Source organism: Alphaproteobacteria bacterium (assembly GCA_033762625.1).
Lineage (GTDB): Bacteria > Pseudomonadota > Alphaproteobacteria > UBA9219 > RGZA01 > RGZA01.
Genome location: JANRLI010000006.1, coordinates 1 through 49,551, shown reverse-complemented (window position 1 = coordinate 49,551; position 49,551 = coordinate 1). Strand labels below are relative to the sequence as shown.

Sequence of the window (49,551 nt, the reverse complement as noted above, 5' to 3'; positions counted from 1 at the left end):
TCCGAACTCGGCCGTGAAACCTTTCAGCGTCAATGGTACTTTGGCTTAAGCCACGGGAGAGTAGAACGCTGCCAGGCCTACTCGAATATGAGGCATGAAGGTGTCAAAAATCACAAACCTCCAGTTAAACAAAAACCCCAGCTTTCACCGGCTGGGGTTTTTGTTTATGGGCTTATCAAAGCCATAATTACAATTCATCCTTCTGACCATCACTTTTCATATGGGAGTTATCATGCTGCGTCTTGCCTTGGCTTTTTTGGTTCTGTTGGGTCTCGCAAATTCAGCTGCCGCGCTGGAAATCGGGCAAACCGCTCCAGCTTTTGCGGTGCAGGATATTAATGGGCGCCGTGTTTCTCCGTCCGAATACAATCGCAAGATTATAGTTTTGGAATGGAACAATCCCGAATGCCCGTTCGTTAAAAAATTCTATGGTGCAGGCAAGATGCAGGAATTGCAAAAAGCCGCGGTTGCTGAAGGTGTAATTTGGCTCACCATCAATTCATCTGCGGATGGAAAACAAGGTTCGCTAACGCCAGAGCAAGCTAATAAAATCAACAAAGAACGCGGCTGGTCAGGCACAGCCTACATCCTCGACCCACACGGCAAGATCGGCAAAATGTATGAAGCAAAAACTACGCCGCATATGTATATAATTAACCGAGATGGCAATTTGGCATACCAAGGTGCAATAGACAACAAGGAGTCAGCCAATCCTGAAGATATCAAGACTGCCACCAATTACGTGAGCGAAGCTTTGGCTGAACTAAAGGCTGAAAAGAAGCTAACGACGCCATCTACCCGTGCGTATGGCTGCAGCATCAAATACGCTGATTGAAATATAGCGCAGCGAATTTTTAGGCCGCTTGGGCGACTTTTAAAAACTGCTGTAGCTGATCGAAAGTTCCTGTCCAGCCCATATTCATGCCTGGTATGCCAGCAATGAAGGTTGCCTTTTCGATTTCCGATGCTTCGAGCAAATTCCATGTCAGGTCAATTTTGGTTTTATTGCCTTCGGCAATAAATAAAACAGTAGTGAGCATCTGTAGCGGCCATGTTGGGCTCATTGGGTGGCGCGTTACGCCGCCAGCTTCATCTGAAAAGGAATGTTCCCAAACCAGTTTTTCGGGCGCTTTTACATCGCGGTAAACAAATTTTGCCCACATTTCGATGCCTTCAGCATTCTTCAGGCATGAATGGTTGATACCGCCCGGACGCAGGTCAAAGGTTTTGCAAGTTGCGGTAAAACCGCGTGGCCCAAACCATTGACCGAATTGATTGGGGTCTGCCCATGCTTTCCATACGGTTTCGCGTGGCGCATCAAAGGTGCGAGTGATGTTGAATTGAGGCTCTGCCATGACGTTCCTTCCGTTTGCTAATACGTTATAGGATTAATTAGGCTGTCGTACAAATAAAAAGAGCTATAAAAACCGCTAAGCAGCGCGCGGTTTACTTAGGAAATGTTCCCACTGATCCAGAATGCTTTCCAATTCAAAGCGCTTATCTGCTTTGACCAATGGTTTTGAATCCAGCAATTCGAATAATGCTGTGATGATTTGATTATCTGTTGCATTAGCAGGTAACAGCGTATTGCCGCAGTTTGATGCAACTTCAAGCACGGAAGCAAATTCGCACGCTAAGACTGATGTACCCATCGCGTTGGCTTCAGGCGCAACCAATCCAAAACTATCGGGGATGATGGCAACCGGCATGAATAAAACCTCGCACTTGCTGATTTCATCGCATGTTTCGCGATGATTTAGCTGGCCCATGTTAAAGGCATCTTCAGGCAGACTGCCATTCGCAAAATAGCCGGGATTTGAGCATGCAAATGTCAGGTGGGGGCGTATTCTTTTTGCCTTGGCATACAATTCATAGCAGCGTTCCAATCCTTTATATGGCGCTGAAAAGAAGCCTAGGCGCCCTGGGATTTTCTTCTGTCGGATAGGATACGTGACGACTGGATTATGAATAACGTGAATGGGGCGTTTGATGAAGCCTTCAACGGTCGGGATGTATTGCTCGATATTTATTTTGTGCGAATGGCTGACACAAATTCCTTCCATGTCGGAGTCATTTTTATTCATCCATGCGCCAGCGCGGTCATGATACCAAATCACATGCCGCGCTTTTGGAAAAAGCTGTTTCCAGTGACTGGGGTTTGTGTGGCAGCGAATATGAATCACAACATCTGGTTTAGGGCAGGGTGTTTGCGCACCCAGATGTCCTATACCGTAGATGTATTCGATTTCTGCTCGCGCAAGGTCTGTGTGATTATAAATGAATACCTCGTGGTGGCGCTGCGCCAGTCCATACGCAATACGTATGGTAATCATCTCAGCGCCGCCCAGGCCTTCTTTCTTTGGTGTTTCGTAAGAGTAGGGTTTGTATGTCGCACAATCGATAAACAGTATTCTCATATGGATTGCCTATGGCATGGAGCGGGCGGATATACAGAAGGCTATACGTTTCAATGCTACACAGATAATACTAAGATTAATTAATTATTAGTAAAATAAAAACCCCGCTCAGCGGGGCTGGGCGGGGTCGGGTTGTGGGGGAGTAAAAAGGCGGAGAGCGTGCCGAGTTAGCTGCTAGTGCCTCACTGCTTTTTTCTGAAATTGTTCTTCGGTGCTAATCGCACGAAGATAGCGGCCTTCCATTTTTTCAAGTTGTTGAATTTCGTCCTTCACACGCAGCTTCGATTTTTTTATCTGGGCCATTCTGATTTCGTCTGGGTGTGGGTGGTGCATTTCCTCTGTTAAAACTTCATCTAACCATTCGTGACGTTTGTGTAAGGCTACTATACGCTGACCTAATGCCATGATTTCCTCCTTGGTTGGATTGTTTCCTTGGACTTTTCAGCAACAGACAAGAAAAGAATCTTTGCCTGTAACTTGAATCTACTATAGCCGATTCTGGCTCGCTTTATAAGTTAATGTTTACTAAAAATTTACCTCTAAAATGCGTTTGATTTTTGAAGCATTAGCGCGATTGTTCTTATATTTTTCAAGTGATTGTATCACATTTTTCAATCGCGGAATGAACATCATGACGCAGTGCGGTAAATACAATCTTAATTTATTTGCACGATATTTTTTTCAAAATTAGTAGGCGATTAAGCATGACAACTGAGTCGTGAAAACAAACCCTTATCAATCGCCAAGACAGATACCGAGCGCGCGAGCGGTCGCAACCAGCGGGCCATCCAGTTCTACATCACGATACGTCGCAATGGCTTCGGCAAGCGGTACATCTTCCACTCGGCGATAGCGCCAGCACACCATACGGTCATGCTTGCCTTGTGCCAGACAATCGACCGCATGTACACCCATGGCAGATGCAATAACGCGGTCTTGCGCGCTGGGTTGGCCACCACGCTGCACATGGCCAAGCACCGTTACGCGCACTTCGGCCTGGCATTTTTCTGCAATCTGTTGACCAATGTAATCGCCGATACCGCCCAGGCGCTTTTGTTGGTCGGAAAATACTTTGCTGATTTTTTTTCCGGTTTTTGTGGTCACAGCTTCAGATACGATTACCAGTGAAAAATTGCGCCCATTTTTGCGGATGGTATTGATGTGTTCTGCAACTTTATCGATGTCATAGGGAATTTCTGGCATCAGAATAACGTCTGCGCCGCCGGCAATACCGCAGTGTAGGGCAATGTGCCCAGCATCACGGCCCATGACCTCCAGCACCATCACGCGGTTATGGCTTGCGGCAGTGGGTTGCAGGCGGTCTAACGCTTCGGTTGCAATATCAACCGCGGTTGAAAACCCAACCGACATTTCGGTTGCGCCCACGTCGTTATCGATAGTTTTGGGAATGCCAATCAGCTTGATACCGCCCTTGTCAGCAAGCCGTTTTAAAATGCTTAGACTTCCATCGCCGCCAACCCCGATCAGCATATCTAGCCCAAGCCCTTTGAAGCCGCGCAGGATATCATCCGATAAATCTTTTTTGCCGATGGGGGTAGGAAAGGCGAAGGGGTCCCCCTTGTTGGTTGTTCCCAGAATCGTGCCACCACGGCGGAGTAATTCACTGTCCATCTTATCGATGGTGAGCGGCACAATATGCGGCGGGCTGTAGATAAGGCCATGTGTGCCTTCGCATATACCAATAACTTCCCAACCATAATGGCGTATCGCATGGGTGACCACAGCGCGAATGACGGCATTAAGCCCCGCGCAGTCGCCGCCACTGGTCAAAAGCCCCAGTTTCTTAGGTGGTTGTTTGGATAGTTCAGCCATGCGGATTACTCTGCGATAACGCTTGGAATTAAGCCAATAATTTACGCATAGGGCGGGTTACCAAATCTTTAAGAATTTTATGTATTTTGGCTGCCGCACGCGTTATATTGCGCTCCCTTTACACCCTCTAGGCTCCCTAGGATTAAGGCTCGTTTTTTGCTCATGGACCACCTAAACCAATTGCGTGACAGGCTTTCGGCGTTAAAGCAGGAGCATCGCGACCTTGATGATATCCTTACTCGTCTTGAGGAAGCCTACCCGCGTGACGAGCTGCAAATGCGCCGTCTAAAAAAGCGCAAGCTACAACTGAAAGATGATATTGTGAAGATCGAGGGAATGCTCATCCCTGATATTATTGCTTAAGCTTTCTTCACATCATCCCGGCTGTTCAAAATACTTACCGTATAACTTAGCCCGATGGCAGCCTTGTTCTGAAGCAAAGGATCAAGCTTTGTCTTGATGGCCGTGACGAGCGCTTGTGCTTTTTTTTCGGCATCCATAATTTTGCAGCGGGTGAGCATGATGCTGAAATCATTACTGCCGGTTCGTCCGACCAGATCGCATGAACGCACGTTTGAAAGAATACAGTCCGATATAGCGATGGTAACAGCGCCATAAGTTAAATTGCCAAGCGTGGGCTTTGATTCAAGCAGGCCGTTAAAACTAAGCACCAATAGGCTGGAGATACCACCATAGCGTTCATCATGGGCAACAAGGCGCGCAATTTCACGAATGAATTCAGGCCGCGGAAGGATTGTGGTTGCTTCACCGGCGCCGGCGACCTCCATCTGGCGAAGCTTTTCCTTCAGCAGTTCGTTTTCACGCTGCATGGCGTGCCATTCTTTTTGCTGTTCTGGCGTAAGGTTATCCAGCTTCATTTACAAGATTTTCCTGAAGAGGTAGGGTAACAACTCCTAGCAAATAAAGGTTAAGTATGGATTTAGAAGATTTCGAACCCCGTAAACAAAAGCCAAAACCCAAAGATTTATCAGCCATATCGGTTGGGGATTTGGAAGAATATATCGCCATGCTGGAAGGGGAGATCGCGCGGGTGCGCGAGGAAATTGCGCGCAAGCAATCCCATAAATCTGCGGCCGCCGCGTTTTTTAAATCTTGAGCAGTGTCTCAACAATATAAACGCGGATCGCGCTGGAAAGATTTCCGCTGCGCTTTTTATCGATGCTTTCAATCAATTCCTGAACCGATTGATTTTGTTTTTTGGCAATCAGTTGCAACTGCGCCCAGAAAATTTCTTCCAAGCTAATGCTGGTTCGGTGCCCGCGCAGCGTAAGGGAATGCTTTTTAAGGCGCACTATTTCTCGCCAACCATTTGCTCCGGACGAACGACTTGGTCAAACTTTTCTGCCGTCAGCAGGCCAAGTTCCAGCGCAACTTCCTTCAAGGTCTTGCCTTCGGCGTGTGCTTTCTTGGCAATTTTTGCGGCATTGTCATAACCGATATGGGGGTTGAGTGCGGTAACGAGCATCAAGCTTTCGTTCACGATTTTTTTGATGCGGTCTTCGTTCGCGGTGATGCCTACCACGCAATTATCGGTGAAGCTATTTGCGCTGTCAGCCAATAAACGAATGGATTGCAGCAAATTGTGGATGATAACCGGTTTAAAGACGTTCAATTCGAAATGCCCGTTGGAGCCTCCAATGCTAACCGCAACATGGTTGCCCATGACTTGTGCGCAGACCATGGTCATGGCTTCGGATTGGGTGGGGTTTACCTTGCCGGGCATAATTGACGAACCGGGTTCGTTTTCGGGCAGGCTGATTTCACCAATACCGCAACGTGGGCCTGAACCCAGCAACCGAATATCATTGGCAATCTTCATGAATGATACGGCGATGGTGTTCATCACGCCGGATGCTTCAACCATTGCGTCATGCGCAGCCATTGCTTCGAATTTATTAGGCGCTGTAATGAAGGGCAGGCCGGTCATCGCCGCAACCTTCTTGGCGAATAATTCGGCAAAACCTTTTTTGCAGTTCAAACCTGTGCCTACGGCTGTTCCACCTTGGGCGAGTGGATAAATGCGATAGAGGCATTCCTTTGCGCGTGCCATCGATAAATGGACCTGCATCGCATAGCCGGAAAATTCCTGACCCAATGTTACGGGCGTTGCATCCTGCAAATGGGTGCGGCCGATTTTGACGATATGCTCAAATTCCTTGGCTTTTTTATTCAGTGCGCCATGCAAATGGGCAAGCGCAGGGAGTAGGCTGTTCACAATCTCCATCGCCGCGGCAATGTGCATGGCGGTTGGGAAACTATCATTCGATGATTGGCCCATATTCACATGGTCGTTCGGGTGGACGGGTTTTTTGCTGCCCACAACCCCGCCCATGATTTCAATAGCGCGATTGGAAATTACTTCGTTTACATTCATATTGGTTTGCGTGCCCGAACCCGTTTGCCACACAACCAATGGGAAGTGACCTTCCAATTTGCCGTTGATGACTTCATCAGCTGCTTTGCAGATACCATCGCACAATGATTTGTCCAACGCGCCAAGTTCCATATTGGTTTCAGCAGCAGCTTTTTTCAAAATGCCGAATGCGCGGATAAGCGCTTCGGGCATACGTTGACCGCCGATTTTGAAATTCTGCAAGCTGCGCTGTGTTTGCGCACCCCAATATTTATCGGAAGGTACATCAATCGGGCCGAAGCTATCGGTTTCAGAGCGGACGGATGTGTTTTTGGTGGTAGCAGCAACTGCGGACATGGAATAACCTTTATTAAGGGCAGGGGTGAAAAGAGGTGCTACTTTACCAAGCAAAAATACTTTAGCAACCTGACGTTTTTAGGTGCTTTTTCCAATAGTTAGGGTAAACATTTCACATGCCTGAATTAGCCCCATTTGCAACGCATCCCGACAAAAGCCGTGGTCGCCTTTTTGCCCAAAGCGCCAGCCCGACCCGCGGCCCGTTCCAGCGCGACCGTGACCGGATTATTCATTCCAGCGCGTTTCGTCGCCTGCGCAATAAAACGCAAGTATTCATTGCCAATGAAGGCGATTATTTCCGTACGCGTTTGACGCATTCATTAGAAGTCGCACAAATCGCGCGTGCTATCGCGCGGGTTTTGAATGTGGATGAAGATCTGGCGGAAGCGATGGCGTTGGCGCATGATTTGGGGCATACCTGTTTTGGGCATGCGGGCGAAAAAGCATTGAACGAATGCATGAAACCCTATGGCGGATTTTATCATAACGACCAGACTTTTCGCCTGGTCACGATTTTGGAAAAGAAATATGCTGCGTTCGATGGGTTGAACCTGACATGGGAAATGTTGGAAGGTGTTGCGAAACACAATGGCCCGTTGGTGGGCGATAAAATTCCGCCGACCATCAAGGCATTTCAAAACCAATTCGATCTGGAACTTGGCAGCTATGCAGGAATCGAGGCGCAGATCGCCGCGCTTTCGGACGATATCGCTTATAACACCCATGATTTTGATGACGGGTTTAACGCGGATATGTTCACCATGGATGAACTGGCGGCATTACCGATTTTCGATGCGATTGTAAAAGAAACGCGCGCACGCTATCCGAATATTGAGGAGCGCCGTTTGATGAATGAAATTGTACGCGAGGCAATAGGCGTCTTGGTTGCCGATTTGTTGGCGGAAACCAAATCACGTTTAGCAAAGCTTGCCCCCAAAAGCGCGGAAGATATTCGCGGCTCGAACCAGCCCGTGGTGGCATTCAGCGAGAAAGTGGAAAGTAACCTGAATGTGCTACGTGATTTTTTATTCACGCACATGTACCGCGCTGAAAAAGTAAAGATCATGAATCGGCAGGCGGACCAGCTGGTGAAAGGGCTGTTTGATTCCTTTTTTAACAACCCGTCATTATTGCCTGTGTCATGGGTTGAGCGTTTTGCCGATAAAACAACACTTGAAGACTTGCCCAGCCGCGCCAGAATAGTCGCAGATTATATTGCGGGGATGACGGATAGCTTTGCTGTGTTGGAATTCAAACGGCTACATCCGGATAAACAATTATAAATAAGACTAAAAACAAATGACGATTTACGAACACATCAAAACCCTTTTGAAGAGAACGCTGGTGGAAACTGCCGCAGGCATTGGCTGGGTATTACCTGCTGAACTTCCCGATTTTACAGTTGAAGCGCCGCGCGACCCAAAGCATGGCGATATCGCAACCAATTTGGCGATGACGCTAACCAAACTTATTGGCAAGCCACCGCGCGTGATAGCCGATGCGATGGTGGAAGCTTTAAAAAAAGATAGCTCATATACATCAGTCGAAGTTGCTGGCCCGGGTTTTATCAATCTGCGTCTGGCATCATCCATTTGGCAGGAACAACTGAAAACCATTTTGAATGCCGGAACGCATTACGGCGATTTGAAATTGGGCAATCATGAAAAAGTTTGCATCGAATATGTTTCGGCAAATCCAACCGGCCCGATGCATGCGGGCCATGTTCGCGGCGCGGTGTTTGGTGATGCATTATCAAACCTAATGCAAAAAGCGGGTTATGATGTAACGCGCGAATATTACTTTAATGATGCGGGAACGCAGGTCGATGTGCTCGCTAGAACCGTACATCTGCGCTACCGCGAAGCACTCGGCGAAAGCATCGGCGAGATCCCCGCAGGCCTTTACCCAGGTGATTATTTAAAGCCCGTTGCTGAAAAGTTGGTGGCTAGAGATGGTAAAAAGTGGTTGGGCGAATTGGAGCAAGTATGGTTGCAACCCATTCGTGAATTTGCGGTTGCTGAAATGATGCAGGCTATTCGTGAAGATTTAAAAATGATTGGCATCAAGCATGATGTGTTCAGTAATGAACGCGATGTCATTGAAAACGGCACGCTAGATAAAGTGTTCAAGGCGTTGGAAGATAAAGGGTTGATTTACGTTGGCACTTTGCCGCCACCACGCGGCAAGGAAATGGAAGATTGGAAGCCCGAACCACTGACGTTGTTTCGTTCATCACAATTTGGGGACAGCAGCGATCGTTCATTAAAAAAACGCGACGGTACGTGGTCGTATATTATGCCTGACATTGCGTATCATTATACGAAGATCCAGCGTGGATTTAAATTGATGATCAATGTGCTGGGCGCGGATCACGGCGGATATTTAGAACGCATGCGCCCCGCGATTGCCGCGATTTCGGATGGCAGCGCAAAACTGGATGTACTGTTTTGCCAGATGGTGAAGGTATTTAATAACGGCGAAGCCGTTAAGCTTTCCAAGCGTTCGGGAAATATCATCACGCTGCGTGAAATGGTGGAGGAGGTGGGGGCGGATAGCGTGCGCTTTACCATTTTAACGCGCAGTTTTGACAGCCAGTTCGAATTCGATTTTGCCAAAACCAAGGAACAATCACGCGACAATCCCGTATTCTATATTCAATACGCGCATGCGCGCTGCTATTCGGTATTCAGAAAAGCGGCAGAATTATTTCCTAAAGCCGACATAAGCGTTAATGCGCTGTCCAAGCTTGATTTGAATATGCTGACTAGTGAAGATGATATCGCGCTCATTCGCTTTCTGTGCAATTGGCCAAAAATGGTGGAGGCTGCTGCGCAAACACGCGAGCCGCATCGCATCAGTTTTTACCTTTATGAACTTGCTGGCCATTTCCATTCATTTTGGAATAAAGGCAAGGATGATGCGCAGCTTCGCTTTATAATTGAAGATAATTTACCGCTCACGATGGCAAGGCTTGCTTTGCTGAAGGGAATAACTACTGTAATTGCCAGCGGCCTTGCCGTGATTGGCGTTAAGCCGTTAGAGGAGATGCGTTGATGCGTGATTTTGATGAACATAATCCGCGGTTACGGATTATATTCGGCCTTGTGACTTTGCTGGTGCTTATCGGCGCGGTCTGGCTTGCGGCAGGATTTATCTGGCCGGAAGATAATGGGCAAATCGCCATTTTAAAGGCCGATAACACGCCATACAAGGTAAAGCCTGACCAGCCAGGCGGTATGCAAATCCCGCATCAGGATAAATTGATTTTCAATACCGTTTCATCCGATGGAAAAATGGTCACGGTTGAACGCATCTTACCCGGCCCCGAAACGCCGTTGAATACTCAGGCTCCCGCGCAGGAAATTCCTGTACCTGTTTCATCGCCTGACACAAAGTCTGAGAAGCCTGCCGAGAAAGCGGATACAAAAGCGGATATAAAACCAGAAACCAAGCAGGAAGAAAAAACTGCGCCCCTGCCAACGCCCACAGCTGCCGGCAAAACTGTTGATGCGCCTGTGCCTGTTGCTGCCATGGGCCGCGTTGTGGAAGCAGCGCCCGATGCAGTAAAAGCACCTTCGCAGCCTGCCAAACCCCCCGCAGCCTTTGATATGTCAAAAGGCGAGCCTCAACCGCTGGTAAAGCCAACGCCCGTGCCAGAAGCGGATATTGAAGAAGAAGCACAAGGCGCGGAACCAGCTGTTAAAGAGCCAACGGTGAAGGAACCGTTTGTGAAAGAAACTGCGCAGGCTGATGATGAACCCGTTGTCGATACATCAGGACCAAAATCCAAAGCGCGTGTAAAAGATACCGCCGCAATTGATGCGCAGGATGATAGCGACGCAACACCCGAACCTAAAAAAGAAGCAGCAGGCGGCAAGGCGCATTTCCAGCTGGCCAGCTTTTTCGACAAACCATCAGCAGATAAGGGCTTGGCGCAATTCAAATCCAAATTTGCGGGCGAACTGCAAGGCGCATCACTGGGTATTGCATCGGCAACCATCAATGGCGGCAAGCAGGTATTCCGTATTCAAGGAAGCGCAGCAAGTACTGCAACCGCATCCGATATATGCAGCAATATAAAGGCTAAAGGCGGCACGTGTGTTATCATCAAGCAGTAAAGATGGCGAACATAAAAGCGATGGCCGCGAGTTAAATCGTGACAAGCCACCCAAGGCGATGATTTTGGGTGTTTCCGGTATTGCACTGACCGATGCTGAAAAAAAGTTTTTTGCGTATTCCAACCCGCTTGGATTTATTTTATTCCAACGCAATTGTGTAAACCCACAACAAACAAAAAATCTGATTAAAGAATTGCGTGATGCAGTCGGACGGCCGCATGCGCCGATCCTAATCGATCAGGAAGGCGGGCGTGTAGCGCGCCTGAAGCCGCCGCATTGGCCGGAATTTCCGCCCGCGCGCATGATTGGTAAAATGGCGGAGCAAAGTCTGGATTTCGGATTGGAAGCAGCCAAAATAAATTCACAACTTATCGGCATTGAGCTTGCCGAACTGGGTATCAGTGTAAACTGCGCACCGCTGGCGGATGTGCTTTTCAATATAACTGATAATGCGATTGGCGACCGCGCTTATTCATCAGATGTAGCAATTGTAAGTGAATGTGCCCGGGCAGCAGCAGAAGGCCTGTTATGGGCAGGTGTTTTGCCTGTGATTAAACATATTCCGGGGCATGGCCGCACAGTTGTTGATCCGCATCATACGCAATCAGTTGTGAAGGCCAGCACGCAAGAATTGCGCGATATTGATTTTGCGCCATTCCGTGCACTGCGTGATATGCCACTGGGTATGACATGCCATATTATTTTTGAACAGTTTGATAAATTGCCGTGTAGTCTTTCGCCGGTGATGCATGAAATTATCCGCAAAGAAATTGGCTTTGATGGTTTGCTCATGTCGGATGATTTGAATATGAAGGGCGTTTTTGGACGGATTGAAGATTTGGTGATTAATTGTTTAAAGGCAGGCAGCGATATTGCACTTCATTGCAATGGTAATATGTCGGAGATGGTGCTGGTTTCAGGGGCGTGCCCAGCCATGACCGAGCAGGCAATGGATAGGTGGGATAGGGCACAATTACGCCTTGGTACACCGCCTATGTTTGTGGATAAGGGTGGTCTTTTAGACCGTTTAGACATGCTTTTAGGTGTTGCGGCCATCACGAGTTAACGTCTAAAATCTGCCCCTTATTGCTGAATCGGAACATTTAAAAGTACATCAGAAAACCAATGGAAGAACCCCTAAATATTGATGAAATGACGGCCGAAGCGCGCGGCAATGCCGCTGGCGGGGCGGGTGACCTGTTTCTGAAATTGAACGCATTTGAAGGTCCGATTGACCTGTTGCTGATGTTGGCGCGCGAGCAAAAGGTTGATTTGGCGCAAATCTCCGTTCTGGCCTTGGCCGAGCAATATCTTTCATTCGTGAATGAAGCGCGTAAATTACGCCTCGAAATTGCTGCTGATTATCTCGTGATGGCAGCGTGGCTTGCTTACCTTAAATCACGGTTGCTAATTCCTGCGCCGCCAAAAGCTGAAGAACCCACCGCGATTGAATTGGCGGAAGCGCTGGCCTTCCAATTAAAACGTCTGGAAGCCATGCAAAAAGCATCCGGCTGGTTACAAGATTTGCCGCAGGAAGGCCGCGGCTTTGTATTCCGCGGTATGCGCGAGCCAGATATAAAACATATTGTGCCTGTGTACACACTTGGCCTTTATGATTTGCTGAAAGCTGTAAAGGCACCGTTGCAACGTAACAATCAGGGCGAATACCGCATCGCGCCAACCAAGCTATTCAGTATGGAAGAAGCGCGCGAACGCATGAAAAAAATGTTGGGCTTTATGCCGCAATGGTCGGAATTGAGCCTGTTTATGCCCGAAGAATGGGAAGACATAAATTTGGCCCAAGGCGATGGCAGTAGCGAAGTGGTGCTACGCTCCGCACTTGCTTCAACCTTTGCGGCCAGCCTTGAACTTGCAAAGCAAGGCGTGATTGAACTGCGTCAGGATGGAAGTTTTGGCTCTATTTACGTGCGTCCGGTATTAAATAATGGTGGTGCGCCAACAACAGAACAACAGGAACAGTCAGGTGAGTAAGATGACTAAAACGGCTCAAAAAGAAACCGCACAAAAAGAAAATGGACAGGAATATACCTTCGAACAGGCCAAGCGCCTGTGCGAAGCGGTAATTTTTGCATCGACCATGCCCGTTACCAATGAATTGTTGCAGCAAAAGGTTGGTAAAAGCCAAGCGGTTGCGCCAATTATGGAACAATTACGTGAAGAATTTAAAGGCCGCGGCGTTGAACTGGTTGAAATTGCAGGGGGCTGGATGTTCCGCACCGCGCCGGATTTATCTGCGCAACTCAACATCACCATTCAGGTGCGCCGTAAACTGCCGCGTGTTGCTGCAGAAACTCTTGCGATTATCGCCTATCATCAGCCGATTTCCCGGGCGGAAATCGAAAGCATTCGCGGTGTGGCTACCGCGCGCGAAACGCTTGATATGCTTATGGAACTGGGCTGGGTGCGCCCAGGCAAACGCCGCGAAACCGTGGGGCGTCCATTAACATGGATTACATCAGATGAATTCCTGCGCCATTTTGGTTTGGGAAGCCTTAAAGATTTGCCGGGCATTCAGGATTTGCGTGAATCTGGCCTGCTCGACAGCCGTCCTGTGCTTGCACCCTTTGGTTCGGATGATGCTGAAAACGCCAGCGACGTTGAAATCGAAGACGAAGATTTGGAATATATTCCGGAAGCCGAAAGCGACGCCGTTGCACAAAACGGATAAGACGGAACATAATGCCTTATGGAAAACGTCGCGACAATTATCGGCAACAGCACATCCCCCATCAATGAATTGGCGCTGAGCCTTGTGATTGACCTTATAACCGAACAGGGTGGTAAGGTTATTCGGCATGCATGGTTATCGGATGCCGAAGCGGTTGATATTTATTTTGATGACGGCAGTGATGAATTAAGGGAAATGCTGCACACATGGGTGATTGACCACGGGATTGATATCATCGTCCAGCCGATTGCAGGACGTCGTAAAAAAGTGCTGCTGGCGGACATGGAATCCACCCTTATTAAAGAAGAAATGCTTGAAGAACTGGCCGATTTTGTTGGCCTTCGTGCCAAGGTAGAGGAAATCACCACACGCGCAATGAATGGCGAGCTGGATTTCAAAGCAGCGTTGAAGGAACGCTTGCTGTTGTTAAAAGGGCTTGATGCCAAAATTCTGGATGAATTATGCCAGAAGGCAACCATCACAGGTGGCGCCAAGGAATTAGTGGCAACGATGCGTAAGCATGATGCGCGTTGTATTATTGTGTCGGGTGGTTTTAAAATATTTACACAATTCATTGCCGATAAATTGGGCTTCGATGAAAATTATGGAAATGCGCTGGATATTAAAGACGGAAAAATCACTGGAGAAATGCTGGAGCCTGTTCTTGATAAAACCAGCAAACGCACAACACTGGCGGAAACTGCCAAGAAGCTGAATATTAGTGAGGCCGACGTCTGCGCGGTTGGTGACGGCGCCAATGATGTGCCGATGTTATTGGCGGCCGGGCTTGGCATTGCCTATCACGCAAAACCAGCCGTGCAACAACAGGCTAAGTTCAATATCCGTTTTGCCAATTTGCGCGGATTGCTATGGGCACAGGGCTATCACGCCAAAGACCTATCAGCCTAATTATTGCTGTGTATCGTCCTTATCGCTCTTTTCCTTTGGCTTGTCCTTCTTTGCGCTTCCATCAAGCGTGTTCACCGCGACAAAGCGCAGATCACCCGCACGGTTCAACAAAAGCAGAAGTGGTTTTTTGCCAGCCGCTGCGTCTTTGGCTAAATCTACCAAATCCTTTGCATCCTTCATTTCTTTTTGACCTGCCTCGACAATCAGGTCACCGGGTTTGATGCCTTTATCAATCAGCGGGCTGTTATCCCCCAACTCGGTGATGATGATGCCTTTGGTTTTATCATCAATCCCGAAGGCTTTACGGATATCCGCTGTCAGATTGCCAACTTTCATATCGAATTCAGGGATAGTGATAGATTTTGCAACCTTGGGCGATTTTTCTTCATCCTGCTTTTCATCTTCGCCATCGGCTTTTTCATCTTCCTTCAATTCGCCAACCATGACGCTGAGCATGACTTCCTTGCCATCGCGCCACACAATCATTGGAACTTTTTCATTAATTTTTGCTTCCGCGACGATACGTGGCAGACGGCGCATTTCGGTCACTGGCTTGTCATCAAATGCGATGATGATGTCGCCGGGCTTCACACCGCCCTTTGCCGCCGGGCTGTCAGCCGTAAGACTTGAAACCAGCGCACCGCGCGGTTTGTTCAGATTAAGGGATTTGGCAATTTCCTCGGTCACGTTTTGAATACGTACACCCAGCCAACCGCGGCGGATTTTTCCGCCATTTTTTAATTGTTCAACCACATTTTTAACGAGCGTGGACGGAATGGCAAAGCCAATACCCACCGATCCGCCGGAGGGAGAGAAGATGGCCGTGTTCATGCCAATCACTTCGCCCTTCATGTTGAACATGGGACCGCCGGAATTACCGCGATTAATCGGCGCATCAGTCTGAATGTAGTCATCATATGGGCCCGAATTAATATCGCGTGCACGGGCGGAAATAATGCCTGTAGTTACCGTACCGCCAAGGCCGAATGGATTGCCAATCACCAAAATCCAGTCACCGATGCGCATTTTATCGCTATCGCCGAAAGTGACATAGGGAAGAGGCGTTTTGCTTTTTACGCGAAGCAGTGCAACGTCAGTTTTCTTGTCGCGACCAACTACTTCGGCTTTCAAATTGGTGTCATCGTGTAAAATAATCGTGATTTCATCGGCATCTTCAATCACATGATTATTGGTAACTACCAATCCATCAGGAGAAATGATGTAGCCTGAACCGAGCGATGTGCTTTTGCGCTGTTTGGGAAGGCCGTTTGGCATGCCCTTATGCTTTTCCATGAAGTCCTTGAAGAAATCTTCAAACGGTGAGCCGGGCTGGAATTGTGGAAAATCGGGAAGTTCCTTTGCCCCTTTGTCATCCTTAATAATTTGCGTCGTGGAAATATTTACAACGGCAGGAAGTAAGCGCTCTGCCTCATCCGCAAAGCCTTCGTGCGGGAAAGATGGCGCAGAGGTAGGAGAGGGTGCAGAAGCAGGCGGGGTTTCAGCAAAGGCTGAGGTGGATAGGGATGCGCAAATCAGAAAAACAAGACCGAATATCGAAATCTGCTTCATAATCAATCCTTATCAATGTTGAAACGCACGCATGGTGGTATGAAGTGTAATCTTACGGCTTATTTTGTCAAAACTTTGCCAAAATAGCGGAAGAAATCGCTGTCGGGACTCAGAATAATCGATGTGTCCTTATTCGCCATAGTTTCGCGGTAAGCCTGCAAACTGCGGTAAAAATTATAGAACTGCGCATCCTTGCCGGTTGCTTGGGCTACAATTCGTAATGCTTCCTGATCGCCTTCACCGCGACGGCTTTCAGCCTTACGTTGCGCTTCGGCGAGCAGAACTGTTTTTTCACGCTCTGCCTTGGCTTTGATTTCTTGCGACAGTTCCTGACCCTTGGCACGGAATTCCGCTGCTTCGCGTTTACGTTCCGAAATCATGCGCGCGAAAATAGCCTGACTAGTTTCATCAGGTAAATTGGCACTGCGAATGCGTACATCCACAATTTCAACGCCATAATCCGCCGATTTTGCTTTATCATTCATTTCATCGCGGATGGCGACCATAATTTTGGCGCGCTGTTCCGACAATACATCTGTCATGCTCAGTGTGCCCAGAATTTGCCGCATCGACGAATTGACAAGAATACCCAATTGGTCATTCGCCACACGTTCATTGTTCAGGCGCTGGAAGAATTTAAGTGGGTCGGTAATACGGTAACGGGCAAACGCATCAACCACAAGCCGCTTTTGATCAGCAAGGATTGCTTCCTGTTCCGGTGCTTCCAGCGGTAAAACGCGTTTGTCAAAATAGGCAATCGTTTGGAAAAACGGAATTTTAAAGTTTAGCCCCGGATCGTGAATGGTTCGTACCACATCGCGGAATTGCAATACCAGCGCTTGCTGTTGTTGGTTCACAACAAAGATGCTGTCGGAAACAAACAGATAGCCGAAGAAGATAAGGATGGCTGTAAAAACTTGCTTAGGTGTCATCGTCTTTGTCCTTATGGCGCAGTTGCGCGGTTACGAACGAAATCCTGCAATGGCAGAATGGGCATTGCGCCGCCCTTGCTAATTGCGGGATCAATCAAAACCTTGTTCGCGCTTTTCAGTACGGTTTCCATGGCTTCGAAATAAAGGCGTGTGGCAGTAACTTCGCGTGCTTGCTGGTATGCAGCTAGAACACTTTCAAAACGCGCGGCATCACCTTTGGCATAGCTGATGACTTGGTCATGATACCCTTCCGCATCTTGCAACATTTTGGCTGCTTCACCGCGCGCACGTGGAACGATGTCGTTACGGTAAGCTTCAGCTTCGTTCCGTAAACGCTCGCCATCGGCGCGTGCGCGCTGCACATCATTAAATGCGTCCACCACAGGAAGTGGCGGTGTGACGTTGAGCAATTGAACCTGCGTCACCACAATCCCCGCCTTGTATTCATCAAGCATCGCTTGAACAAGCGTGGTTGTTTCGCGTTCAATTTCGGAACGCTTTTCAGTTAGAATGGGTTGAATTTGCATGCGACCGACGATTTCGCGAATGGCACTTTCCGAAGCCAGACGTACCGTTAAATCAGGGTTGCGCATGTTAAACAGATAGTCTTCTGCGTTTTTCACGCTCCAGAACACCGAAAAGCCGATATCGACGATGTTTTCATCGCCCGTTAGCATGCGGCTTTCACCATCAACGCTTAGATTGCTGTCGCTATCAACGCCTGTATCACGAAACCCGATTTTGATTTGGCGAATGGATTTAACATCGGGTAACAAGACCATTTCGATAGGTTCGGGAAGATGGTAACGCAAGCCAGCCTGTTCCATGCGAACGACTTGCCCAAAACGCAAGACGACGCCAATCTGGTTCGTTGAGACCTGATAAAATCCGCTGGCCAGCCATATCAAAATAATCGCTACGATACCGATGCTGATAAGGCGGCGCGGGCTACCTTGGTTGCCGGGAAATGCCTGACGGATTTGTTCACGGCTTTTGCGAAGCCATTCGTCAATATCAGGCTCCTGATTATTATTGCCCATAGGGCGGTTCGGGCCACGGCCACCGCCTGAATTATTCGACGGATTATTGCCGCCGCCACCCATATTACCCCAGGGGCCACCATTATTCCAACTCATCAGAACCTCTTTGTTACGCAGCAAGTTTGCTTTATAAGTACGGGCACGAATATAGGGCTTCAGTACAGAAAATTAAAGTAGAGTTTCATGTTCTTTAAATCCAAAACCCTTACGCAAGCGGATATAGAAAAAGCGCTAAATGCTGTACTGCACCCTGTAAAAGGGCAAAGTTTGATTGCGCTGAAGATGATTTCGGGAATTGTGCTTAAGCGTCAAGAAAAAGACACAGTGGTTACTTTTGTTGTGGATATGCGTGATGGCGATGAAGCGTTGATGGAACGTCTGCGCGAAGTTTCGGAAAAAGCCGTGAAGTCTGTAAAAGGCGTGACCGGCGCGCGCGCAATTTTTACATCATCAAATCACCATGCACCTGCGGCACCCCAAAAATCCCATACCGGTCATGCCGCAAGACCGCAAATGGAAACCAAGCATCTTGGAAAAATTATTGCCGTGCTATCGGGCAAGGGCGGGGTAGGAAAATCAACCACCGCTGCCAATCTTGCATGCGCGCTTGCACAAAAAGGATTACGTGTTGGGCTTTTGGATGCCGATGTGTATGGCCCATCTGTCCCGCGTTTATTTGGTTTGACCAGCAAGCCGGAAACAAAAGATAACAAACTTATCCCGCTTGAAAAATATGGCCTAAAAATTATGTCCATCGGTTTTATGGTGGAAGAAGAAACGCCTGTAATATGGCGCGGGGCGATGGTGCAAACTGCGCTTAAGCAAATGCTGAATGATGTAAATTGGGGGCAGCTTGATACGTTGGTTATTGATATGCCGCCGGGAACGGGCGATGCGCAGTTAACGCTGGCGCAAAATGTGCCGATGGCAGGAGCGGTCATCGTTTCAACGCCGCAGGATCTGGCGCTGATCGATGCACGCAAAGCGATTGCTATGTTCCGCCGCGTAGAAATTCCGATTTTAGGCCTGATTGAAAACATGAGCAGTTTTATTTGCCCAAGCTGCGGAACGCAAAGTGATATTTTCGGGCATGGCGGCGCACGGCACGAAGCAGAGCGAATTGGCGAGCCATTTCTTGGTGAAATACCGCTGACCATACGTCTTCGTGAAACATCGGATGCTGGAACGCCCATTACTGCAATTGAACCAAGTGACGTTATTTCGCAAAGCTATAAGGCGGTTGCAGATAAAGTTTGGGAAAAGCTTGCGGGCAACCCGCAGCGTTCTGCACCCAAGATCACGATTGAAGATTAATCAGCTGCAAAACCGCAGTTTCACAAATTCACGCATCAATCTTCCATCTGCATCTCTGTCGGCTATGGTTGCGCGGTTGGGCAATTTAACTTCGCGGACCACGGCCGGGTTTGTATCACAGGTAAGTAACTTGCCATTTATAAATAACTGAATGGCGGTTGTGCGTTCTTTGGGCGGCGGGACCATTACCGTTGCTTCGCCAAAGCTGGAAAGCTGTAATGTGATACGTGTTTCAGTGATTGGAAAATCACCGTTTCGTACCATGGGGATCATGGCAACCGCTGTTTCATAACGCAGGCCTTTTGGCGTTCTGAACTGACTGACATCCGAATGATCGACCCTGTTTGCATTCGCGGATGCATCAGCGGGATAACAGTCCTTTACCACGGTTGTGATGGTCGCAAGCTCTTGTGCGACAAGCCCATCCAATTGCACACGTGCAGAAAACTGGCTGCGGCATCGCACGAGATCAACATGGCCATTGCTACCTGAAAAAGCATAGTAACTATTGCTTGGATTGGAAATGGTTGGGGTAATGGTTACCGGCACTGAACGCAACACGCCATCATTGCCTATAATGTCGATAGTTCTGTCGCTTTCAAAGTAGCTTGAAAACATCGGCTGCACCCGCACGCGCATTGCGGCTGCAAATTTTTCATTGATGCCACCGCTTTCCGCATCGACATGTGCAGGGCCAATAATTTCCTGCAATCGGCTCCGCGCATTATCGTATGGAATTTGGCTGCATCGATGCATGCCCGCGCCGACAACCAAAAGCGCGCCTACATACACAAACGCAAACACAAGGTCATGGCGGTTCGAGTGTGATTGTGGGCTGGTATCGGACATCAAATAAACCCCATAAAAAATAGGGTTTATTTATGCGTTAAGCGGCCTGTTTGCACAAGGGCGCCACGTTGCAGTGCGATAAATGCCCAGTTTAGGCTGCTTTTGCCAATATAGGCTTGGTGACATCCATCAAGCCGCGAACGGCATTAACTGATGCATCAAACGCTGCCTGTTCTTCGGTTGTCAGCTTTAGCTCGACAATCTTTTCAACACCGCCTGCGCCGATGATAACCGGAACGCCAACATATATATCCTTCACGCCATATTGACCACTAAGCAGCGCAGCGCATGGCAAAACACGTTTTTTATCGCGCAGATAGCTTTCAGCCATCGCAATCGCCGATGAAGCAGGGGCATAGAATGCCGAGCCTGTTTTCAAAAGCTTTACAATTTCGGCGCCGCCATCGCGTGTGCGTTGGACGATTTCATCAAGGCGTGCTTGAGTGGTCCAGCCCATTTTCACCAGTTCTGGCAATGGAATACCAGAAACGGTTGTAAAGCGTGGTAACGGCACCATTGTGTCGCCGTGGCCGCCCAGTACAAATGCCGTAACATCTTCAACGGAAACATTGAATTCGGTTGCAAGGAATGCGCGGAAACGTGCGCTATCCAATACACCGGCCATGCCAACAACCTTGTTGGCTGGAAGGCCGGAAACTTCACGCATCACCCATACCATGACATCCAATGGGTTGGTGATGACGATAACGAATGCGTTTGGCGCATTTTTTTTAATGCCTTCGGCAACGGTTTTGATGATGCCGGTGTTGATACCGATGAGATCATCGCGGCTCATGCCGGGTTTACGTGGAATACCTGCGGTGACGATAATTACATCACTATCTTTAATGAGAGAGTAATCGGTACCGCCGGAAAGTTTAGCATCGAAGCCTTCCACGGTTGAGGCTTGAAGAATATCAAGCGTCTTTCCTTCAGGAACGCCTTCCATGATATCGAGCATGACAATGTCGCCCAGCTCCTTGATCCCTGCGAGCATGGCAAGCGTGCCACCAATTTGACCAGCACCGATAAGAGCAATTTTTTTACGAGAAGCCATGTGTGAAAACTCCGATGAATAATTGGAGAAAGGAAGGAATTAGACAATAATCCCTTTAATGGCTGTTATCAATACGGTCCAAACCTTGCCAAATCATTAAGGCTTCTTTGGTTTCGGCTACGTCATGCACACGTAGGATCTGCGCACCGTGTTCCACGGCCATAACCGCTGCAATGAGGGATATTTGCAAACGATCTTCGCCATCGGCCAGATTTGCCAGCTTGGCAAGGAAGCTTTTGCGCGAGGCCCCGATGAGAACGGGCACGCCAAGAGTTTGGAAGTTCCGGGCATTATTCAGTAGCGCGATACTATGCTCCGCCGTTTTGCCAAAACCCAAACCCGGATCGGCGATCAGGCGTGATTTTTGAATGCCGGCCATGATGCAATCATCAATTCGTCGTTCCAGATAATTGTAAACGTCCTGCACAACATCTTTATAAGTTGGGTTGTTTTGCATGGTTTGCGGATTGCCTTGCATATGCATCAACACTATTTGCGCATCACATTCTGCGGCAAAGGTCACACTGTCAGGGTCATGGGTCAAGGCGCTGACATCATTAATGATATCAGCGCCAGCCTTTACTGCTTCACGCATGGTGCTGGCATTACGTGTATCGATGGAAATCTTCACGCCGCGCTTTTTTGCTTCGGATTTCAATTCAGCGATAATTGGCAATACGCGGTGTTGTTCTTCGTCTGGCGCAACAGGGGTTGCTTTGGGCCGAGTGGACTCCCCGCCAATATCAATGATATCGGCGCCTTCATCCATCAGCTGAATGCCGTGTTTGATGGCAGCATCAACCGACAAAAACTTCCCGCCATCAGAAAAGCTATCCGGCGTTGCGTTCAAAATGCCCATGAGGAGTGGTTGTTTCATTATTCTTTTTTCTGCTTTGCCAGAACGAACATTAACTTACGGGCTGCATTCTGCTTTAAAACTGTATTGCCTGCGCTGATAGGGCCTTGAATAACCACTTCCGTGCCTGTTTCTGGGTCTATGGCCGTTACCTTGGCCAAAGCGCCTATATGCGTGATTTCGAACAGGATTTCTTTAGCATTTTTGGGCTTCATATGGCTATTTCAGCATAAAAATAATTATTTCAGAAAGGCTTTGTTTAAGGCCCCGTTTTTGATAGGCTTTGCGTCCTTTGAATCTGTGTAGGAATTGGGTTTTTAAGAATTATGGAAACTATTGCACTTGCATCCGACCATCGCGGTTTTGCCTATAAGGAAGAGCTGACCGCATTCATCCGCAACTTGGGTTTCATGCCGCTGGATCTGGGCACAAAAAGCACCGACCGCGTGGATAGCCAGGACTATGGTGTAGCGGCGGCGTTAGCGTTGAAGGAAGGCCGTGCGAGCAAGGCCATCATTATCTGTGGCTCCGGCAATGGCATTGCTATCGCAGCGAACCGTTTCCGGCATGTACGCGCGGCACTTTGCCCGCATGCCACTGCAGCCAAAATGGCGCGCCAGCACAATGATGCAAACATCATCAGCCTTGCAGCAGATTTCATGGGATATGATCTTATCAAAGATTGCGTGGAAGTGTTTTTGAAGACCGAATTTCTTGGCGGGCGATATGCCGAACGCGTTGAAAAATTGAACAAACTTGATCCAAATAAATTTTAAGAAAGGTAAGACCAATGGCTTTAGCCCAAACAGTAAACGATAAACACGCAAACGACAGCGTTGCAGGAACACGCAATCGCTTCTTTGAAGAATCCGTTCGCACATCCGACCCTGAATTATTCGAAGCGCTGCGCGGTGAACTAAAGCGCCAGCAAGACCAGATTGAATTGATTGCATCGGAAAACATCGTTTCACGCGCGGTATTGGAAGCGCAAGGTTCGGTGCTGACCAACAAGTACGCTGAAGGTTATCCGGGCAAGCGTTATTACAATGGCTGCGAATATGTCGATATTGCTGAAAAACTGGCAATTGACCGTGCATGCAAATTATTCGGCTGCACCTATGCAAACGTGCAACCCAATTCCGGTTCACAAGCAAACCAAGCCGTGTTCATGGCCGTGATGAAACCCGGTGATACCTTCATGGGTCTTGATTTGGCGGCGGGCGGCCATTTGACCCACGGCGCAAGCGTGAACCAATCCGGTAAATGGTTCAACGTAGTCAGCTATGGCGTGAAGCGCGACACCCATTTGATTGATTATGATCAAATGGAAAAACTGGCGCATGAGCATAAGCCGAAATTGATTATCGCAGGCGGTTCTGCCTATCCGCGCACCATCGACTTTGCGCGTTTCCGCAAAGTGGCCGATGCGGTTGGGGCGGTATTTATGGTGGATATGGCGCATTATGCCGGTTTGATTGCGGGCGGCGTCTATCCAAGCCCATTCCCGCATGCGCATGTTGCGACCACGACAACGCATAAAACATTGCGCGGCCCACGTGGCGGCATGATTTTGTCGAACGATCCTGAGCTTGGCAAAAAATTCAACTCTGCCATCTTCCCGGGCATTCAAGGTGGCCCGCTGATGCATGTGATTGCAGCAAAAGCGGTTGCATTTGGTGAAGCTTTGCAACCATCATTCAAAACCTATGCACAAAATGTGCTTGATAACGCACGCGTTCTTGCTGACACATTGGTCAGCCATGGGTTTGGCGTTGTGTCGGGCGGAACGGACAGCCACATCGTGCTGGTCGATCTCACATCGAAGAATATTACCGGTAAGGATGCGACAACTGCTTTAGAAAACGCAGGCATGACATCGAACAAGAACGGTATTCCGTTCGACACCAAGCCACCAACCGTTACATCGGGCGTGCGCTTGGGTTCACCTGCTGCGACCACGCGCGGTTTCACTAAGGCGGAGTTCAAGCAGATTGCGAACTGGATTGCGGAAACCGTTGCTACACTTGCGCAAAATCCTGATGGAAATAATTTGGTCGAAGCCAAGGTAAAAGCGGAAGTGAAAGCTTTGTGCGATCGTTTCCCGATTTACCAAGCTGAAACACGATAAAGGAACGCTATGCGCTGCCCGTTCTGCGGACACGAAGAAAGCCAAGTGAAGGACAGCCGTTCAACGGATGATGACGCAGCTATTCGTCGTCGCCGTCAGTGCAATCAATGCGGCGCGCGGTTCACGACGTTTGAACGGGTGCAGCTGCGCGAGCTGATTGTTATTAAAAAGTCGGATGGCGAGCGCCAACCCTTTGAACGCAGCAAAGTTGAACGCTCGCTTCGTCTGGCACTGCGTAAACGCCCGATTGATGAAGAACGGATTGAAGCTGTGGTAAACAGCATCGTACGCCAGCTTGAAAGTCTGGGCGAAAACGAAATTACGACGAAACAAATTGGCGAATATGTAATGGATGCACTGCTCACGCTTGACCACGTTGGCTATGTGCGTTACGCATCGGTTTATAAAGATTTCCGCGAGCCGGATGATTTCAATGAGTTCATTGATAATCTGCGACAGGATAACCAGAAATCCGGAACATAAATGCACAACGACATCGACTATATGAAAATCGCGCTGAATATAGGCGCGCGCATGTTGGGGCAGGTAGCGCCAAACCCCTCGGTTGGATGTGTACTGGTCAATGATGGCATGATTGTTGGGCGCGGTGTAACGCAGCCGGGTGGACGCCCTCACGCTGAAACACAAGCCATTGCGCAGGCGGGCGAGCGTGCGCGTGGCGCAACGGCCTATGTGACATTAGAGCCGTGTTCCCATCACGGAAAAACGCCGCCATGCTCCGAAGCGCTGATTAACGTCGGCATCGTGCGCGTAGTTGCAACGATGGAAGACCCTGATCCACGGGTGAGTGGCAAAGGGTTTACCATGCTACGCGCAGCCGGTATCGAGGTTGTATCTGGTGTACTTGCTGAAGAAGCTGCATTCCAACAGGAAGGGTTTTTAAAGCGCGTGAAGCATGGTCGTCCCATGTTCACATTAAAACTTGCCAGCACGCTGGATGGCCGTATAGCCACTGAAAGCGGGGAAAGCCGCTGGATAACAGGCGAAACCGCGCGCAATTATGTACATACCCTGCGTGCATCAAATGATGCGGTCATGGTTGGAATTGGAACAGTATTAGCGGATGATCCAGAATTAACGTGTCGATTAGCTGGCCTTGAAAAAGCATCGCCCATCCGCGTCGTGGTAGATAGACAGCTTAATATTCCCATGAATGGAAAAATGGTGACATCTGCTGCTGAGCAACCATTGTGGATTATCACTCGTGAAAAAAGCGATGCCGGAAAAATTAAAGAATTGGAAAAGCGCGGCGCAGTGGTACTGACGGTTCCAACGAATGATGATGGGTATATTGATTTGGGGGTCGCAGCCCGCAAATTAGGTGAGCGCGGATTAACGCGGGTATTGGTTGAAGGCGGCGCTTATCTCGCAGCGGCCCTGATAAAGGACGGCGTGGTGGATAGGTTGGAATGGATCACTGCGCCAAGCCTTATTGGGGATGATGGCAAGCCAAGCTTAAAGCCATTAGGGGTTGAAACATTAGTACAGCGCCACCAATTCAAGCCTTATGCCTGTAAAATGCTTGGTAATGACAGGCTGGAAAGCTTTGTGCGGGCGGGATAGAAATGTTTACAGGATTAATTCAAGATGTAGGGCTTATCGTTGCGGTTGAAAAAACTGATAGCGATGTCGAGCTTGCGATCCAGACCAGAAACTTGGATTTGAACGCTGCAAAAATCGGCGCATCGATTGCGTGCAATGGTGTGTGTTTAACGCTTACTGAAAAAACAGGCGATACATTCAAGGTTCTGGCATCAGCTGAAACGCTGGCGAAGACAACGGTTGGCAAATGGGCGTTTCATACTGCCGTTAATCTTGAAGGCTCCCTTAAGCTTGGGGATGAGCTTGGCGGCCATCTGGTTTATGGCCATGTGGATGGCGTAGGGGAATGCGTGAGTGTTCGCGAAGAGGGCGATTGCTGGCGATTTGAATTCAGCGTGCCCAAGGATTTAGCGCCCTATATTGCGACAAAAGGTAGCGTTACGATTGATGGAATTTCGCTTACGGTAAACAGCGTGGATGGCAACCGTTTTGGGGTGATGATTATTCCACACACTTTTACCAATACAGCTATTCAACACGTAAAGGCTGGAACAAAAGTGAATATCGAAATAGATATGCTCGCGCGTTATGTTGCGCGTCTAAGAAACTTCGAGCAAAATTATAAGGTCGGATAATGGCAAGCGCAGCTCCAAAAAATGTGGAATGGCACAAGGCGCTTTCAAGCCCTGAAGAAATTATTGCCGAAGCCAAAGCAGGACGCATGTTCATTTTGGCTGATGATGAAAATCGCGAGAATGAGGGCGACATCATTATTCCTGCGCAACTATGCAATGCAGATGCTGTGAATTTTATGGCCAAACATGCGCGCGGGCTGATTTGTTTGGCGATGGATAGGCAAATGGTTGAACGCCTGAATATCCCGCCGATGAGTTCGAATAACGGCACACGCCATCAAACCGCATTCACAGTTTCGATTGAAGCACGGGAAGGCGTAACTACAGGCATTTCTGCCGCCGACCGTGCGCGCACCATTGCTGTGGCGATTGATCCAGAAAGCCGCCCTGAAGATATAGTAACACCTGGTCACGTATTTCCATTGGTTGCAAAGGATGGCGGCGTATTAGTACGTACAGGTCATACGGAAGCAGCGGTTGATATTGCGCGCATGGCAGGGTTACTGCCTGCGGGCGTTATCTGCGAAATCATGAAAGATGATGGCAGCATGGCTCGTATGCCGGATTTAATCGCATTCGCGCAATTACACAATATGAAGGTTGGAACGATTGCCGATTTAATTGCCTATCGCCGGCGCAAGGAAACCATTATTGAAAAGCGCATTAGCCAGCCCTTTCATTCTGTGTTTGGTGGTGAATTCCAGATGCATGTGTATGTGAACAAGGTTTCATATGCTGAACATATTGCATTGGTCAAAGGTGATTTAAGCGGCGATGCGCCCGTGCTCGTGCGCATGCATGCCATTAATGTTTTGGAAGATGTATTGGGCGGCGACAGTGATGGCAAAGGCGGGGAGATCCAAGCCGCCATGCAGGCCATTGCAAAAGAGGGTCGGGGCGCGATTGTGTTGCTGCGTGAACCGCAACCCAGCAGCCTTTCGCAGCGTTTATTAGCCGAACAAGCGGGTGAAAAACCCCCTGAAAAAATGAGTGGAAGTCTGCGTGATTACGGGGTGGGTGCCCAAATTCTGCTGGATTTAGGTATTAAAAAGATGATTTTGCTGACCAACTCCCCTAAGAAGCTGGTGGTTGGATTGGATGGATATGGGTTATCCGTTGAAGGCCACAGAGCAATTAAAGGTTCAAACCATGGCTGATAAAAAACCGCACATCATGATTGTTGAAGCGCCGTTTTATAAAAACATTTCGGCGGAATTGCTGAAAGGCGCACTGATTGTGCTCAACGCAAATGGTGCAACCTTTGAAAAATTTGAAGTGCCAGGAGCGTTGGAAATTCCAGCAGGTATTTTATATGGCATTAAAATGAAGCAATATCATCCGGCACGCCGCCGCTTTGACGGCTTTATCGCCTTGGGCTGTGTTATCAAAGGCGATACCTATCATTTTGAAGTGGTTTCGAACGAAAGTAATCGTGCGCTTAGCAATATGGTGGCTCATTATTCGCTCGCGCTTGGCAATGGTATTCTAACCACCTATACCGAAGAGCAGGCATGGGATCGTGCCAGCATTACCGGAGAAAACAAAGGCGGTGCTGCTGCACAAACGTGCCTTGATATGATTGCGCTCAAAGCCAAGCTTGGTCTTTGGCCCAGAGAATAAATTAGTGAATAAATAAGTAAATAACGTAGAAAGTTATAAATGTCCGAAGCATTAGAAAAAGCCCCAGAGAATAATAAACCATCATCGCCTGCGCAAAAATCTGCTGCGCGGATGGCAGCGGTGCAAGCGTTGTACACCATCGATTATACGGGGAATGCATCGGGTAGCACGGTTCAGGATTTCTTGCAGCGTAAAATGCCGGTTGATGTAGATGCACCTGTGCCCGAAGATTTTGATGCAGAATTATTCAGATCGATCGTTGATGGCACGCTGGCGCGCCAGAAGGATATTGACGATATGGTCAGTGGCGGCCTTGATCCCAAATGGCCGATGGATAGATTGGAAAAAATTATCAAAAGCATTTTGCGCGCAGGCGTTGGCGAATTGCTGACCCATGCGCAAACCGATACTGCCATCATCATCAATGATTACGTCAACGTCGCGCACGGGTTCTTTGCAGGCAAGGAGCCTGCGCTGGTGAACGCCGTGCTTGATAAAGTTTCCAAATCCCTCCGCAGTTAATCTCATTAAGGCCAATCCATGAACGAATTTGACCGTATTGCGCGTTTTTTTAAACCGCTTGCCAAAGATTTTCCCGGCGCATTCAATCTGACCGATGATGCCGCGATTATGCAGACCCCACCGGGCGTTGATCTGGTGGTGACAACGGATGCGATGGCGGAAGGCATTCATTTTGCTGCAACCGATACACCACAAAGCATCGCGCAGCGTTTGTTGCGCAGCAATTTATCCGATTTGGCAGCCATGGGTGCGCAGCCTGTGAGTTACACCTTGGTAACAGCGTTGAACAAGGATGTGACCGATGATTGGTTGCAGGCGTTTTCTGAAACATTGCAAGGGGACCAGAAGAAATATGCTGTTCATTTAATGGGCGGCGATACCATTCGCAGCGAAGGTGCAATGCATTTTTCCATTACCGCTTTTGGCGTTGTGCCACATGGCCAATTACTTCGCCGTACGTTGAAACGCGCGATGATGCCAAGTGATGTCTATGATATTTATGTCAGCGGCACGATTGGCGATTCAACTTTGGGTTTGATGGCCGCGCAGGGTAAAAAACTTTACGGCGTTAATTCCGAAGATATTGAATTTTTAAAACAGCGCCATTATGCGCCCGAACCACGGCTTGAATTGGCGCGCACTATTCGTACATTCGCATTGGCAGCGATTGATATTTCTGATGGGCTTGCCGCAGATATTGGTCATATCGCGGTTGCATCGCAGGCACAGGCAATTATCGAAGCCGATAAAATCCCATTATCGCCAGCGGCAAAAAAAGCATTAGATGCTTGGCCGGAACATCTGGAAGCCATTCTGACAGGCGGCGAAGATTATGAACTTGCGTTTATTATTGATGAGCGCGAGGCGGGGTTGTTAAAAATAGCATCGACCAAAATTAATGTGCCATTAACCAAAATTGGCCAATTAAAGTATGGCGAGGGTGGTATTCAGGTTCTGGATGCTAATAAACGGATGATGATGCTCAAGCAAAAAGGCTGGCAGCACTTCTAACCCTTTGTGCAGCCACGGAAATTTAGCTAAAAAGCCGTGCAATCTTAAACGGATGTTATTGCATCACGGTGTAAACTCACTTTATTCATTGAAGATATATTCAAAGCTATAGTGAGTTTTTTATGCGTAAGTTTTTAATCGCTCTTTGCATGCTTTTGGCAGCGACATTGTATGTTGCTCATCCTGCTTATGCCGGAGGACATGGCGGAGGCGGCGGTGAGAAAAAAGCCGAAGGTGGGCATGGCGAGAAAAAGGAAGAAAAGAAAAAAGGTAAGGGCCCGGGACTTGACGTCACTGATGGCCCCGCGAATTCATATTACCTGAAACTTGATCCGATGATTATGCCTGTGCTTGGCAAAGACAATGTACAGGAAGTTGTATCGATGATTGTCGCATTGCAGGTGTCGGAGCAAAAAAATATAGCCGAAGTCAGCCATCTTGTTCCAAAAATCAAAGATGCGTATATGAGCGCGTTATACGGTAATTTGAACAAAGCTTCCTACCGTAACGGCCAGTTTCTTGATATCAATAAAGTCAAAAACAAGCTGGTTTTGGTAACGGAAGGTTTTGCTGATAAGAAGGTCATTCAAGACGTTCTTATTCAGGGCGTCAGCCAACGTAGATTTAACTAATCCACAAAATTCATTGCCAGAGTGCGTCTTTTAGGCCGCATTACACGCCATTAGACGTAATGTAGCCAACTTTGCCCCTTGACCAACCCCCGTACATGCGTTGAAACTTGCCGCTTCTTAATTGGGGCAGCATTCGTTTGCCCCATTTCCTAGTTTTACAATAGGTTTCACAAAGAAAGGGACAGTCCATGCTTATGGAACAGTCGTTTGTTATTATTTTAGCGTGTGTGGCGCTTGCCATTTTATACAGTCTTTTGACCGCAAGCAGCATCTTCAAAGCATCCGCCGGCAATGCCAAAATGCAGGAAATTGCCAAAGCCATTCAGGAAGGTGCGGGCGCTTACCTTAACCGTCAATACACCACCATCGGTGTTGTGGGTGTTGTGGTTGCAGCACTTCTTTTCTTTGTTCTCGGCGCAAAAGTGTGTATCGGCTTTGTGATCGGCGCGGTGCTTTCAGGTATTGCCGGTTACATCGGCATGTATGTATCGGTTCGCGCAAACGTGCGCACCTCGCAAGCGGCAACGGGCGGTCTTGCTCCTGCGCTTAGCATTGCATTCAAATCCGGCGCGGTAACGGGTATGCTCGTTGTAGGTCTGGGCCTGTTCGGCGTTGCTGGCTACTATTACTATTTGCTTGCAACTGGCGGCAGCGAAGATATTCGCCCAACCATTGAAGCACTGGTGGCTTTGAGCTTTGGTTCATCACTTATCTCCATTTTTGCCCGTCTTGGCGGCGGTATCTTCACCAAGGGCGCAGACGTAGGCGCAGACCTTGTGGGTAAGGTTGAAGCTGGAATTCCAGAGGATGATCCACGTAACCCTGCCGTTATCGCTGATAACGTAGGTGACAATGTGGGCGATTGCGCAGGTATGGCAGCCGACTTGTTCGAAACCTATGCCGTAACCATGGTAGCAACCATGCTGCTTGGCGCGATGTTCTTCACCGGTGATGCGCGCGGCATCATGATGATGTTCCCGTTGCTGATTGGCGCGTTATGTATCGTGGCATCGGTTATCGGCAGCTTCTTTGTAAAGCTTGGCAAAGACAACAACATCATGGGTGCTTTGTATAAAGGCTTTACGGTGTCGGCTGTTATTTCCGCCGTTCTTATCATTGGGCTGACCTATCAATCATTCAATGGCGCAAGCATTGCGCTTACAGATGGTCGTACCATCGATATGAAGGATTTGATTGTCTGCGTGCTGACAGGGCTTGGTGTGACATGGGCGTTGATTGTTATCACTGAATACTACACGGGCACCAATTTCCGCCCTGTGCGTTCAGTGGCCGCAGCATCACAAACGGGTCACGGCACCAACGTCATTCAGGGGCTTGCGGTTTCGATGGAATCCACCGCATTGCCTGTGATTGTGATTTGCGCAGGTATTCTGATTGCCTATACCTTTGGCGGTCTTTATGGCATTGGCATTGCCGCAACCACCATGCTCGCGCTTGCTGGCATGGTTGTAGCGCTGGATGCTTATGGTCCTGTGACCGATAACGCTGGCGGTATTGCCGAAATGTCGAGCCTGCCAAAAGAAGTTCGCGTTGTTACTGACGCGCTCGATGCGGTTGGTAACACCACAAAGGCTGTAACCAAAGGTTATGCGATTGGTTCTGCTGGATTGGCGGCGTTGGTATTGTTTGCATCCTATATTCAGGATTTGAAGCATTACTTCCCTAAGACAGTTGTGACCTTTGAATTGCAAAATCCATACGTTGTTGTGGGCTTGCTGATTGGAGGTTTACTGCCATACCTGTTTGGCGCCATGGGCATGACTGCTGTGGGCCGCGCTGCGGGTTCCGTGGTGGTTGAAGTCCGCCGCCAGTTCAAAGAAATCAAAGGCATCATGGAAGGTACCGCCAAACCCGAATACGGCAAGGCAGTAGATATGCTGACCAAAGCCGCGATTGGCGAAATGGTTGTTCCGTCATTACTGCCCGTGTTCGCACCGGTTGTATTGTTCGGCGTAATTTACTTCGTAAACGGCCTCGCATCAGCATTCACCGCACTTGGCGCGATGTTGCTCGGCACCATCGTAACAGGCGTGTTTGTTGCTATCTCGATGACTTCGGGTGGCGGCGCATGGGATAATGCCAAAAAGTATATCGAAGAAGGCAATTTCGGCGGCAAGGGCAGCGATGCTCACAAGGCTGCTGTTACCGGTGACACCGTTGGCGATCCTTACAAGGATACCGCGGGCCCAGCCATTAATCCGATGATCAAGATTATCAACATCGTGGCATTGCTGTTGCTCGCTATTATGTCGAAGTTCATCACTGGCTAATTGCCAAAAATAACTATTTGAAAACCCCTTATTCAGAAATGGATAAGGGGTTTTCTTTTTGCTAGGATCGGGGCATGGCAGAGCACACAAAAACAGCATGCGTTGTAATTATCGGCAACGAAATTCTTACCGGACGCACCCAAGACGTAAACCTGAATTATATCGGCAAGAAATTGATGCAAAAAGGCATCAAGCTGATGCAGGCGCGGGTGATATCCGATATTGAAGGGGATATCATCAAGACCGTGAACGAAGTTCGCGCTGCGTATGATTACGTGTTCACCACTGGCGGCATCGGTCCCACGCATGATGATATTACCGCGGACTGCGTTGCCAGGGCCTTTGGAGTAAGCATCGATGTGAATGAAGATGCCCGTCAGATTTTAATTGCGCATTACAAGGGCGTAGAGCATTTAAACGAAGGACGTTTGCGCATGGCGCGTATTCCGGAAGGGGCCAGTTTAATCCCAAATCCGGTTAGTTCTGCGCCCGGGTTCTGCCTTGGCAATGTGTATGTAATGGCGGGTGTGCCCAGTGTGATGCAAGCCATGCTGGATGGTGTTTTAAGTAAGTTGCAAGGCGGGCCAGCAATTAAAAGCTGGACGATTACATCGCTGGTTCCTGAAAGCGTGATTGCCAAAGAATTAGGTGAGATTGCCGCCAAATATCCTGATTTGGATATTGGGTCATACCCATATTTCCGCGCGGGCGGGTTTGGGCTTAGCCTTGTAGTCAGGGGGCAGGAAGAATCTGTGATTTCCGCCGCGACGCAGGATCTGTGTCTTCTAATAAAGCGCCACGGGGGCGAGCCGACTGTTCATCAGGAATAAATGTTCCTTTGATGGTTTTGCCGATGATGAACATCATCAGCATAATAATCGTCCAATAAAGCACATGTTTGTAGATACGCTTATTGCCCTCGCGCCAATTCATAATGGCGTAGGGAAGCAGGATAAAACACCCGCATAAAATCGAGAAGAACAGCGTTTTTTCGTCCATGCCCATGCTGCATTATCTTGTGCAGTATGGATGCGGGCAAGCGCTTATTTACGTGCGTTCAGTGCAACGAATGGACGCTGCGGTGCGCCTGTATAAAGCTGGCGCGGGCGACCAATTTTTTGTGTTGGATCCGACAGCATTTCTGCCCAATGCGCGACCCAGCCCGTGGTACGTGCCAATGCGAATAATGGGGTAAACATCTTGGTCGGGAAGCCCATCGCGCGAAGGATAATACCGGAATAGAAGTCCACGTTAGGGTACAGCTTGCGCGTGACGAAATAATCATCCTGCAATGCAATCTTCTCCAATTCCATTGCAATATCCAGCAAGGGGTCTTTCACGCCCAAATCTCCCAATACTTCATGGCAGGTCTGGCGCATGATGGTCGCACGCGGGTCAAAATTCTTATAAACGCGGTGACCAAAACCCATCAGGCGGAAATTATCGCTCTTGTCTTTCGCGCGTGCGATGCAGTTTGGAATATTGGCTACCGTGCCGATTTCCTCCAGCATCTTCAACACAGCTTCGTTTGCGCCGCCATGGGCCGCACCCCAAAGGGATGCAATACCAGATGCAATACATGCAAACGGGTTCGCGCCTGATGAACCTGCAAGGCGTACGGTTGAAGTTGATGCGTTTTGTTCATGATCGGCATGGAGAATGAAAATCCGGTCCATCGCCTTTGCCAAAATCGGATTGATTTTGTAAGGCTCTGCCGGAACTGAGAAGGTCATATTAAGAAAGTTCTCGGTGTAGCTCAGATCATTTTTCGGATACACGAATGGCTGACCAATCGAGTATTTATAGGCCATGGCTGCAATCGTTGGCATCTTGGCAATCAGGCGGTGCATCGATATTTCGCGCTGCACGGGGTCGTTTATATCCAAGCTGTCGTGATAGAATGCCGAAAGCGCGCCAACAACGCCTGTCATAACCGCCATAGGATGCGCATCGCGGCGGAAGCCCGAATAAAATTTCATCAGCTGTTCATGCACCATGGTGTGATAGGTGATGTGCTTTACGAATTCGGTTTTCTGAGGCGGGGTGGGTAATTCGCCGTGTTGCAGCAGGAATGCAACTTCCATGAAATCACTTTTGGTCGCCAAATCTTCAATCGCGTAACCGCGGTGCAGCAGAATGCCTTTTTCACCGTCAATGAAAGTGATTTTGGACTCACAGCTTCCCGTGGAAGTAAAACCAGGGTCGAATGTGAAATGCCCTGTTTCGCTGTAAAGCTTGCTTATATCGATAACCTTTGGCCCGATGGAGCCATTATACATGTTCAATTTATAACTTTTGCCGGTTGAATCTTCGGTGAGAGTAACCGTTTCGCCCGATGGTTTTGCAGGTACAAAGGCGGGTGTAGGGGGCAGATTTGACATGCGGGCAGCTCCAAAAGATTGGCCCCGCAAGATAGGCAGGGCAGGGGAAGATTCTACAATCAAACCATAGGGAAATATGGTTAACGGCCTGTTAACCGTTGGAATACCAAATCGTTTCTGGGCCTCAAATTAAGCCTGCTACATCAAACTTGCAAGGCTGGGCTTATTGTTCTAATTAAGCCCTCTTAATCCTTCGAAAAACAGCAATAGAAACGTGTTCATTATGACTGAAGCTGCTCACCAAACAGATGTTGTTATCATCGGCGCAGGACCGACAGGTCTTTTTGCCGTGTTTGAACTTGGCCTCAATGATATGAAGTGCCACCTGATTGATATTCTGGATCGTCCGGGCGGCCAGTGTGCAGAGCTTTATCCTGAAAAACCGATTTACGATATTCCGGCCATTCCGATGTGTACGGGTCAGGAATTAACCGACCGTTTGATGGAACAAATCAAACCATTCCAGCCGGTGTTCCATTTATCACAAATGGCCGAAAAAATTGAAAAGCAGCAGGACGGTACATGGAATGTAACAACTGACCGTGGCACGCAGATTAACTGCAAGGTTGTGGTCATTGCAGCAGGTGGCGGAAGCTTTGTTCCAAAGAAGCCGCCTATTAAAGGCATTGAAGAATATGAAGGCGTTTCGTTGTTCTATGCCGTTAAGAAGATGGATCAGTTCCGCGGCAAGCGCGTTGTAATTGCGGGCGGCGGCGATAGCGCGCTTGATTGGGTTGTAAACTTGCAGCCGATTGTAAAGGAACTAACGCTTATTCATCGCCGCGATGAATTCCGCGCAGCCCCGGATACGGTTGCAAAGATGCGCGCCTTGGTTGCTGAAAAGAAAATGACATTGAAAATTGCGCAAATCACCAGCCTTAAAGGGCAGGGTAGCCAGATTGAAGCATTAAAGCTGAAGGACGAAACAGGCGAATACGAATATCCCTGCGATACGTTATTGGCGTTCTATGGCCTCACCATGAAGCTGGGGCCGGTTGCCAATTTTGGTATCGAATTCCAGAACGAAGTTATTCCGGTCAATACCGCGAATTTTGAAACCAATGTGCCTGGTGTATTTGCGATTGGTGATATCAACACCTATCCTGGCAAGATGAAGCTCATTTTATCCGGCTTCCATGAAGCGGCGCTGATGTCAAAGAAGGCCTTTGAATATGTGCATCCAGGCCGCAAATACCGCTTCCAGTACACAACCTCAAGCTCTGATTTACAAAACAAACTAGGCGTAGAAGAAAAACAGGAACAAGCCGCATGAAAATCTTAGTTACCGATAAAGATGGAAAAGAACACGAATTGGATGCCGTAACCGATTGGAGCGTTATGGAAGTTATCCGTGACTCTGGTCTTGAAATGCTGGCCCAGTGCGGTGGTTCATGTGCTTGCGCAACCTGCCACGTATATGTTGATCCTGAATGGGTTAATCGTGTTCCCGAGCCAACCGAGGAAGAAATCGGTATGCTGGATGGTGCATTCAATGTGAACGAACAGTCACGGTTGTCATGCCAGCTGTTTTGCAGCGAAGCGACCAATGGGCTGAAGGTCAAAATCGCCCCTGGTTCTTATTAATCAGGTTATTTTACAAAGCTAGTGCCCGCCGCTTGTCGGCGAGCCACCGGGTTTATTGGCGGGCAATACGCATAGCGAAATTACCAGTGCGCCTGCCATCAATATTCCCATTAATTCAAAAGTGTCAGAGTAGGCGAGGATATTCGCCTGCTGTTGCAAGGTCTGGTTGATATGCCCCATAGCGCTGTGTGCATCGGGTATTACTTTTTGTGTTTGCGATAGAAGTCGTTCGTAATTTTGACTACCCGGGACAAGATGCTCGGAAAGAAAGTGCCGATGTACTTGCTGCCCATGCGAGATGAACGCCTGCGCAATCGCAATACCGATACTGCCACCTAAATTACGTGACAATGAAAACAACGCAGAAGCCTTATTACTTCGCTCTTTTTCGATATTTGCAAAGGCAAGAGCGCTGATAGGAATAAACAGGAACGGTAAACCGATTACTTGCAATATTCGGAATATTACGAAAGTATGAAAATCGGTTTGTGGTGTAAAACCCATGGTTGCAAACATGCCGACACTGCACAGGGTAAGGCCAATTGCAATCAGATAGCGCGCTTGCACCTTACTCACCATTTTGCCGACAAGCGGCATGAAAAAAATGACACAAAGTGCGCCGGGCGATAAAATGAATCCTGCCCATGTGGCGTTATAACCGTATTCGGTTTGCAGCATCAGCGGCAACAAGGCGCTGCTGGAATAAAGCACAAAGCCGGTCAGAAAAATGAGTATGCAGGATGAAAGAAACGCCCGGTTGGTCAGCAGCGATAAATCAACAATTGGTTCTGCGCGCTTCCACAGCCAAATGGCAGCGATGGTCAGGCAGGTAAAGCTGGTCAGCGACCATATCTGAATAAATCCGCTGCTAAACCAGTCTTCCGTCTGGCCTTTATCTAAAACGATTTGTAATGCAGCAAGCCCCAGTGAAACAAGCCCAAGGCCCACAAAATCAATTTGGCGAAAGCCTTTGGCTTTTGCATGCGGCGGATCTTCTACTAGGCGCCATACGAAAAATGCAGCCACAAGCCCAACCGGAATGTTTATATAAAAAATCCAGCGCCAGTCGATGTTATCGGTAATCACTCCGCCAAGCGTTGGCCCAAGAACCGGTGCAACAATCATGGTAAGGCCGGTGATGGTAAATACTGCGCCGCGTTCCTTGGGCGGGAAGCTATCTAGAATAATAGCTTGCTGCGTGGGTTGCAGACCGCCGCCGGCTGCGCCTTGAATGATACGGAAGATAACAAGACCAATAAGCGACGTTGCTGCGCCGCATGCAAAAGATGCGATGGTAAACCCAAGTATGCAGATAATAAAAAAGCGCTTGCGCCCCAATACGTCCGATAGCCATCCGGAAAGCGGCAAGATAATGCCATTGGCAACAAGGTAGGATGTTAAAACCCATGTGCTTTCTTCCTGTCCTGCACCAAGCGAACCGGCGATGTGCCGCAGTGATACGTTGGTAATGGTTGTGTCTAGCACTTCCATAAACGTAGCGAGGCTGACCACAAACGCCACCAGCCATTTGTTCGGAACGGGTTTGGCTGCGGGGTGGGCTACATCACTCATTTTTTGGCGGGTTCTTTGGCGTCAGGCCCAGTTTGTGGCGCGTCTTCATCAACATACACAGTTGCAATCACGGAAAGCCCAGCGCCAAGTACTTCGTTATTTTCAGGAAGTGTGTTCAAAAGAATTTTTACGGGCACACGTTGTACAATTTTTACAAAATTACCCGTAGCATTTTCAGGTGGGAAGGCAGAAAAACGTGCGCCTGTCCCATGCATAATGCTATCGACAACGCCTTTCAGTTTTAAATGCGGATATGCATCGATGTGAATGTCGGCCTTTTCTCCGCCGCGCATGTGGGTGATTTGAACTTCCTTGAAATTAGCAACCACCCAGCGTTCAGGCGTCACGATGCTGAATAATTCTTTGCCCGGAGTGATGTATGCACCTTTTTCAGCGTTGCGCATCGTAATAACACCGTCTTCCGGTGCAAGGATTTTGGTGTCGGCAAAATCTTTCTCGGCAATGGCTAGTTGTGATTTTGCGTTATTATAAACAGCAATCGCGGATTGTTCATTGGCAATCGCATTGTCGATTTCGCGGCGGCTTCCGGCGGTTTCGCCAATAGCCTGTTGGCGTTTTGCGTTAATGCTTGCATTTTTTGCTAGAACTTCAGCTGATGCTACCAGCGCGCGTTGTGCATCAAGGCGTAGTTGGTAGTCCAGCGGGTCTATTTCAACGAGGACTTCGCCTTTTTTTACGCTCTGGTTGTCTTTGATATTAAGCTTTGAAATATACCCACTGATGCGTGAGCTAATTGGAATGACGTGCGCTTCAATTGTTGCATCATCGGTTATCTCGCGGCCCTTGTTGGCAAGGGTAAAAAGACCCCATCCCAGCACAATCACAAGAAGGACAATGCCGATTATCTTTTGTTTTTTTTGCATAAGATGGGGTTTTCTATTTTAGCGATAATCTATTTAAGATGCCATTTTGTATTCAACTTGTTCGGTTGCAAGCGCCTTTTGGTATGCAGGGCGGGCAATCACCCGTGCGAATAACGCACGTGTCTTTGGGCCGATGGTGATCGGTACTGGGATGTTACCGCTCCAGTTTGCAATCACAGTCAGTAAAATATCGCCAATCGTGCATTCTTCACCGCACAGATAAAGCTGGTTTTGCAACTGATCTTCAACGTCTTGCCACAGGCGGTTAATCCATTCGGCAGCTTTTTTCAGGAATACATCCTTGCCGGCTTCTTCGCTGCGCATCAGCCAGAAGCAACGACTATAGGCAGGGTGTAGGGTGGAATTGCAGAACATCAGCCATTGCAAGGCCTGTGCACGTGCCCAGCCTTTGCTTGGCAATAGATAGCTGGAATGCTTATCGGCAAGATAAGTCAGGATAGCGCCGCCTTCCAGCATAGCTTTACCGTCTTCAGCCAACGCAGGCACCTGACCACGGGGATTGATTTTCAAAAATGCTTCGCTTCTGTTTTTACCTTCACGGATGGCAGTGTTTTCCAATTCGAACTCCGCGCCGATTTCGTTCAAAAGAACGTGAATGGCCATAGAACAGCTGCCGGGGGAATAATAAAGCTTATACATAACGTACCTCCGATAAAGGGTTTGGGAAGGTAGGATATAGTTCACAGCACTTAGCCGTCAATGCCGCCCAAATGCTTGAATAGGATGCGGAAAAAGAATGTATCCCCCGATCTCACGCCAGTACGCACGGTATGATCGCGCGTCATGCTCAGGAAGGTTGTGAAGCATTCATCTTGATAGGTAAGTGATAAAGCGGTCGTGCGCGGGCCATCAGTAACGGGGCGCAAATCATTCGTTTGGTCAAAGTTGAATGCCCAAAATTGGGCAAACTGTGTTGTAAAGCCGAATTTAAGTTCTTCCACCCGGTTGGAAACACCCGGAACGAATATGGCGGGGTCGCTATAGGTATAGGTAAAGCGCGGACGGAATTCCGGCACGCCAAAGCTGGTATAGACTTCGTGGCGGCGCGATGTTGCCAAATCCTTATCGATGCGGAAGTTATAATCCATCGTCATCCATTTACCCGGATCTAGTTTTAACTGGCCAACATAGTCGGAAAGCGGTGCATCAAACCCCGTGCCTTTTGGAAATAGCGGGTCATCGCTAATTCGGTAACTTTGTCCAAATGTGAATTCGCTGAAGCCACCGGAATGATTATAAAAGCCGGTTTTAAAGCCATAGCTGGTGCGTATGCCTTGTTCCATACTATCCGTACCGGGATAGCGGTTTAGCTCGAATAAATTAGTTGTATCAAAATCGACGTCCAAGCTGTCTTCATTTGGAATGCGCGGGTCAAGTTTGCGGGTAGGCGATGCGCTGAGCGCAAAAATCGGTTCAATGGTATGGGTGAAGGTTTCAGCATAACCTGCAAGTGGATAGCTAAGCGTTGCCTGACCTTGCGGAAATAAACGGTTGGTCACATCATCATTATAAATACGGCCGGGCACGTCCGTTGAAACCAGATTGTTCACTAGAAAAGTGTCGTTGCGCACCGAGCCTTTTAATGTGCTCACAAACCCAAGCGGGAGGATATCGCGGCGCTCCCAACCGAAATCAACACCAAATTTTTTAACGTCCTGTCCGCTGTCACGTTTCAGCGAAACGGCCTCGCCATCAAACGACCAGCGGCCGCCAAGTGTCATATTTGGTTCGCCCAGCTGTGATACGCGTAAACGTGGTAATACCAATGGTTGTTGGGGACGTCCGCCGGGACGGTTATCCTGGAAATAGTACATTTCCACTGCGCCAAATCCGCGGCCTTTGAACCCTTCGACAAACAAGCGGTTGGTTAGGACGTCATCCTTTGTTTCGTTGTAGCGTGCGAGATAATTTTTATCGGTCTGCACGGCGAAATCAGCACCTGTTCTAAATACGTTATCAATATCGAAATGCGCATAGCCTGCCAAATGTCCACGGATTTGGTCTTTTTTTGTAATACCATCATCATCAACGCGGTCTGTCACCACGAAGGAATGATCGATATTGATATCCCCATGCTCGTAGCGTTTGCGCAATACACCTGCAAAACGCATTCCGTCTTTCCCATTGAAGTTCGGTTTAAATGTGTAATCTGCATCCGGCGCTATATCGAAGTAATAGGGAACAACCGCCTGCGATCCTAAATCTGGCGAATTGACATAACGGATATTCAACAGTCCTTGCCGACGTTTTACCGTTGGATCGGGGTGCGACATGTAAGGCGTGTATAACAACGGTATGCCCCACATTTCCAGCGTCGCATCGCGGTAGATAATATTCTTTTCAACATTATCATGCGTAACTTTGGCAGCTTTTACTTGCCAAATAGGGGCTTTGCGCGGATTGGCAGCGCATAAATCGCATGGCGAAAACATGCCCATGCCAAACAGCATATAGCGGTTATCAAGTCGTCTTGCGTCATTGGCAATAAAGCGTGAATTGTCGGTCATAAGCATGGCCACGTGTTCCGCGCTGCCATGCGCAAAATTACTGCTCAGCGTACTTTTCTTTGCATAGATAACATTGCTGTCTTCGGTAATGAGCGCGACGTTTCCATTTGCCTTTACGATATCCAGCTTTTGCTGGTATTCGACATGTTCGGCTTGCAGAATTTTTTTATCGTTATGGATTTCAACCGCGCCGCTGGCCGTTACGATGCCATTTGGGTCGTCATTGGTAATTTCATTTGCGGAGAGAAGATACTGGTCTTTTTCTTCTTCTGCTTTTATGGGCGCTTTGCTCGATTTTGTAGTGGTTGGTTTGGCCGTTGGCTTTATTTCACCATCGGCGTGGGCAGGAGGTGGCATTAAAAAAAGACATGATAGCGCAAACGCTAAAAACCCCTTCATCATGTGCTTTGAGTAAAACCGCATGCCCTAAACCTGAAGAAACCTAGATAAGGGATTGATTAAACGATTTTTTCTTTCGCAAGCGAAGTCATTTTCTGGCGGGTGCCACGCAGGAAGGCTGGCAAATCGTCACCAAAGCCCACTACATTTGAATCTGCGTTATCACTGGGCTGTTCTTGACCACGTTCGTGATTCTGGCCGGAACGGCCGTTTCGCTCACCTTTGTAACGGTCACGATTACGTTCAGGGCGGGATTCACGACGTTCGCCACGATTATCACCCCGATTAGTTGTGCGGCTTTCACCGCGTTCATGGCGTGATTTGAAATGCGGGTGCGGGGTGTCGGAACCTTGTTCTGTTAACCCTTCAACCTTCACTTCAGGAATTTCTTTTTTGATAAGTGCGACGATATTGGCGAGCAGCTTGTCATCATCCGACGTTACAAATGTGAATGCCTTGCCATCTGCACCTGCACGGCCTGTGCGGCCAATACGGTGAACGTAGCTATCGGCATCAAATGGCACATCGAAGTTAAACACGGCATCCACGCCTTTAATATCAAGGCCGCGCGCAGCTACATCGCTGCAAATCAATAATGCAATTTCACCTTTTTTGAATTTATCCAAGGCTTCATTGCGTTTGGTTTGAACCATATCGCCATGCAAGCCCGCCGCGGAGAAGCCATGACGTTGCAAGGATTCAACCAGTATATTGATATCTTTCTTGCGGTTGCAAAATACGAATGCGCTTTTGAATTCGTGTTGTTTTAAAAGGGTTCTCAGCGCTTCACGTTTTTGTTTGAAACCAAGACGCACGATGCTTTGTTCAACTGTGCTGGCTGTAGTTGCTGGCGCAGAAACCGATACTTCCTTTGGGTTCATGAGGAATTTATCAGCGAGCTTCTTGATTTCAGCCGGCATGGTAGCCGAGAAGAAGAGAGTTTGACGAATTTTTGGCAAAATGCCTGCGATTTTTTCAATGTCAGGGATAAAGCCCATATCGAGCATGCGGTCGGCTTCATCAATCACGAAAATCTTGATGTCATGAAGCATGACATTGCCCCGTTCGTATAAATCAAGCATACGGCCCGGTGTTACGATTAGCACATCTACGCCGCGTTCCAGCTTTTTAATCTGGTCTTCCATACCTTGGCCGCCGGTGAGTAATGCGACGGATAAATTCAATCCCTTGCCATAGTAATTGAAATTCTCAGCTACCTGTGCCGCCAATTCGCGCGTAGGTTCCAAAATGATCGAGCGCGGCATGCGTGCCTTTGCTTTTCCGGATGATAGAATTTCAATCATCGGCAGGGCGAAGCCTGCGGTTTTACCCGTACCTGTTTGCGCGCATCCAAGTACGTCACGCCCCATGAGTACATAAGGGATGGCTAATTCTTGGATGGGGGTGGGTTCTTTATATCCGCGCTCTTCAAGCGCAGCTAAAATCTCGGGCTTTAAGCCCAATTCGCTAAATAACAACTCTTCCTCACAATTTCTTCAAAAGCCGCTATGGGCTTTCACATCTTTCGGCTTTTTCAGATGCAAGCCTCTTGCATCGCGGCATGACTTAGCATAAAGCCCCTGTACTCTTCAATCCCGCATTCTAAGGAAAAGGTGCATTTTAACCCGTGAAACCAACGCTTGTTCTACTGCCTGGCTTGCTTTGCGATAAAGCCCTTTGGCAGCATCAAATCAATGCCTTAGGCGCTTATGTTGACGTTATTGTGCCCGATTTAACAGGGCATGACAGCATGCCTGAATTAGCTAAAACCGTGCTTTCCATGGCACCTGACAGCTTTGCTTTGGCAGGGCTTTCCATGGGCGGGTATGTGGCGATGGAGCTAATGCGCCAAGCGCCACAACGAATCACGCAGCTTGCACTGATTGATACATCGGCGCGTCCTGATACGGATGAAAGCCGCAGGAAACGCCGCGGTCTTATCCAACTCGCGCAAAAGGGCGACTTTAAAGGTGTGACGCCGCGCTTGCTACCCATGCTCATCGCTGCGTCACGGTTGCAAGATGAAGAACTAACGAAGTTGATTATCGATATGGCGGGCAGGGTGGGCATGCATGCTTTCTTAAATCAGCAAAAAGCAATTTTAGGTCGCATTGATAGCCGCCCGCATCTGTCACTTATCACCGTACCAACCACGATTATTTGTGGGGAGCAAGATGCGCTCACCTCGCCTGAGCATGCGCAAGAAATGGCAAACTTTATCAAGGGCGCGGAGTTGCATATCATTCCCGGCGCAGGACACCTCGCGCCATTAGAGCAGCCAGCGCCTGTGAACAAAATTTTGAAAAAGTGGCTTGGAATTTCCGAAAAATAATTAGCCGTTATTCTTTAAAAGGAAACGGCTTTGCATCCGATGCGTAGGTAATATAGGCCACAAGGTCGCGCGCATATTCCGCGAGCTTTGCATTGAAATCCTGTAAGCTGCCCAATGGTTTTCCAGTTAAAATACGCGTCACAAATTGAATGACGGCAACAACACCCGTAATCGCAAATACGATATAAAAAATGACCATGAACAAAACCATGAAGAACAGACGGACCCAAGTTCCCGTATCCTGAACCTGACTTTTGATTTGGTCTTCAATTGGGCTTTGGTGTGAATTTGAATTTTCGTTGTCGGACATGAAACGAGCCTTGCAGAAGTGTGACTTTATGGGCGATTTCTAGCAAAAAAAAGCCAAAACCGAAACATCATTTTGATAATTGAACCAAAATAGTTTTAAATACAGGGGTTAAAGCATTACGCATCTCTAATATATATTATGTCAGAACCCCTCATCATCGCGCTCGCCCAATTAAACCTGACTATCGGGGGGATTGCGGCAAATGCCGAAAAAATCAAAATCGTGCATCAAAACGCGGCCAATCAGGGCGCTGATTTGATTGTGACGTCCGAATTATCCATCAGCGCCTATCCACCGGAAGATTTGACGCTGCGCCCGACTTATGTAGATGCGTGCATGAAGGCCGCTGAAGAACTGGCGCTGGTTACCAAAAATTCCGCCGCGTTGATTATCGGCCTTCCTTGGAAAAATTCGGAAGGTGGTAACCCGTATAATGCTGCTGCGTTGCTGATGAACGGCAAGATCGAACAGGTTTGGTATAAATACGATTTACCCAACTACGGCGTATTTGACGACAAACGTGTATTCAGCTTTGGCGGTAAGGATGATGGCGAGCCATTCCTAATCAAAGGCGCGCGTATTGGCGTGACCATCTGCGAAGATATGTGGAGCAAGGAACGCGCCGCATCGCTTAAACGCCGCGGCGCAAATATTCTTGTCACGATTAATGCCAGCCCGTTTGAAACAGATAAACCACTGGTGCGTCGTGCGATTATGACTGCGCGCATCAAGGAAACCGGATTGCCGATTGTGTATGTGAACCAGCTCGGCGGGCAGGATGAATTGTTATTTGATGGCGGTTCATTTGTGATGAATACCAAAGGCGAAGAATGCGTTAATCTAGGCCAATATCAGGAGAAAGTGCAGCTCACCTATTGGCATAAGCAGGGTGAACATTGGGTTCCACGTCAGGAAGAAGTTACAAAACCGCTGGGTGAGGAGGAGAGCATTTATTCCGCGCTTACGCTTGCGTTGCGCGATTACGTTACAAAAAATAATTTTCCCGGTGTGCTAATTGGTATGTCTGGCGGGATTGATAGTGCCTTGGTTTCTGCGTTGGCTGTTGATGCACTTGGCAAAGACAAGGTTATTAATGTGATGATGCCATCACCCTATACATCAAAAGACAGTCTGGAAGATGCACAAAAGGCCAGCACCATGCTTGGCTGCGAATATAAAACCATTTCGATTGAAGAAGGCATGAAAGCGCTCGGCAATGCCGTGAAGCCGCATAGCAAAGGGTTCAACACCGACATCGCCGACCAGAACGTGCAATCGCGTTTGCGCGGGTTGATATTGATGACGCTTTCCAACACCTATGGCCACATGGTGGTGGCAACCGGCAATAAATCCGAAATGGCAACCGGATACGCAACGCTATATGGTGATATGTGCGGCGGTTTTGCTTTAATTAAGGATGTCTATAAAACGCTGGTCTTCCGTTTATGCAAATGGCGCAATGTAAATAAGCCAGCAATTGGGCTTGGCCCGCAAGGCTTTGTCATGCCGGAACGCATTATTACCCGCCCGCCAAGCGCGGAGTTAAAGCCCAATCAGGTGGATCAGGATACCTTGCCGCCATATGCACAGCTGGACGACATTATCCAGTGCCTTGTGGAACGGGAAATGGGCATAAAGGATGTTATTGGCCGCGGACATGATGAAGCAACGGTAACCAAAGTGCTCAAGATGCTGAAGTTTTCTGAGTATAAACGTCGCCAAGCGCCGCCGGGCGTTAAAATAACTGCCCACAGCTTTGGCCGGGAGCGCCGTTATCCGATTACCAATAAATTCTTCGGTTAACCGTTCCGTTAACCATAATTGGTAGTATTTAAGAAAAACTTTAAGAATACGATTACCGGCACAGTTACATATTTCCACACATGCCTTGCGAGCATACATGTCGGAACAAAGGTCATATTATGCGGTGCTAGGAACGCATCCATACGCCTCTCAAACCGAAATTCACGATGCATTCCGTTTGGCCAAATCACGTCGCGATTTAAGCACCATTGAAGGCTACACCGAATTCCGCCAGAAATCCGATGCCTATGAAGTTCTGCGCAGCGAAGCAAACCGTGCGGGGTATGATGCGGTCTATTTACCGCTGCGCGCCGAAGCCATTCTGGAAGTTGTGCGGTTGCTGGTCGAAGTAGGGCTGGGCGCTGTGTATCCGGTTGATAAAGATGGTGAGCTTACCAACAAACTGGAAATCACCTTTAAGCGCATTGCGGTTGAATTCGGCGTTACCCGTCAGGAAGTCGAATGGATTAGCACCGAATTATCGCGCCTACACCCGCTAGAACATCATGCCGATGCGCAGGTGGTGATGGCCACCATGACACCGGATGATATTTTAAGTGCGATTTATGCAGTTAGAAAAAACCGGTTGAGTGAGCAGGAACGGGATTTAGCCAAATCAACATCACAAAGCTTCCGCGCAGAAGCCAAAAACCCTGGCGGTACAAAGGCTTCGGCAACGGTTTTAAAGCACCCTATGCTTTATACCGAAATCGTTGATGCCAAGAACCGCGAGCTGGCGGCGCTGATTACCGATATGCTGGAGCATCCCAAAGATGTTGATGTGCTCGCAAAATACTTCGCGGAAGTGGATGCAGGGCATTTCAAGGCTGAGTGGATTATTGCACTTGCCAAAGCGAACCATACACAAAACCGCATCAATAACTACCGCCATGAATACCGTGCGGTATTGGGCAATATTGCTGCCGCACTGTATCAAAACCCGGCGCTGGCATTCACCAAAGTGTTTACGGACAACATCAGTAAATATGTGTTTGATGGATTGGCGCATTCGACCAGAACAACCGAAGAAACGCAGGCCTTCAATTTATTCAGCGTTGTGTTGACACTCAATCCGGATGCGTTCAGCTATGATGAATTTGAACGCTATTGTTTCCGTGATAATTCACCACAAGGTGATGGCGGAATGCTGGTCAAGCAGGCAATCGAAGTGGTCACGGTGCGTACCGATTTGGGTCAGGCGGCCATCAAAGGACTGGTACATAAGCTTTATCATCATCCATCTGGCGCAGACCCCAAGGGCGTAAAATATACAGAATTGCTGGATGTTATGCTGGAAAAAGGAATGATTTCCCACGAGCTGCTGAACGGATTAGATGCAGCCAATAAACGCCGCGATAAAAGCAGCCAACAGGATCTGCATGATAAGCTTGCCGCCATTATCAAAGACGCCCGTTTGCGCGTAGCAGAGCGCCCAACGCAACTGCGTTATGCTGGGCAAGCCAATCCCAACGATATTTGTTTTATTGATTGATTGCGCGCGATTATTAGTGCGAATGGCTACATCCCACTACGAATAAGATTTTAATTAACCATGAATTTTGCCGTTAACTTTAACAGCAAGTATTAATCGTCACCTCAATTACACCTGCATAAGTTAGTATATGACCCAGTTATGTTTCTGGGAGATATTTTTTATGAACACTACAATTAATCCGTATAAGGTGTTGGGCGTTTCGCCGCTTTCATCATATCAGCAGATTATAGATGCCGGAAAAGAGCTAAGAAAAGGGCTTGTAGATAACTCTCCTGAATTTAATCGCGTGCAAGATGCGATCGACATGCTGGTTAATTCATCGCGTGCAAAATTTGACCGAGTACATTTGCCTGAACGTAGAGGTGCTTTGGCTGAAGTCATTAAAATTATGAGCCGTCATTTTTTAAACCAGGCTCATTTAGGCGAAGAGGGCATTCCCGAAATATCCGGATCGGAAAAAGCTGCGTTTGACGGCTATATGGAGAAATTCGGGCTACAGGAAACGGAAATTGCAGCTATTATGCCCAAAGTAATCGAAATGATTGCGGATGAAGAAAAACCACTTACGTTGGATCAAATAAACAGCATCAGCGCGGACGATGTTGCTACGGTAATGCAGGCTATTACATCTTCAACATTAGATGAGGCCAGTAAGAATATTGCGAGCCTTCGTAAAAAATTAGAAAGAACTACTGCGCAAGTATCCGCGTTTAGCAATGCAAGCGAAACACTGTGTTCAAGATTGGATGACAAAACACGATTTGCGGAGTTTTGTAAGCAGGATATCAAACCCGATGACTTGCTTGGCGAAAGTATCTATGCAACCGCTATCATCAACATGCTAGTGCAGTTGGATCAGGGCAGCACAATGCATGCAAAAGAGATGGCTGCAATAGCGATAGAGCCCGTGGCACATAAGCTTTATTTTGATCCTGCCAGCTTTGAGCTTAGAAAAGTGTTCTTCCATCTTGTGAAGCGCGGTGATTATATTCCTGAATATATTGCTGCAATGCGTGAATGGAATGAAAAAAACAAGGAGCAGCGCAATATCAAGCTTCCTCATTCAATGGGTGGTAAAACGGTTTATACTGAATTTGCAGAAATATGTGATACCGCAGATCACATCATTTCAAGGGCAGCAGCTATGCGTAACGATGAGGCATTAAAAAAAGGGCGGTCTGGCCGCCCTTCTGCAGACGCTTGAGCTTAACGCTGCGAAGCGCGGTCGTAGGTTTCCTGAATTTGCATACGCATCTTCACGCGGAAGGCGATACGGTCTTGCACCGCTTTTGGCAAATCGGTCATCTTCAGGATATTCTTTTTCAATAAGGCTGTAATTACGTCTTCAACAGCGCGGGACATTTCGCTGTCGGTTCTGCGCAATTCGCTGATGGATTCTGCAATAATTTTGGTTTCAATACCCTTGGCCTGCATGAAGGTCAGCACATCGGCATGGTCATGCGGCAGCATGTCCGCGCCGGGAATAGGGCGTACACTTACTTTTGATACTTTACCCTCTGCATCGCGAACTACGTAAGGCATGGCGT

The 49,551-nt window shown here is 48.3% G+C and carries 51 protein-coding genes; 29 read left to right on the top strand and 22 right to left on the bottom strand.

Translation table 11 applies throughout. The features are described from left to right. Positions 1-232: 232 nt before the first annotated feature. Positions 233-835, top strand: a complete 603-nt coding sequence (locus SFW65_03660) for a redoxin domain-containing protein (protein MDX1922212.1) — start codon at positions 233-235, stop codon at positions 833-835. 19 nt (positions 836-854) lie between these two features. Here SFW65_03660 and SFW65_03655 read toward each other — a convergent pair whose 3' ends face one another. The 4 genes from SFW65_03655 to SFW65_03640 all read right to left on the bottom strand — a co-directional run bounded on the left by SFW65_03655 (position 855) and on the right by SFW65_03640 (position 4,250). Next, the gene (locus tag SFW65_03655) at positions 855-1,355 is read right to left on the bottom strand and encodes an SRPBCC domain-containing protein (protein ID MDX1922211.1); all 501 of its coding nucleotides are present in this window, start codon (positions 1,353-1,355) and stop codon (positions 855-857) included. Positions 1,356-1,430: 75 nt separating this feature from the next. Then, the gene (locus tag SFW65_03650) at positions 1,431-2,417 is read right to left on the bottom strand and encodes a hypothetical protein (GenBank protein ID MDX1922210.1); all 987 of its coding nucleotides are present in this window, start codon (positions 2,415-2,417) and stop codon (positions 1,431-1,433) included. A 174-nt stretch (positions 2,418-2,591) separates the two neighbouring features. Then, a complete protein-coding gene (locus SFW65_03645) occupies positions 2,592-2,822 on the bottom strand; it encodes a DUF465 domain-containing protein (GenBank protein MDX1922209.1) in 231 nt (76 codons plus the stop codon). Positions 2,823-3,152: 330 nt separating this feature from the next. Further along, on the bottom strand, positions 3,153-4,250 hold the full coding sequence (locus SFW65_03640; GenBank protein MDX1922208.1) for an ATP-dependent 6-phosphofructokinase: 1,098 nt from the start codon (positions 4,248-4,250) through the stop codon (positions 3,153-3,155). 162 nt (positions 4,251-4,412) lie between these two features. On the opposite strand from SFW65_03640, the gene SFW65_03635 reads away from it, so the two are divergent. Next, positions 4,413-4,613, top strand: a complete 201-nt coding sequence (locus SFW65_03635; GenBank protein ID MDX1922207.1) for a DUF465 domain-containing protein — start codon at positions 4,413-4,415, stop codon at positions 4,611-4,613. Here the strand turns inward: SFW65_03635 and SFW65_03630 are convergent. Further along, on the bottom strand, positions 4,610-5,128 hold the full coding sequence (locus SFW65_03630; protein MDX1922206.1) for a diguanylate cyclase: 519 nt from the start codon (positions 5,126-5,128) through the stop codon (positions 4,610-4,612). The two genes, SFW65_03635 and SFW65_03630, sit on opposite strands and share 4 nt — an antisense overlap. 56 nt (positions 5,129-5,184) lie before the next feature. On the opposite strand from SFW65_03630, the gene SFW65_03625 reads away from it, so the two are divergent. Continuing rightward, entirely contained in the window at positions 5,185-5,367 is a 183-nt protein-coding gene (locus SFW65_03625; protein ID MDX1922205.1) for a DUF1192 domain-containing protein, read from the top strand. Here SFW65_03625 and SFW65_03620 read toward each other — a convergent pair. Both SFW65_03620 and fumC read right to left on the bottom strand, forming a co-directional pair. Then, complete coding sequence (locus tag SFW65_03620) at positions 5,357-5,563, bottom strand: ribbon-helix-helix domain-containing protein (GenBank protein MDX1922204.1); 207 nt, start codon at positions 5,561-5,563, stop codon at positions 5,357-5,359. The genes SFW65_03625 and SFW65_03620 overlap by 11 nt on opposite strands. Further along, positions 5,563-6,981 carry a class II fumarate hydratase gene (fumC, locus tag SFW65_03615; GenBank protein ID MDX1922203.1) on the bottom strand — a complete coding sequence of 473 codons (1,419 nt, stop codon included), beginning with the start codon at positions 6,979-6,981 and terminating at the stop codon, positions 5,563-5,565. The genes SFW65_03620 and fumC overlap by 1 nt, the downstream gene beginning before the upstream one ends. Positions 6,982-7,097: 116 nt before the next feature. Here fumC and SFW65_03610 point away from each other — a divergent pair, with 116 nt between their 5' ends. From SFW65_03610 to serB, 7 genes are read left to right on the top strand one after another with little or no spacing between them, the layout of a single operon-like run. After that, a complete protein-coding gene (locus SFW65_03610) occupies positions 7,098-8,264 on the top strand; it encodes a deoxyguanosinetriphosphate triphosphohydrolase (GenBank protein MDX1922202.1) in 1,167 nt (388 codons plus the stop codon). 16 nt (positions 8,265-8,280) lie between these two features. Next, positions 8,281-10,035, top strand: coding sequence for an arginine--tRNA ligase (gene argS, locus SFW65_03605; GenBank protein MDX1922201.1), 1,755 nt, complete (start codon positions 8,281-8,283; stop codon positions 10,033-10,035). Beyond that, positions 10,035-11,099: a hypothetical protein gene (locus SFW65_03600; protein ID MDX1922200.1), complete on the top strand. Its 1,065-nt coding sequence runs from the start codon at positions 10,035-10,037 to the stop codon at positions 11,097-11,099. Before argS ends, SFW65_03600 begins: the two co-directional genes overlap by 1 nt. Next, entirely contained in the window at positions 11,080-12,165 is a 1,086-nt protein-coding gene (locus SFW65_03595) for a glycoside hydrolase family 3 protein (GenBank protein MDX1922199.1), read from the top strand. The genes SFW65_03600 and SFW65_03595 overlap by 20 nt, the downstream gene beginning before the upstream one ends. A 59-nt stretch (positions 12,166-12,224) precedes the next feature. Continuing rightward, complete coding sequence (locus SFW65_03590; protein ID MDX1922198.1) at positions 12,225-13,091, top strand: ScpA family protein; 867 nt, start codon at positions 12,225-12,227, stop codon at positions 13,089-13,091. 1 nt (position 13,092) lies between these two features. Continuing rightward, entirely contained in the window at positions 13,093-13,788 is a 696-nt protein-coding gene (gene scpB, locus SFW65_03585) for an SMC-Scp complex subunit ScpB (GenBank protein MDX1922197.1), read from the top strand. 18 nt (positions 13,789-13,806) lie between these two features. Further along, complete coding sequence (serB, locus tag SFW65_03580; GenBank protein ID MDX1922196.1) at positions 13,807-14,697, top strand: phosphoserine phosphatase SerB; 891 nt, start codon at positions 13,807-13,809, stop codon at positions 14,695-14,697. Here the strand turns inward: serB and SFW65_03575 are convergent, their stop codons facing one another. The 3 genes from SFW65_03575 to hflK are packed head-to-tail and all read right to left on the bottom strand — an operon-like array spanning position 14,698 to position 18,334. Further along, the gene (locus SFW65_03575; GenBank protein MDX1922195.1) at positions 14,698-16,266 is read right to left on the bottom strand and encodes a DegQ family serine endoprotease; all 1,569 of its coding nucleotides are present in this window, start codon (positions 16,264-16,266) and stop codon (positions 14,698-14,700) included. It lies immediately after the preceding gene. Between the two features lie 59 nt (positions 16,267-16,325). Beyond that, a complete protein-coding gene (gene hflC / locus SFW65_03570) occupies positions 16,326-17,198 on the bottom strand; it encodes a protease modulator HflC (GenBank protein MDX1922194.1) in 873 nt (290 codons plus the stop codon). An 11-nt stretch (positions 17,199-17,209) separates the two neighbouring features. After that, positions 17,210-18,334 carry an FtsH protease activity modulator HflK gene (hflK, locus tag SFW65_03565; GenBank protein ID MDX1922193.1) on the bottom strand — a complete coding sequence of 375 codons (1,125 nt, stop codon included), beginning with the start codon at positions 18,332-18,334 and terminating at the stop codon, positions 17,210-17,212. 87 nt (positions 18,335-18,421) lie between these two features. Here hflK and SFW65_03560 point away from each other — a divergent pair, with 87 nt between their 5' ends. After that, positions 18,422-19,552 (top strand): Mrp/NBP35 family ATP-binding protein, encoded by a 1,131-nt coding sequence (locus SFW65_03560; protein MDX1922192.1) that lies wholly within the window; start codon positions 18,422-18,424, stop codon positions 19,550-19,552. Here the strand turns inward: SFW65_03560 and SFW65_03555 are convergent, their stop codons facing one another. The 4 genes from SFW65_03555 to SFW65_03540 all read right to left on the bottom strand — a co-directional run bounded on the left by SFW65_03555 (position 19,553) and on the right by SFW65_03540 (position 22,529). Next, positions 19,553-20,401 carry a hypothetical protein gene (locus SFW65_03555; protein MDX1922191.1) on the bottom strand — a complete coding sequence of 283 codons (849 nt, stop codon included), beginning with the start codon at positions 20,399-20,401 and terminating at the stop codon, positions 19,553-19,555. Positions 20,402-20,492: 91 nt separating this feature from the next. Beyond that, on the bottom strand, positions 20,493-21,458 hold the full coding sequence (mdh, locus tag SFW65_03550; GenBank protein ID MDX1922190.1) for a malate dehydrogenase: 966 nt from the start codon (positions 21,456-21,458) through the stop codon (positions 20,493-20,495). A 55-nt stretch (positions 21,459-21,513) separates the two neighbouring features. After that, positions 21,514-22,335, bottom strand: coding sequence for a dihydropteroate synthase (folP, locus tag SFW65_03545; protein MDX1922189.1), 822 nt, complete (start codon positions 22,333-22,335; stop codon positions 21,514-21,516). Continuing rightward, a complete protein-coding gene (locus SFW65_03540) occupies positions 22,335-22,529 on the bottom strand; it encodes a hypothetical protein (protein ID MDX1922188.1) in 195 nt (64 codons plus the stop codon). The genes folP and SFW65_03540 overlap by 1 nt, the downstream gene beginning before the upstream one ends. Before the next feature lie 111 nt (positions 22,530-22,640). Between SFW65_03540 and SFW65_03535 the strand changes: the two genes are divergently transcribed. The 12 genes from SFW65_03535 to SFW65_03480 all read left to right on the top strand — a co-directional run bounded on the left by SFW65_03535 (position 22,641) and on the right by SFW65_03480 (position 33,546). Further along, entirely contained in the window at positions 22,641-23,090 is a 450-nt protein-coding gene (locus SFW65_03535; GenBank protein ID MDX1922187.1) for an RpiB/LacA/LacB family sugar-phosphate isomerase, read from the top strand. A gap of 14 nt (positions 23,091-23,104) precedes the next feature. Further along, on the top strand, positions 23,105-24,442 hold the full coding sequence (gene glyA / locus SFW65_03530; GenBank protein ID MDX1922186.1) for a serine hydroxymethyltransferase: 1,338 nt from the start codon (positions 23,105-23,107) through the stop codon (positions 24,440-24,442). A 9-nt stretch (positions 24,443-24,451) separates the two neighbouring features. Further along, on the top strand, positions 24,452-24,925 hold the full coding sequence (gene nrdR, locus SFW65_03525; GenBank protein ID MDX1922185.1) for a transcriptional regulator NrdR: 474 nt from the start codon (positions 24,452-24,454) through the stop codon (positions 24,923-24,925). Continuing rightward, complete coding sequence (gene ribD / locus SFW65_03520; protein MDX1922184.1) at positions 24,926-26,026, top strand: bifunctional diaminohydroxyphosphoribosylaminopyrimidine deaminase/5-amino-6-(5-phosphoribosylamino)uracil reductase RibD; 1,101 nt, start codon at positions 24,926-24,928, stop codon at positions 26,024-26,026. Between the two features lie 2 nt (positions 26,027-26,028). After that, a complete protein-coding gene (locus SFW65_03515; GenBank protein ID MDX1922183.1) occupies positions 26,029-26,640 on the top strand; it encodes a riboflavin synthase in 612 nt (203 codons plus the stop codon). Then, positions 26,640-27,797, top strand: a complete 1,158-nt coding sequence (gene ribB, locus SFW65_03510) for a 3,4-dihydroxy-2-butanone-4-phosphate synthase (GenBank protein ID MDX1922182.1) — start codon at positions 26,640-26,642, stop codon at positions 27,795-27,797. The genes SFW65_03515 and ribB overlap by 1 nt, the downstream gene beginning before the upstream one ends. Further along, positions 27,790-28,260: a 6,7-dimethyl-8-ribityllumazine synthase gene (ribH, locus tag SFW65_03505; GenBank protein MDX1922181.1), complete on the top strand. Its 471-nt coding sequence runs from the start codon at positions 27,790-27,792 to the stop codon at positions 28,258-28,260. The genes ribB and ribH overlap by 8 nt, the downstream gene beginning before the upstream one ends. A gap of 39 nt (positions 28,261-28,299) precedes the next feature. Continuing rightward, positions 28,300-28,782 (top strand): transcription antitermination factor NusB, encoded by a 483-nt coding sequence (gene nusB / locus SFW65_03500; protein ID MDX1922180.1) that lies wholly within the window; start codon positions 28,300-28,302, stop codon positions 28,780-28,782. 18 nt (positions 28,783-28,800) lie between these two features. Continuing rightward, positions 28,801-29,793 carry a thiamine-phosphate kinase gene (gene thiL, locus SFW65_03495; protein ID MDX1922179.1) on the top strand — a complete coding sequence of 331 codons (993 nt, stop codon included), beginning with the start codon at positions 28,801-28,803 and terminating at the stop codon, positions 29,791-29,793. 122 nt (positions 29,794-29,915) lie between these two features. Continuing rightward, positions 29,916-30,425 (top strand): hypothetical protein, encoded by a 510-nt coding sequence (locus SFW65_03490; protein ID MDX1922178.1) that lies wholly within the window; start codon positions 29,916-29,918, stop codon positions 30,423-30,425. Between the two features lie 194 nt (positions 30,426-30,619). Further along, positions 30,620-32,716: a sodium-translocating pyrophosphatase gene (locus SFW65_03485; GenBank protein MDX1922177.1), complete on the top strand. Its 2,097-nt coding sequence runs from the start codon at positions 30,620-30,622 to the stop codon at positions 32,714-32,716. A gap of 74 nt (positions 32,717-32,790) precedes the next feature. After that, the gene (locus SFW65_03480) at positions 32,791-33,546 is read left to right on the top strand and encodes a molybdopterin-binding protein (GenBank protein ID MDX1922176.1); all 756 of its coding nucleotides are present in this window, start codon (positions 32,791-32,793) and stop codon (positions 33,544-33,546) included. Positions 33,547-33,759: 213 nt separating this feature from the next. Here the strand turns inward: SFW65_03480 and gltA are convergent, their stop codons facing one another. Continuing rightward, entirely contained in the window at positions 33,760-35,097 is a 1,338-nt protein-coding gene (gene gltA, locus SFW65_03475) for a citrate synthase (GenBank protein MDX1922175.1), read from the bottom strand. Positions 35,098-35,320: 223 nt separating this feature from the next. On the opposite strand from gltA, the gene SFW65_03470 reads away from it, so the two are divergent. Then, complete coding sequence (locus tag SFW65_03470; protein ID MDX1922174.1) at positions 35,321-36,370, top strand: NAD(P)/FAD-dependent oxidoreductase; 1,050 nt, start codon at positions 35,321-35,323, stop codon at positions 36,368-36,370. Beyond that, the gene (locus SFW65_03465; GenBank protein MDX1922173.1) at positions 36,367-36,681 is read left to right on the top strand and encodes a 2Fe-2S iron-sulfur cluster-binding protein; all 315 of its coding nucleotides are present in this window, start codon (positions 36,367-36,369) and stop codon (positions 36,679-36,681) included. Before SFW65_03470 ends, SFW65_03465 begins: the two co-directional genes overlap by 4 nt. An 18-nt stretch (positions 36,682-36,699) precedes the next feature. On the opposite strand, the gene SFW65_03460 is transcribed toward SFW65_03465, so the two are convergent. The 5 genes from SFW65_03460 to SFW65_03440 all read right to left on the bottom strand — a co-directional run bounded on the left by SFW65_03460 (position 36,700) and on the right by SFW65_03440 (position 43,542). Beyond that, entirely contained in the window at positions 36,700-38,253 is a 1,554-nt protein-coding gene (locus tag SFW65_03460; GenBank protein ID MDX1922172.1) for a DHA2 family efflux MFS transporter permease subunit, read from the bottom strand. Beyond that, positions 38,250-39,137 (bottom strand): HlyD family secretion protein, encoded by an 888-nt coding sequence (locus tag SFW65_03455; GenBank protein MDX1922171.1) that lies wholly within the window; start codon positions 39,135-39,137, stop codon positions 38,250-38,252. The genes SFW65_03460 and SFW65_03455 overlap by 4 nt, the downstream gene beginning before the upstream one ends. 33 nt (positions 39,138-39,170) lie before the next feature. Further along, positions 39,171-39,797 (bottom strand): glutathione S-transferase family protein, encoded by a 627-nt coding sequence (locus SFW65_03450; GenBank protein ID MDX1922170.1) that lies wholly within the window; start codon positions 39,795-39,797, stop codon positions 39,171-39,173. Positions 39,798-39,847: 50 nt separating this feature from the next. After that, positions 39,848-42,022 carry an LPS assembly protein LptD gene (lptD, locus tag SFW65_03445; GenBank protein MDX1922169.1) on the bottom strand — a complete coding sequence of 725 codons (2,175 nt, stop codon included), beginning with the start codon at positions 42,020-42,022 and terminating at the stop codon, positions 39,848-39,850. Between the two features lie 101 nt (positions 42,023-42,123). After that, complete coding sequence (locus SFW65_03440; protein MDX1922168.1) at positions 42,124-43,542, bottom strand: DEAD/DEAH box helicase; 1,419 nt, start codon at positions 43,540-43,542, stop codon at positions 42,124-42,126. Positions 43,543-43,691: 149 nt separating this feature from the next. On the opposite strand from SFW65_03440, the gene SFW65_03435 reads away from it, so the two are divergent. Then, complete coding sequence (locus SFW65_03435; protein MDX1922167.1) at positions 43,692-44,396, top strand: alpha/beta hydrolase; 705 nt, start codon at positions 43,692-43,694, stop codon at positions 44,394-44,396. Positions 44,397-44,403: 7 nt separating this feature from the next. On the opposite strand, the gene SFW65_03430 is transcribed toward SFW65_03435, so the two are convergent. After that, on the bottom strand, positions 44,404-44,706 hold the full coding sequence (locus SFW65_03430; protein ID MDX1922166.1) for a DUF4389 domain-containing protein: 303 nt from the start codon (positions 44,704-44,706) through the stop codon (positions 44,404-44,406). A 138-nt stretch (positions 44,707-44,844) separates the two neighbouring features. Between SFW65_03430 and SFW65_03425 the strand changes: the two genes are divergently transcribed. From SFW65_03425 to SFW65_03415, 3 genes are all read left to right on the top strand, one after another. Further along, positions 44,845-46,509 (top strand): NAD+ synthase, encoded by a 1,665-nt coding sequence (locus tag SFW65_03425; GenBank protein MDX1922165.1) that lies wholly within the window; start codon positions 44,845-44,847, stop codon positions 46,507-46,509. A gap of 97 nt (positions 46,510-46,606) precedes the next feature. Further along, positions 46,607-48,001: a hypothetical protein gene (locus tag SFW65_03420; protein MDX1922164.1), complete on the top strand. Its 1,395-nt coding sequence runs from the start codon at positions 46,607-46,609 to the stop codon at positions 47,999-48,001. A gap of 163 nt (positions 48,002-48,164) precedes the next feature. Next, positions 48,165-49,208: a hypothetical protein gene (locus SFW65_03415; protein MDX1922163.1), complete on the top strand. Its 1,044-nt coding sequence runs from the start codon at positions 48,165-48,167 to the stop codon at positions 49,206-49,208. A gap of 2 nt (positions 49,209-49,210) precedes the next feature. On the opposite strand, the gene SFW65_03410 is transcribed toward SFW65_03415, so the two are convergent. Beyond that, a partial coding sequence (locus SFW65_03410) for a hypothetical protein (GenBank protein ID MDX1922162.1) occupies positions 49,211-49,551 on the bottom strand: 341 nt, incomplete at its 5' end.

Coding starts and splice junctions, on each gene's coding strand:
- SFW65_03555 (MDX1922191.1), bottom strand. CDS start 20,401: ATGTCCGATACCAGCCCACAATCACACTCGAACCGCCATGACCTTGTG.
- SFW65_03645 (MDX1922209.1), bottom strand. CDS start 2,822: ATGGCATTAGGTCAGCGTATAGTAGCCTTACACAAACGTCACGAATGG.
- SFW65_03420 (MDX1922164.1), top strand. CDS start 46,607: ATGTCGGAACAAAGGTCATATTATGCGGTGCTAGGAACGCATCCATAC.
- SFW65_03485 (MDX1922177.1), top strand. CDS start 30,620: ATGGAACAGTCGTTTGTTATTATTTTAGCGTGTGTGGCGCTTGCCATT.
- nusB (MDX1922180.1), top strand. CDS start 28,300: ATGTCCGAAGCATTAGAAAAAGCCCCAGAGAATAATAAACCATCATCG.
- SFW65_03460 (MDX1922172.1), bottom strand. CDS start 38,253: ATGAGTGATGTAGCCCACCCCGCAGCCAAACCCGTTCCGAACAAATGG.
- SFW65_03600 (MDX1922200.1), top strand. CDS start 10,035: ATGCGTGATTTTGATGAACATAATCCGCGGTTACGGATTATATTCGGC.
- folP (MDX1922189.1), bottom strand. CDS start 22,335: ATGAAACAACCACTCCTCATGGGCATTTTGAACGCAACGCCGGATAGC.
- scpB (MDX1922197.1), top strand. CDS start 13,093: ATGACTAAAACGGCTCAAAAAGAAACCGCACAAAAAGAAAATGGACAG.
- SFW65_03590 (MDX1922198.1), top strand. CDS start 12,225: ATGGAAGAACCCCTAAATATTGATGAAATGACGGCCGAAGCGCGCGGC.
- hflK (MDX1922193.1), bottom strand. CDS start 18,334: ATGAGTTGGAATAATGGTGGCCCCTGGGGTAATATGGGTGGCGGCGGC.
- mdh (MDX1922190.1), bottom strand. CDS start 21,458: ATGGCTTCTCGTAAAAAAATTGCTCTTATCGGTGCTGGTCAAATTGGT.
- SFW65_03655 (MDX1922211.1), bottom strand. CDS start 1,355: ATGGCAGAGCCTCAATTCAACATCACTCGCACCTTTGATGCGCCACGC.
- glyA (MDX1922186.1), top strand. CDS start 23,105: ATGGCTTTAGCCCAAACAGTAAACGATAAACACGCAAACGACAGCGTT.
- SFW65_03575 (MDX1922195.1), bottom strand. CDS start 16,266: ATGAAGCAGATTTCGATATTCGGTCTTGTTTTTCTGATTTGCGCATCC.
- SFW65_03625 (MDX1922205.1), top strand. CDS start 5,185: ATGGATTTAGAAGATTTCGAACCCCGTAAACAAAAGCCAAAACCCAAA.
- SFW65_03515 (MDX1922183.1), top strand. CDS start 26,029: ATGTTTACAGGATTAATTCAAGATGTAGGGCTTATCGTTGCGGTTGAA.
- SFW65_03430 (MDX1922166.1), bottom strand. CDS start 44,706: ATGTCCGACAACGAAAATTCAAATTCACACCAAAGCCCAATTGAAGAC.
- ribH (MDX1922181.1), top strand. CDS start 27,790: ATGGCTGATAAAAAACCGCACATCATGATTGTTGAAGCGCCGTTTTAT.
- SFW65_03535 (MDX1922187.1), top strand. CDS start 22,641: ATGGAAACTATTGCACTTGCATCCGACCATCGCGGTTTTGCCTATAAG.
- argS (MDX1922201.1), top strand. CDS start 8,281: ATGACGATTTACGAACACATCAAAACCCTTTTGAAGAGAACGCTGGTG.
- lptD (MDX1922169.1), bottom strand. CDS start 42,022: ATGCCACCTCCTGCCCACGCCGATGGTGAAATAAAGCCAACGGCCAAA.
- ribB (MDX1922182.1), top strand. CDS start 26,640: ATGGCAAGCGCAGCTCCAAAAAATGTGGAATGGCACAAGGCGCTTTCA.
- ribD (MDX1922184.1), top strand. CDS start 24,926: ATGCACAACGACATCGACTATATGAAAATCGCGCTGAATATAGGCGCG.
- SFW65_03630 (MDX1922206.1), bottom strand. CDS start 5,128: ATGAAGCTGGATAACCTTACGCCAGAACAGCAAAAAGAATGGCACGCC.
- SFW65_03490 (MDX1922178.1), top strand. CDS start 29,916: ATGCGTAAGTTTTTAATCGCTCTTTGCATGCTTTTGGCAGCGACATTG.
- SFW65_03560 (MDX1922192.1), top strand. CDS start 18,422: ATGTTCTTTAAATCCAAAACCCTTACGCAAGCGGATATAGAAAAAGCG.
- SFW65_03610 (MDX1922202.1), top strand. CDS start 7,098: ATGCCTGAATTAGCCCCATTTGCAACGCATCCCGACAAAAGCCGTGGT.
- SFW65_03455 (MDX1922171.1), bottom strand. CDS start 39,137: ATGCAAAAAAAACAAAAGATAATCGGCATTGTCCTTCTTGTGATTGTG.
- SFW65_03415 (MDX1922163.1), top strand. CDS start 48,165: ATGAACACTACAATTAATCCGTATAAGGTGTTGGGCGTTTCGCCGCTT.
- hflC (MDX1922194.1), bottom strand. CDS start 17,198: ATGACACCTAAGCAAGTTTTTACAGCCATCCTTATCTTCTTCGGCTAT.
- serB (MDX1922196.1), top strand. CDS start 13,807: ATGGAAAACGTCGCGACAATTATCGGCAACAGCACATCCCCCATCAAT.
- SFW65_03660 (MDX1922212.1), top strand. CDS start 233: ATGCTGCGTCTTGCCTTGGCTTTTTTGGTTCTGTTGGGTCTCGCAAAT.
- SFW65_03470 (MDX1922174.1), top strand. CDS start 35,321: ATGACTGAAGCTGCTCACCAAACAGATGTTGTTATCATCGGCGCAGGA.
- SFW65_03450 (MDX1922170.1), bottom strand. CDS start 39,797: ATGTATAAGCTTTATTATTCCCCCGGCAGCTGTTCTATGGCCATTCAC.
- gltA (MDX1922175.1), bottom strand. CDS start 35,097: ATGTCAAATCTGCCCCCTACACCCGCCTTTGTACCTGCAAAACCATCG.
- SFW65_03650 (MDX1922210.1), bottom strand. CDS start 2,417: ATGAGAATACTGTTTATCGATTGTGCGACATACAAACCCTACTCTTAC.
- SFW65_03425 (MDX1922165.1), top strand. CDS start 44,845: ATGTCAGAACCCCTCATCATCGCGCTCGCCCAATTAAACCTGACTATC.
- fumC (MDX1922203.1), bottom strand. CDS start 6,981: ATGTCCGCAGTTGCTGCTACCACCAAAAACACATCCGTCCGCTCTGAA.
- SFW65_03465 (MDX1922173.1), top strand. CDS start 36,367: ATGAAAATCTTAGTTACCGATAAAGATGGAAAAGAACACGAATTGGAT.
- thiL (MDX1922179.1), top strand. CDS start 28,801: ATGAACGAATTTGACCGTATTGCGCGTTTTTTTAAACCGCTTGCCAAA.
- SFW65_03640 (MDX1922208.1), bottom strand. CDS start 4,250: ATGGCTGAACTATCCAAACAACCACCTAAGAAACTGGGGCTTTTGACC.
- SFW65_03480 (MDX1922176.1), top strand. CDS start 32,791: ATGGCAGAGCACACAAAAACAGCATGCGTTGTAATTATCGGCAACGAA.
- SFW65_03540 (MDX1922188.1), bottom strand. CDS start 22,529: ATGAAGCCCAAAAATGCTAAAGAAATCCTGTTCGAAATCACGCATATA.
- nrdR (MDX1922185.1), top strand. CDS start 24,452: ATGCGCTGCCCGTTCTGCGGACACGAAGAAAGCCAAGTGAAGGACAGC.
- SFW65_03635 (MDX1922207.1), top strand. CDS start 4,413: ATGGACCACCTAAACCAATTGCGTGACAGGCTTTCGGCGTTAAAGCAG.